Source organism: Novosphingobium sp. PY1 (assembly GCF_017312445.1).
Classification (GTDB): Bacteria; Pseudomonadota; Alphaproteobacteria; order Sphingomonadales; family Sphingomonadaceae; genus Novosphingobium.
On record NZ_BLTI01000003.1, the window covers coordinates 1 to 56495 of the forward strand.

The window sequence follows — 56495 nt, forward strand, 5'->3', positions numbered from 1 at the left end:
GGGTGAAGGCGGCGCGGCCATCGCGATCGACGCCGGCGGGGCGACTTGCTCCTCGGCCTGCACCGAGCCCGCGTTCTTGCGCTGCGCGGTGGTCACGATCGTGGTCCCATCCTGAACGGCCACGGCAGGCGGCGCTTGGGTCGCGGCCTCGCGCGGTCTTGTCGTATTGGCCTGCACAGCGCCCTGCCCGCTTGCCAGATCGCCGGTTTCACCCGCACAGCCGGCGACAAGAAAGAGAACCGTCGAAATACTCGTGCCCGCAATCCATGAACGCGGGCCTGCGTTTTGCTTCGGCATGGCCTTCCCTCCTCTCGGATTCTTTCCCGGAGCGAAGAAGGGCCTAATGCGGGTTAATCGCGACTGAATGCCGTTGACGCGCGACGAACCGATTACAGTGGTTTAATCGCGTTCAGGCCGCCTTCGTCTTCTGGAACAGCTTGCGATCTTCGGGACCGAAGGCTTTCTTCCAGATGACGTAGAGGTACGAACCGAGGATTGCGGGGATGCCGAACAGCAGCTCGGCCCATTCCGGCAGGTACTGCGTGGCGAGAAAACCGATGACGACCGCCGGAGCGGCCGCCCAGACCAGCGCCCAGCGCCAGTTGTTGATCTTCTCGCCAAGGTGCTTTGCCAGCATGCGCGACTTGACGACCGAGGCGAAGCCCAGCGCCAGCATCAGCGCGATTGCAGCGGCTGCCGCCTGGTACAGCGAATTGTAGCCATAGTGCTGCATCAGCATGATGCCTGCCAGCGTCAGGGCCGCCTGCAGGCCGATGGTAACTACCGAGACCACGAGGTTCTTGACCCGGGCGACGTAGATCAGCGCCGCCTCGCTGACGACTGCCGTCGCGGCGACGACTTCCGCGGCCAGCAGGAAGGCCAATGCGCCGGTGCCGCCGACGAACTCGCGCCCGACGAGGCCCATGACGCCTTCACCCGGAATACCGAGTGCAAGCGCAATGCCGGCCTGCGCCGCGGTGATCCAGAAACCCACCTGGCAGACCTGCCGGGCAATCGCCCCGTAATCCTTTTCCTTCAGGTTGCGGGTGATGACCGGCCCCAGCACCGGCTCGAAGCTGGTCTTGAGCTTCTGCGGCAGGCTCGCGACCTGCTGGGCGGCGTAGTAGACGCCCACTGCGGCAGGCGGCGCAAGGAAACCGAGCATGAAGATGTCGACGCGGCGCGTCCCCCACTCGATCGTGTCGGCCAGGGCGATCGGCATCGAACGGACCGCAAGACGGCGCATCTGCCCGCCCTTGGGGCGCCAGTGATGCGGCAGGCCGTATTCGCGGATGAAGGGGATGAAGGCCGTGATCGCCGCTGCGAAGATCGAGGCGATATAGGCCAGCGAAAGGCCGCTTTCGGGCGCAATCCAGATCATCGCGCCCGCCATGATCGAGATCGTCCATGGCTCGACGATGGCGCGCGACCAGACCGTCGGGCTGATCCGCAGGCGATAGGCCAGTGCCGCGAGCCAGATCTCGGTCAGGGTCAGGGGCGGGATGGCGATCACCATCAAGCGGTCGATCTCGGTGTACTTGCCGCCCGGGAACGTCAGCGCGGGCACGAACCAGAGGATCAGTGCCGCCGCGCACGAGGCGAGGATCGCGAGGACCATGCCATCAGCAACGACATTGGCGGGATGGACCTCGCCCTCGGTATCGGAGAGGCGCTGCGCCAGACCGCGTTTCTCGCCCATCGTGCAGATCATTGCGCACAGTTCGATCACCACCAGCGCGGAGGCGAAGCGACCGAGTGCGGCCGGACCGTAGACCGCGGCGCGGCCGGCGATGAAGAGAAACGGTATGCGCGCGGCCAGGCGCAGGAAGAACCCGAAGAAGTTCGTCCGCCCGCCCTTGGCCAGCGCTGCAATGTCATCCCGGTCGCCGGAACCGGGCGCGCCCTGGGCGCTGCCGGAAGTCTCGCTCAAGTACTGGCTTCCTGCTCTGCGCGCAGCGGCCGTGCGAGCATGTCTTCAACTACGGTTCCTGCAGGCGCATCGCCCTTCAGCAAGCGGCACACGGCCTGGACGATGGGCATGTCGATCCCCTCGCGCGCGGCCAGTTCGGCAAGGACCGGCGCGGTGGCCGCGCCTTCGGCAACGCTGTTCTTGCCCGAGAGGGCCGCCGCCGCAGACTGACCCTGCCCGATCGCAAGACCGAGCGAGAAGTTGCGGCTGGAAGTGGAATTGCAGGTCAGTACCATGTCGCCCAAGCCGCAAAGGCCGGCCAGCGTCTCAGCCCGCGCGCCGCGCGCGATGCCGAAGCGCAGCATCTCGGCATAGCCGCGCGCGATCAGTGCCGCACGGGCGTTCTGGCCGAGGTTGAGCCCCTCGACGACGCCGCAGGCGATGGCGAGGACGTTCTTGACCGCGCCGCCGATCTCGGCGCCGATGACATCGTCGGAATAATAGGGGCGCAAGGTGTGGCGCACGATCAGCGGCGCCAGCCGGTCCCACTGCGCTTCCCCGCCCGCGCAGGCGAGCGTCACCGCGGTCGGCAACCCGGCGGCGACCTCATGCGCGAAAGTCGGCCCGGACAGCACCGCCAGCTGTGCATCAGGCGCGGCAGCGGCCGCGACATCGGACATCAGGCGCCCGGTGCCGGCCTCGATCCCCTTGGCGCACAGGACAAGGTCATGCTCACCCCTGGGCAACAGGGCGATGATGGAGGCGAGGAACTGCGCAGGCACCACCAGCAGCAGCGCCGCCAATCCCGCCATCTCTGCAAGATCGCCGGTAGCGCGGATCGTCGGGGAAAGCCCGGCGCTCGGCAGGAACAGGCTGTTGCGGTGCTGCGCGTTGATTTCGGCCACGACTTCGCTCTCGCGCGCCCAGAGCAGCACGTCGCTGCCGTCGCTCGCCAGCGACTGCGCCAGGGCCGTGCCCCAGGCGCCTGCGCCGATGACCCCAACCTTGCACGTCATGCCTTCACTCCCGCGCCGCGAACGGCTTCTGCATTGGGATCGAGCGGCCAGCGCGGGCGCGCGGCCGTATCCAGCGGATCCGACTGCCCCAGTGCAAGACGTTCAACGCCCGCCCAGGCGATCATCGCCGCATTGTCCGTGCACAGGCCCAGCGGCGGCGCGACGAATGGCAGGCCATGATCTTCTGCAAGGGCTTCCAGTGCACCGCGGATCGCCGTGTTCGCAGCGACCCCACCGGCAACGACCAGCGCGTTCATTTCGCCCACGCCCCTGAGCGCGCGCCGCGTGCGGTCGATCAGGCAGTCGATCGCGGCCTGCTGGAACGAGGCGGCGATATCCGCATCGGTATAATCCGGGTCCGCCGCCGCATCGAGCGCGTGCTTGGCGCGCATCACCGCACTCTTGAGTCCCGCGAAGGAGAAGTGCGGCTCGGAAGATCCCACAAGCGGGCGCGGCAGGTGCACTTTCTTCGCATCGCCCTGCGCGGCCAGACGCTCGACCGCGGGGCCGCCCGGATAGCCGAGGCCCAGCAGCTTGGCGGTCTTGTCGAAAGCCTCGCCCAAGGCATCGTCGATGGTCGTGGCCAGGCGGCGGAACTGCCCGACACCTTCGACCGCAAGAATCTGGCAGTGGCCGCCCGAAACGAGCAGCAGCAGATAGGGATAGGCCAGCGTCTCGTCAGCCAGGCGGGGCGAGAGGGCGTGGCCTTCAAGATGGTTGATCGCGATGAGCGGCTTGTCGGCCGCCATCGCCAGGGCCTTGGCCGTAACGAGGCCGACCATCACGCCGCCGATGAGGCCGGGACCGGCCGTGGCGGCGATGGCATCGACCTCGTCCAGTTTCATGCCGGCATCGGCCAGCGTGGCCTCGATCAGCGGAGCGAGGCGCTCGGCATGGGCGCGCGCGGCGATCTCGGGCACGACGCCGCCATAGGGGCGGTGCACCTCGTCCTGCGACGCGATGCGCTGCGCAAGAATGACGCGCCCGTCGGTCACGAGCGCGGCAGCCGTTTCATCGCAGGAAGATTCTATCCCGAGAACTGTCCTCATCGCGACTTTCCCTGAACGACAATGCCGGGTAGCACAACCCGCCGATGGCACACGATAAACAAGACATGAAACTCCGCCTCGGCACCCGCCGATCACCGCTCGCCATGGCCCAGGCCGAGGAAGCGCGCGATCGTCTGGCCGCGGCCCATGGAATCGATCCTGCGCATATAGAGATCGTCGCGGTTACCGCCAGCGGCGATCGCATCCAGGACCGCGCCCTCGCCGAAATCGGCGGCAAGGCCCTGTGGACCAAGGAACTCGACGCCTGGCTGGCTGCCGGGGAGATCGATTTCGCCGTGCATTCGGCCAAGGACGTGGAGACGATCCGGCCCGATGCTTTCGCGATCTGCGCGGTGCTGCCGCGCGCGGACGTGCGCGATGTGCTGATCGGTGCCGACAGCATCCACGCCCTGCCGCCCGGCGCCGTGGTCGGCACCAGCGCCCCGCGCCGCGCAGCGCAGCTGCTTCACGCGCGCCCGGACTGCTCGGTCATCACCTTTCGCGGCAACGTCGCCACCCGCCTCGCCAAGCTGGCCGCGGGGGAAGCCGACGCGACCTTCCTTGCCGCCGCCGGGCTCGAGCGCCTGGGCCAGACCGGAACCGGCCACCCTCTGGCCGAGGATGAATGGCTCCCGGCACCGGGACAGGCCGCCATCCTGATCGAATGCCGCGCCGACGATGCGCGCACCCACGAGATTCTCTCGGCCATCGACGATGGCCCCAGCCGGTCCGCAGTGATGGCCGAGCGCGCGCTGCTCGCGTCGCTGGGCGGCAACTGCCACAGCCCGATCGCCGTGCTGACCCGCCTGGAAGGGGACCGGATCGTGCTGCGCGCCGCCCTGTACAGCCCGGACGGTGCCGAGAAGGTGGAAGGCGAAATCCGGTTTGCCGCGAGCGACCTCGAGGCCCCCGCCAGACTGGGTGCGGATCTCCTGTCCCGCGCAGTCCCGGCCATCGCCGCTCATTTCGACGGACCGGCCTGAGCGGGGCGATGACCCCTCTCGTCATCATTCGGCCCGAACCCGGAGCGGGTGCCACGGAAGTCGCAGCCCATGCCATGGGCCTCGATGCGCGCTGCTACCCCCTCTTCGCGATCCGGGCGCTCGAATGGGAGCCGGTTCCCGCGCGGGATGTCGACGCGATCCTGCTGGGCAGCGCCAATGCCCTGCGCCATGGCGGCGCGGCGCTGGAAACCTACCGCGGGCTTCCCGCCTATGCCGTGGGCGAAAAGACGGCCGATGCGGCGCGGGCCGCCGGCCTTGACATCGTGGCGACCGGAAAAGGCGGGCTGCAGCGCGTACTGCCTGACCTCGAGCCCGGGCACCGTCGCCTGCTTCGGCTCGCCGGACGCGAACGGGTCGAGCTTTCGCTGCCCCCCGGCGTGACAATGACCACACGCGAAGTCTATGCCAGCGAGCCCCTGCCCCTCCCCGCGGACCTGAAGCGCCTGTTGACTGCGCCTTGTGTGGTCCTGCTGCATTCCGGCGAGGCTGCCGCCCACTTCGCACAGTGCGTGGAGGCATCGGGAATCGACCGCGGGACCGTTTCCCTGGCCGCCATCGGCCCCCGCGTGGCCGAACGGACGGGCGATGGCTGGGCCGCACTGCACAGCGCCGACGAACCGAGCGATGCCGCCTTACTGGTCTTGGCCTCGCAGATGTGCCAAGACACCGCAAACAGGGTCCCATAAACGAAAAAGGCTCGATGCAGGACAATTCAGCGATATCCTCTGCAACCCATACCCGCCCGCGCTCGCGCAGCGGGGTGATCTTCGTGGCTTTGCTCGCCTTCCTGCTGGGCGCCCTGCTGGTCGCCTGGGCGGGTTCACGCGGCTATCTCGACAAGCTGCAGCCGGTCGAGGAACCGACCGAAGAGCCCGCCACGATTGCCGAGCCGGATACCGAAAGCGTCGCTCCCGAAACACCTGCGCAGCCCTCTCAGCCCACGGCCAAGCAGCTTGCCGCGATCGGATCGATCGAGGGGCGCCTCGCGCTGCTGGAGGACCGGCTCTCCCGCATCGATTTCCAGACCGACGCCGCATCGGGCAATGCCGCAAGGGCCGAGGGCCTGCTGATCGCCTTTGCCGCACGCCGCATGGTCGATCGCGGCGAGCCGCTCAGCTACGTCGCCGACCAGCTGCGCCTGCGTTTCGCCAATGCCCAGCCGCGCGCGGTGCAGACGGTGATCGATTTCTCGAAGAACCCCGTCACCATCGACGAATTGCGCGCGCGCCTGGAGGCGCTTTCACCCGAACTGAGCGCGACAGGCAGCGACATGAGCCTGTGGGACCGTGCCCGCACCGAACTGGCCGGGATGTTCAAGGTCCACCGCGATTCGGCGGCGCTGATGAGCCCGTCGGCAAGGATCGAACGCGCCAGCGTCATGCTTACCGCCAAGCGCATCGGCAGCGCGGTCTCCGAAGTGGAACGCCTGCCGGGCGCGGAAGCCGCCGACCGCTGGATCGCCGACGCCCGCCGCTATGAGGAAGTCCAGCGCGCACTCGACCTGCTGGAAACGACGGCCATGCTCGAACCGCGCCGCCTGCAGGATGCCGAGGGCCACAAGGTCGATCAGCCCAGCCCCCTGGCCACGCCCGGCACGCCGGAATCCATGCCCGGCGAAGACAGCGCAGATCAACCGATGGAAATGCCGGTCAACTGAGGCGGGCGCGTGGGCCGGGCCTGCGTCCTTATCCCTGCAGCAGTGCGGGCAGCTTGCCCGACATGCCCCGCGCCTCGTCCATGAAGAAGCGCTTGAGTGTCGGCATGCGCTGGACGGCGCCCATGCCAAGGCGCCGCGCCGCGCTGGGCAGGCGGCCCGAGATTCCGAAGAGGCGGGTCAGTCCGTCGGTCACCGACATGACCATGAAGGCATCGAGGCTGCGCCACTTCTCGTAGCGGGCCAGGAGCTGCGCATCGCCCGGCTCAAGGCCGAGACGCATGCCTTCGGTCAGCACTTCCACGAGCGCACCGACATCGCGCAGGCCCAGATTGAGTCCCTGACCGGCAATCGGATGCATGCCGTGCGCGGCATCGCCGATCACTGCGAGGCGGTCGTCGATCACGTGACCTGCATGGTGGAACCGCAGCGGATAGGACATGCGCGGCGCGGATAGCGAGATCGCGCCCAGCACGCCGTGCATGCGCGATGCCACTTCGTTGACGAACATCGCGTCAGGCATGGCCGTGATCCCGGCGGCGTCCTTTTCCGCGACGGTCCAGACCAGCGCGCTGCGATGGCGGCCCTCCTCGTCGTCGAGCAGCGGCAATAGCGCGAAAGGCCCGGCGGGATAGAAGATCTCCCACGCGGTATTGTCATGCGGCTTTTCATGGAACAGCCCGGTCACGAAGGCGCGGTGCTTGTAGTCCCACTTGGCCAGCGCGAAACCGGCTTCGTCGCGAGTGGGCGACTGGCGCCCTTCCGCCGCGACGAGCAGGCTCGCCTTGAGCACGCGGCCGTCGGATAGCTCGACCTCGACACCGTGAGGCCCGCGATCGCGGCGCACCGCCTCGGTCTTCACGTGCCAGGCGATGTTCGGTTCCTGCCGCGCCGCATCGAACAACGCGATGCGCAAATCGCGGTTGGCGAACATGCGGCCCAGCGAGCCTTCCTCGGGCTTGGGCGTGAAATCGATCCGGCCCGGCTTCATGGCGTCGGTTACCGCGATGGAATCGATCGGACAGCCCAGCGCATCCAGACTGTCGGCGATGCCGATGTTGCGGAACAGGTTCCAGCTCGCGGTAGAGATCGCCGAGGCGCGGCCATCGGCGCCGACCGCGGTCAGGTCAGCGGGATCGGCCCGGTCGATGACGTGGCTGGTGATGCCCGAGCGGGCGGCCGCCAGTGCCAGCGTCATGCCGACAAGGCCGCCGCCAAGGATGATCAGGTCGCGGCGCTCCCCGAGTTCGGGAGAAGCCGCCTGCTGCATGGTCGTCTGCGATTCGCTCATCGCGAGCAGCTATCGGCCTCCGAAGCGTCGATGTCGAGACACCTGCCATCCCAGGTCCCCGCCGGTTCGACCAGACCGATCTGTGCGGCGAGCGTCGGCGCGATGTCGACTGTCTCCACCGGCTGCGGCTGCTCCATGGTCACCATGCCCCGGCGCCAGAACAGCATCGGCACGCGGCGGTCATAGTCCCAGGGGCTGCCGTGAGTGGCGGTATAGCCCGGATGCGGCTCGGTGCCGGGCACGACGCCGCGCTTCGTCATCATCAGAACCTCGCCCGAGTGGGCGGGGTTGTAGGAGGCCGCGACGCGTTCGATCATCGTCCAGTCCTGCGGATTGCCGCTGGGGATCTTGGCCGCCTTGAGCTCATCGGCGGTAAAGACCGCCGCGATCTGCGGGTTCGCCTTGAGCCGGGCGACCAGTGCCGCGATCACCTTGCGGCGCTCCCTGGCGCTCAGGCCGTCGGCCAGCCAGATGTCGCCCGAACTGCCCGCACCGTACAGGAGCGGCCCGGACTTCGCAGTGATCCCGGTATCCTGCGACACCGCCTGCGCCAAGGCCTGGCCGGTCAGCGAAGGATCGAGGCGGGCCGCATCGGGCACGCCCTGCTCGCGCAGGCGCTCGGGCGCGTCGATGCCGCCGTGATCCGCCGACAGCACGACCAGGTAATCGATCCCGCGCGCATCGAGAGCATCGAGCAGGGTTCCGATGGTCTGGTCGAGCTGCGCCATCTGGATGCACATCTCGACGCCCTCGGTGCCAAAGGCATGGCCGACCTTGTCGGTCGCCGAATAGCTGACAGAAAGAACGTCGGTGAAGTCATCCTTGCCAAGGCCCATCTCGTCGACAAGGCGCACGGCCATGTCGGTGGTCGCCGCATCCATCCGCGGGCTGACGCTGAAGCCCTTGAAGTCGCCCGCCTTGAGCGGAAAGCGATAGGTACCGATCGAGAATGTACCGAGCGACATTGCGCGATCGACCGCGCCGCACCAGCCCGGGACCGGCAGGTCGCCGCTGCCCGCGCCCACGGTCTGCGCCAGCGCGGCATTCTCGGCCTGCGCTGCGGGCGACAGCTTGCGGTCGGCATAGCTGGTGAAGCCCTTGCCCTTGAACCAGTAGGCGGCATCGGCGGTGTGCCCGCTCATCATCACGACCGCACGGTCCTTGGCCGAGACCGCGACATTGAGCGCGGCCGGGTTGCGCTGCTTCATCAGGTCGCCCAGCGTCGGCGCCTTGAGATGATCGGGCGAGACGACCGGATCGTCTGAAGTGCTCTGCGGATTGCTTTCGTCCTCGGCACAATAGACCTGCTTGTCCTCGCGGCCGATGCCCGGGACATACCAGTTGTTGGCGATAATGCCGGTGCGTGCCGGGTGAACGCCGGTCAGCAGCGTCGAATGCCCGGGGCATGTCTCGGTAGCGGCATGCGACTGGAATCCCGACGGGAACACCGCGCCGGTGAGCAAGCGGCCAAGGCCGTGGCTGTAATGCTCACGATACTGGGCGAAGAGGTCGGCGGAAAACTGATCGACCGAAATGGCCAGGATCAGCTTCGGCTTTTCCTGCGCAGTCCGGGCAGCCGGCGCCTGCGGGGAAGGCGCCTGGGCAGAAGGTGCATCCCCGGCGAGGGCCGGAGCCGAAAATGCTGCGAGACCGGCAAGGACGAGCGGTGCGAGGCAAAGGCGCGAGGCGAGAGGCATATGGGGGGAGGTTCCTTGAAAAGTCAGCGCAATGCAGGCAATGCAACTTTGGCCGGAGCGAATATGTTTCGCAAGGCCGCCGGATGCACGGGAGCTTCATGGATACGCGCCGCTATCGCCTGTTTGTGGCAGTCATGTGTCACCTGCTGGCCCTGTTCCTGCTTCCGGCGACAGTATCGGCAGCGCCGAACCATATCGCTGCACAGCTGGTGGCCGGGCCGCCTGCCCCGGATGGCGGCCACGTCACCCTCGCGATAGACATGAAGCCCGAAAAGGGCTGGCACGGCTACTGGACCAATCCGGGCGACGCGGGGCTGGGCATGCAGCTCGACTGGGCGCTGCCTTCCGGCGCGAAAGTCGGCCAGCCGCAGTACCCGGTACCGCACACGCTGATCGTCTCCGGGCTGATGAACCATGTCTATGAGAGCGACTACGCGGTTCTCGTGCCGCTGACCCTGCCTGCGAATGCCCGGCCGGGCAGCCGCCTGCCGGTGCGCGTCAAGGCGCAGTGGCTGGCCTGCACCGACCAGATCTGCGTGCCCGAACGCGCCGACCTTGGCACCGAAGTGATTGTCGGTGCGCCGGGCGAGGACCCCGCCCGCTTTGCCGAATGGACCCGCCGCCTGCCCGCACCGCTGGGCGCGCCGGTCGAGATGGCGCTTTCCGACCAGTCCCTGCGTCTCGCGATTCCGCTTCCGGCTTCGGTCGACCTTGGCGAACCGCACGTCTTCATCGCGCAGGACAAGGTGGTGGACTACGCCGCGCCGCAGGTTTTCGCGCGCAAGGGCGACCTGCTGCTGGTGACGATCCCGCGCGTCGGTTTCGACCCGCAGAGCCCGGCAGTGATTGAAGGCGTGCTCAAGTTCGACCGCGCCGGCAACGGCATTTCCTTCACCGCACGGCACGGCACGGTGCCGACGGGCGGGGAAACGATCGCAGCCGGCGGCGCACCTGTGCTGCCCTCCTTGCCATGGCTGCTGCTCGCCGCGCTGGCGGGCGGCTTGCTGCTCAACGTCATGCCCTGCGTCTTCCCGATCCTCAGCCTCAAGGCGCTCAGCCTCGCCCGCGCGGGCGAGAGCGAGGCCCATGCGCGGATCGAGGGCCTTGCCTACGCCGCCGGCGTCATCGCCGCGTGCCTGGCGCTGGGCGGCGTCCTGCTGGTGCTGCGCGCCGCGGGCGAGGAAGTGGGCTGGGCCTTCCAGTTGCAGGAACCGCTGGTGGTGGTCGGCCTGCTGCTGCTGGCAAGCGCCATTACCGCGAACCTGCTCGGCCTGTTCGAATTCGCCGTTCCCGGTTTCGTGTCCGGCGGCAGCCCGCGCAGCTATACGCAGGGTGCCTTCGCCACCGGCCTGCTTGCCGCCTTCGTCGCGACGCCCTGCACCGGGCCGTTCATGGCGAGCGCGATGGGCGCGGCGCTGCTGCTGCCGGTCGTGCCCGCGCTGGCCCTCTTCGCCGCGCTGGGCCTGGGCATCGCCTTGCCCTTCATCGCAGTTGCATTCATCCCGGCCCTGCGCCGCCGCCTGCCCAGGCCCGGGGCGTGGATGCGCCGCTTCAGGCTGATCATGGCCGTGCCGATGGGCCTGACCGCGCTGGCCCTCGCATGGCTGGCGTGGAAAATCGGAGGCGAATGGTTCCTGCTGGGCGCACTGCTGTTCACCGGCGTCGTCCTCGTGGCGCTCGCCGGGGCCGGCATGGCCCAGCGCCGGGGTCGCAGCGCCGCGCCCGCGGCTATGCTTGCGACCTTCGCTGCCGTTGCCGGACTTGCCCTCCTGCCGCGTCCGGGCCCGCGTGCCGCGCATGTCGATAGCATCCTGAAGACCGCGCCGTTCAGCGAGGAAGCGCTGTCGCAGGCCCGCGCTTCGGGCAAGCCGGTCTTCGTCTACATGACGGCGGACTGGTGCCTTACCTGCAAGGTCAACGAGGAAGTCGCCATAGAGCGCGAGGACACCCGGGCCGCCTTCGAAAAGGCAGGCGTAGTGGTGCTGCGCGGAGACTGGACCCGGCGCGATCCGGATATTACCCGCTATCTCACCGCTCAGGGCGCGGCCGGCGTTCCGCTCTATGTCTGGTACGCCCCGGGCCGCGCACCCGAAAAGCTGCCCCAGGTGCTGACCCCTGCACTGCTTGCGGAGAAAGCGGGCCGCTGATCCTGCCGCGTTTGCGGCGGCTCGCGCTCCTCGGCGAGATATTGACGCGGATTTATCTTTACCAGCGGTGAGTCCCCTAGCTGCCCAACGCAAAACCGTTAGCCGCGTTACCGTTATCAGGAGACGAATTGAAACCGCGATTCGGGACACCGCCGGATGGGATCACCCGCAGTCAACAGTTTGCAGGATCATGGCCAGCAGGCCGGCTCGTTCTGGATCGAGGCCGTCGACGATGTCCTGATCGTCGCAGTGACCGACCGCGCCGGGCGGATCCTCTATGCAAACGACCGGTTCTGCGAGATCAGCGGCTACGGTCACGAGGAACTCGTCGGCGCCAACCACCGCATCCTCAACAGCGGCCATCACGACCGGGCCTTCTTCAAGACCATGTTCAACACGATCTGCGCCGGCGAAATCTGGCGCGGGGAAATCTGCAACCGGGCGAAGGACGGCTCGCTCTACTGGGTCTCGACGACGATCTTCCCCGAACTCGACGAGGCGGGGGAGGTCTGCCGCTTCGTTTCCTGTCGCTTCGACATCACCGAACAGAAGAACGCCGAGCAGCGCATGCGCGCGATGGCCGTCACCGATGCGCTCACCGGGTTGCAGAACCGCCTCGGCTTCCAGCATCGCTTCGCCCAGCTCCTGAGCGAGGCGCAACTGCACCAGCACGGCTTGGCGCTGCTGATGCTCGACATTGACAACTTCAAGGACATCAACGACGTCAGCGGGCACGATGCCGGTGACCAGTTCCTCAAGACCATGGCCTATCGCCTGCGCACCGTGCTGGGCAGCGAGGCACTGATCGCAAGGCCCGGCGGCGACGAGGTCGCCATTGTCCTGAAGCGCACGCCCGACAGCGAGCCGCTGGCGGACATCGTAGAACAAATGCAGGAAGCGGTCAGGGCTCCCGTCCAGATCGGACCGGCCTTCCTGCTTGCGACGGCAAGCATCGGCCTTTCGGTCTATCCAAAGGACGGCCAGTGCACGGCCGAGTTGATCAATTGCGCCGACGTCGCGCTCTATTCGGCCAAGCGCGTGGGCCGGAACCGCTGTATCCGCTTCAAGCCGGAAATGCTGGAGCGCACGCGGCGGCGCGTTCTGATCCAGGAACAGGCACACGCAGGCCTTTCCGCCGGACAGTTCGAACTGTTCTACCAACCGATCGTCGGCCTGCATGAAAGCGGCCTGCCATCGTTCGAAGCCCTGCTGCGCTGGCATCATCCGGTGCTCGGCCTGATCGCACCCGGCGCGTTCGAGGAGGTTTTCGAATCGCGCCAGCTCTGCGCGGAGATCGGCACGTTCGTGCAGGAAGCGGTTATCATGCAGACCCGCGCCTGGATCGATGCAGGCATTCCGTTCGCGCAAGTGAAATACAACACGACGACCGCCGACTTCGACGCCCCGCACTTCGCGGCACGCCTCCTGACCTTGCTCGACCGGCATGGCGTCGGTGTCGAACGCATCGGCATCGAGGTGACCGAGGGCATGTTCCTGGGACAGCAATCGGAGATCGTCCGGCGCGAACTTCATGCGCTGTCGAACGCAGGCGTCGAAATCGCCTTCGACGATTTCGGCACTGGCTTTGCCTCGCTCACGCATCTGAAGGAACTGCCCATCAGCCGCTTGAAGATCGACCGCAGCTTCATCACCAACCTGACCAGCGACACGCGAGACCAGAAGATCGTCCACGGCATGATCGCTCTCGCGCACAGCCTGGGCATTTCGGTAACCGCGGAAGGTGTCGAGACGTCCGATCAGATGGAGCTGCTCACGGTCATGGGATGCGATCGCGTCCAGGGCCATTTCCATTGCGAGGCCATTCCCGCGGCCCAAGTTCCGGCGGTGCTCAACCGCCTCAACCCGCCATCCAACGAGCGGGTTGCCGCCTGAGCGGCATGCAGGGGCGATGTGTGGCGCCCTGCTGCCTGCCGCTCATCAGCCGTCAGATCGCGGGCCATCGCCTGAAGCACGCGCGGTTGCGCTGCAAGGCGATGCATTCGGCGCTGTCGATATGATCAGTCGTGGAGCTTCTCCCGGCTGAAACTCCTGTCCTTGCGCATGTCATGGATGCGCCCGTCGCGGCCCTCGATGACCGGAGTGCTGTCGACCGGCTCATGGACGAGATCGTCGAACAGGGCGCGATAGTGAATCATGGCTTGACGCAGGTCCTCGGTGCCCGCCTCGCCGCGCGAATGACGCTCGGCAATGGCATGGCCGGCGCGATAGTTCTGCACCACGTCGCCATGGTCGACGGAGAGGTCGGCCGAACGCTGTTCGAAATCGACGACCGGATAGCCGCGCTCTTCCATGACTTCGCCGAGAAGAACGTCGGCGCGGGTCACGGCATCGGCCGGGGAATCCACAAAGCGGGCCTGCACCTTGCGCCATGCTTCAACGTAACGGGCCCGGCTTTCTTCCGAGAGCGGACGGATGTCGAACGAGGCCACGCGCTTTTCGCGTTCGTGCAGGATGGTTTCGCCGCGATGCGCATTGCCGGCTTCGCGAACGGTGCGGTCGTACTCACCGCCGAAGCGGTCGCGCAGCTGCTCGCTATGGCGTTTGCGCATGTACATGAGGGCGGCGCCGACAATCACGGCAAGGACGATCAGCCCTATCGCCAGCCCGAGCGGGGTAATGGTTATCACGTTGCATCTCCCAAGGCTTCTTCGGTTCAACACACAGGAGGCGCATCGAGCGCACTCCGTCCCCGCGTATGTTGAAGCGGCCGGGAGAGGGGTAGTTGCATCGCCGCGAACGCCTCGTCGCAAATGAGGCGGCAAATGCGGCAAACGGTTGCCGTGCAGGCGGCAAGCCTGTGTTCCGGCCCCGTCGAACGTGCAGTTCTGCACGCTCTTCAGGCCGGAATCAGATGATCTCCGCCATGCCTTCCAGCGCCTCGCGCAGCTTGGCGAGAGCCTGCGCCTTGAGCTGGTGGACGCGCGGGATCGAGACATCGAGCACTTGCGCGATTTCGGAGAGGTTCAGTTCCTCCACGAAATAGAGCGAGACGATCAGCTTGAGCCTCTCGGGAAGCTCGGCGATGGCGGCGATGACCGCCTCGCGCATCTCCTCGTCCTGGAGGATGGAAAGGCTGTCGGGGGTCTCGTCGGCAAAGGCCATGTTCTGGTCGGAATAGATCTCGTCGATCGGCTCGAAGTGCAGCGGCTGGCTGGAATCGCGCAGGGCGTGCAGTTCCGCTTCGTCGATGCCCATGGCCTCGGCCAGTTCCTGCGGCAATGGATCGCGGCCCAGCACCCCGCGCAGTTCGGTCTGCTTCTCGGCCAGCAGGCGCCGCCTTTCACTGGCACCGCGCGACATCGGAAGCGTCCGGCGGATCAGGTCCACCATCGCCCCGCGCACGCGCATCTTGGCATAGGCGGCAAAGCCGTCCTCGCCCGGCCCCTGATGACGCTGGGCGCACTCGGTCAGGGCGACGAGGCCAGCCTGCATCAGGTCTTCGAGTTCGATACCGGGCCGGCCGGTTCCGTTCACATGCCAGGCAAGCCGCCTGACCATCGGCAGGAACCGGCGAACCCGGTCCGCCACGTCACCCTGATAGGCGCCACTGACACGCCGGGACTGCGCAGTGTTGACCTTGTAGGTCGGCGCGGGCGCGAATGCATTGGGATCGTGCTTCATGCTGCCATGCTTTCAGCTGGATCGTTATGGTCTGGTCGCGGCAGGCCCGGAGCCTGTCGCTGCGGCGGCGCACTGCCGATGACGTCGACCACCTCGATCGGTTGGGTCGCCGGCAGTTCGGCAATGCTGAGTACGAGACACGAAGGCGCGCGCAGGCGCAGCAGCGCAGCCAAGGTACGGCGGGCGCGGGGCTGGACGACCAGCGTCAGCGGGATCGCGCCCGGGCCGCGGGCCTCCGACAGTTCGGATACGCGCTCGCCGATCATGCGGGCGAGGTCGGGTTCGATCACCGGCTGACCGGTGACCGGGTCCTGCATGCCCTGGACGATGGCGGATTCCAGCCCGGCGTCGAGCGTCAGGACCGGCAGGCGCTCGTGCGGCGGGCAGATGCGCCCGACGATCAGGGCGCCCAGATCGGCCCGCAGCAGTTCCACCAGCCGGTCGTGATCGACCGTCTGCTGCACCGCGCGGCTGAGGCTCTGCAGGATCGGCAAGGGATGCGAGATCGGGATGTGATCTTCCAGCAGCGAGCGCAGCAGGCGGGTGATCGCAGCCAGCGTGAGCGGCTGGGGATGGATCGTCTCGACAAGGCCCGAGGCATGTTCCTTGAGCGATTCCAGCAAGTCCTTGACCTGATCGGGGCCGAGCATGTCCTGCGGACGTTCCGACAGGAGCTGGTTGAGGTGCGTGGCGATGACGGTGCCGGCATCGACGGTAAGGAAGCCCTCTGCCGTGGCATGGTCGCGCTGGGCCGGGTCGATCCACAGCGCCGGGCAGCCGAAGCTGGGATCGCGCGTCGCCTCGCCCTTGAGCGTGTGGTTCGGCCGCACTTCGCCGGCATCGATGGCCAGCACCTTGTCGGCGCGGATCATGGCGCCGCCCAGGTTCACCCCGCCCAGCATGATGCGATATTCGTGCGGCGGCATGTCGAGCGCGTCGCGCACCCGGAACTGCGGCACGATGAAGCCGAACGCCTGGCTGAGTTGCTTGCGCACGCCGGTGACGCGCTGGACAAGCGGTGAACCCTTGCGGTCGTCCACCAGCTGGACGAGTCCATAGCCCAGCTCGATGGTGACAAGCGTGTGGTCGGAGACTTCCTCCAGCTCGATCTTCGCCGGATCGACGGGTTCGGGCATCGGCTCGGCCACCACCACCGGGCGGTCGCGCCGCTTCTTGAGCGCATACCACAACCAGAAGGCGAGACCCGATGCGGGCAAGAAGATCGACTGCGGCATCGCCGGGATCATGCCCATCGCGCCAAGCACGACGGCAACCGGCAACCAGGTGCCGGGATCGGCAAACTGGCCGCCGATCTGGCCGGCAAGGTCGCGGGTGTCGGCAACGCGGGTGACGATGACCGCAGCGGCAATCGACAGCAGAAGCGAGGGAACCTGCGCGACCAGCGCGTCGCCGATGGCCAGGGTGATGTACGTCTGCGCGGCCTCTCCGGCAGACAGCCCGTGGCTGATCATGCCGAGGCAGAAGCCGGCAATGATGTTGACGCCCAGGATCAGCAACGCGGCAATCGCGTCGCCCTTCACGAACTTCGACGAACCGTCCATCGAGCCGTAGAAGTCCGCCTCGGTGGACACTTCGCGGCGGCGGGCCTTGGCCTCGTCTGCGGTGAGCAGTCCGGCAGCAAGGTCGGCGTCGATCGCCATCTGCTTGCCCGGCAAGGCGTCGAGGGTGAAACGTGCCGAAACTTCCGACACGCGTCCCGCGCCCTTGGTCACCACGACCAGGTTGATGATCATCAGGATCAGGAAGACGAAGATGCCGACGGCGAAATTGCCGCCGATCAGGAAGGCGCCGAAGGATTCGATGACCTTGCCCGCGGCCGCCTCGCCCTCGTGTCCGTGGACCAGCACGACGCGCGTCGAGGCGACGTTGAGCGCCAGGCGCAGCAAGGTGGCGAAGAGCAGGACCGACGGGAACGAGGAGAAGTCCAGCGGCTTGTCCGCGTTCATCGCCGCCATCAGGATCGCCACCGAAAGCGCGATGTTCATGACGAAGGAGATGTCGAGGACGATGGCCGGGACCGGCACGATCATCAGCACGATGAGCGTGAGGATACCGGCCGGCAACGCCAGGGACCCGGGGTCCGAAACGCGTTTGAACAGATTCACAGTCCGAACCTCGCAAGCTTGGCGTAGGCGTTACGGACATGCGCCGGGGCGGCATCCGCCCCCGAGCCCGAACCGAATGTGCCTTGGAGAGTTGCGGACATGGAGCGCGTCGCCATCTGCGGCGCCTCGCCCAGTCCGGCATGGAATTCGCGGGCGATTGGCCCCAGGTGCGATTGCGGTGCAGCCGGTGCTGCCGCGAGCTGCGCATTGGTCGACATCGTCGCCCACTGCGCCGGCGCTTCGCCGTTCATCGCCTGCGACACCTTGCCGCGGATGAGATCCATCACCCCGCCGACGCTGCGCGGTGCGCCGCCGTCGTAAAAGATGCCGCGATTGGCCGCTGCCGCCTTGGGCAGGATCGAGGCCGCGCTCTGCGATGGATTGGTATCGAGGGCCGACAGGAACTGGCTGGCCCCGGAAATGCCGAGGAAGTGGGCGAGATATAGCTCGGACGAATCCGGCTCGCGGCCCAGCACGCCGGTCAGCTCGGCGCGGTTGTCGCTGGCCAGTTCGGCAGCCATCATCGCCGAAGTGTCGGGATCGTAGCGCAGCGACATGATCTGCGCGCGCATCGTGGGATCGGTGATCCGCCCACCGTCAATCGCGGAACCGACCCAGTCGAGGCCATGGCGATCGGCATGGCGGTCGAGCGTTTCGACCCAGGTGCCCTGAGTGAACTGATAGAGGCCGGCGGCGCTGGATGTCGACGCCCTGGCGCCCGGGTCCATGCTGGACTCGAGCTTGGCCTGGGCCATCAGGTACTTGAAGTCGACGCCGGTGGCGGCAGCGGCACGCGCAATGGCGGCCTGCACGCGAGTGCCGCCGCCATTCGGGCTTCCTACCCCACCGATACCTGGTGCATCGCTCAATTCCGGCTCCCGGTCGAAAATCTAACCGGGAGTGTTTCAGCAAGAACCGTGCCAAACGGCTCCTGCCGGGAAAGGCAAATGTCAGTTGCGGCCCACTGCCTGCGCATAGCGCGGCGTTGCGTTATAGACCTGCGGACTGCCGACGATGGCGTTGAGACGCGTCGTGACATTGGCGGCAATGATATTGCGGACCTGCCGGTTCACCTCGTTGAGGCGCTTGGCCGTATCGATCAGGCTGCGGCACTCGTCGTCGAGCTCGATGCCGTCGACGCCGCCAAGGGTACCGCACAGGCGGTCCTTGTCGTTGGTCGCACCGACGATCGCGTCGAGGTCGAGACCGGCAAGAGCCTGCCGTTCGCTTTCCAGCACGGCAAGCATCTGCCGCAGGGTGTCACGAAGTTCAGTCCTGGTAATCACTTGCCGCTCCTCAGCAGCACGCCGGCTGCAATCATGGCGTCCGCAATTTCGGCGGGAACGAGGGGATAGGTCCCCGATTCCACGGCCTTGCGGATCTGCTTCACGCGTTCGGTATTGACCGGCGGCGCGCTCGGATCGAGCGCCTCGGTCGTCTCCACCGCCGCACCGGCGGCAATCGCCGCCTGCTTGTCGGTCGGCGCAGTTTTACTGACTGCCGCAGCGCCGTTCGCGCCGGGCAGGGAGTCTTTGCCCGCCGTGCGGGCCAGCCTGGCACTGATCGCGGTAATTGCGCGTGCAGGTCCCACTTCGATAGGTGGCATGATGCCGCTCCTTGAAAGTTCCTGCAGCTTAAAACGGCGGGGCTAAGGTTCTTTTAAGGCCCGGGGCAAAAAATTTCGAAATGAGCCGCAAGGTACTAAGGGCAAACCGAAAGTTTTTGTTCAGGGCAAGGGAATGGATACCACGCCCGGCCGTTCGATGCGGCCCCGCATCGGTTCGGCACGTGTGCGCGTGCCGGTTACCGGGCGCACCCTGATCCAGTCGCCCACGGCACCTGCATCGAGAGCCTCGCCCGGTTGCGAGACGGAAAAGCCGTCACCGGAAATCGAGATCGCGACCGCATCGCCGCGATTGACCGCATTGGCCACGGGAGCGGCGGCGACCGGAGCGGCCTGGCGCACCGGCACGAAAATCCGCCAGCCGTTGGCATCGCCGCACTGGACGACGACGCTGTCATGCATCGTCGTGCGCCAGGACAGCGCCAGTCCGCTGCGGCAAGGCTGCAGGCGCAGACGGCGGTCGACACCCGTCATGGCCCCGCCGACCGCGCCGATCGGCGCTCCGGTAAAGCCGGCAACCTGCCGGTCGATCGCTTCGAGATCGGCAAAGCCGGCAAGGGCGGAAGCTGCCGCGGCGGCAGCGAGGACAAGGCCAGTCGTCATCTTCAGGGTATCCTGTAGCTTTAACTTTGGCCCGACTCCTGCAATTTCCGTGCCACTTCCGGCGCATTTTTCTGCGTCCCGCGCGACGAGAGGCTGACTTGCGCAGCCGCCCTGCCCTCATCGTTCACCAGCGGCGCATCGTAAGCAATGACGACGCGCGATGGACCTTGCCCGGGCTCGACGACGATACGTGCGGCGTGGCCTGCCCTCCCCGCCTGCTCGAGCAGGCGCGTGGCTTCGGCCATCGCGCGGGCCTGCGCCTCGGGGGCCTCTCCGTAATGCGCGGTGATCGTGAGCTGCTGGCGCGGATCGACGGCCTGCTGTGCCAGCCACCGCGAAAGCGGCGGCGCACCCGGCGCATCGACATAGACGGCGAGCGGCTCGGACTGCGGCGAAACCGCTGCTCCGCCGCCAGCCTGCGCCGCAACCTTTCCGGCCTTGGCGAAGGCTTCGGGCGGCTGCCGGCTCACCGCGGCGGCCGTTACCATGAACAGGATCAGGGAAAGGTCGGCCAGCGCGGTTTGCCAACCGACCGAGGCGCGCCCGCTCACGCGCGTGAGCCGCGCGCGGCAATGGACGCCACGGCCTTTTCCATGGCCGCAGGGCGCGCATGGGCCGGCAAGGCGGAAACGAGCTGGCCCTCCAGCCAATCGAGCACTTTCTGGCGCTCACGCTCTTCCTTCGCGCCCACCCGGGCCACGACGCGCGCAAGCGGAGCGAAGACGATGTTGCCCAGCAACAGCCCATAGAGCGTCGTCAGCACGGCCATCGAGATTGCAGTAGTGAAATCTCCGGCCCCTTCCGCGCCGCCGGGCAACTGGCTGAGCGAGACAAGCGTGCCGGCAAGTCCGAAAACCGGCGACAGGTCTGCCGCCTGGTTGAAGGTACGCACGGCGCGGCGATTGCGCACCACGCGGCGGCGTTTGTGGGCGACATGGGCCGCCTGCAGGGCGCTGATCGAACGGGTTCCGATCAAGGCATCGGTCGCCTCGTCGAATTCCGCATCGCCGAAATGATGCGGTGCCGTGCGGATAACCCCGTCAGTCTGCATTTCCCGCACGTGCCCGGCCAGTTCGGCGCGGGCGCGGGCAGCATCGAAACGCTTGCCGAACAGGCCGCCAAGCGATGCGAACGCCGTGCGCGTGTCCCGCAGGCCGCAGCGCATGACCGTCGCCGCGATCGTACCGCCCACAACGATCAGGGCGCTGGTGGCATCGAACAGATTGTCGACCTGCATGAAGCTGCATCTCCTTCGTGCAGGATAGAACGGACGGCAATGCGGGAATTTCAGGGGCTTGGCGGATCCTTTTTGCCGCCATCCGGCAAAGCCTTGCCGCCTTGCCCTGCCGCCTCCGGCAAGAGAGCGGCAAAAGCCCGGAAATCCGCGGCAATCGATGAAACTGGCACGGTACTTGCGAATAACCGGGGAGATTAAACCTGGAGCCAGGACAAATGCCGCAGGACCTGTTCGGAATTCACGCCAAGGCGCTCGAGCTTCGCTCCGAGCGCATGGGCGTGATCGCCTCGAACATCGCGAATGCCGGGACCCCGGGCTACAAGGCGCGCGACATCGATTTTGCCGCGGCGCTGAAGTCCGCAAGCAACGGCGCCGATATCGAGAGCGCAGCCCAGAGCGCCACGCAATACCGCATTCCGGTGATGCCCTCGCTCGACGGCAATACGGTGGAGCTGCAGAACGAGCAGCTCGCCTTTTCGGAAAACGCCGTCGGCTACGCCACCACGCTCGAGTTCATCCGCTCGCGCGTCGACAACGTCAAACGCGCACTGAGAGGTGAATAGGATGGCCGGTCAGCCCTTTACCATCTTCGACGTCGCACAGCGCGGCATGTCCGCCCAGCTCGTGCGCATGAACGCCGCCGCTTCCAACCTCGCCAATGCCGGCACCGTGTCGGGCAGCGAGGCGGATGCCTACAAGCCGATCCGCGCCGTCTTCGCCGAGGACCTCGATCGCGCCAGCGGCCTTGCCACCGTTCAGGTGCAGGGTGTGGTGCGCGAACAGGCCGCAGCGGTGCGCGAACACAATCCCGACCACCCGCTCGCCGATGAAAACGGCGATGTCTGGGCCGCTCCCGTCGATGAGAACGCCGAGATGGTCGAGATGCTCGAGGCCTCGCGCCAGTACCAGAACATGGTCGAGGCCCTTTCCACCGCCAAGCAACTCATGCTCGACACGATGAGGCTCAAATGACCGTCAGTTCCGTAAATTCGACAAGCGCGTCGACGAGCACCTCGTCGACCAACAAGACTTCGCTCGCTTCGCTCAATTCCGGCGATTTCCTCAAGCTGATGCTCGCGCAGATGCAGCAGCAGGACCCGACCAACCCGGTCGACCAGAAGGAAATGCTCGCGCAGATGGCGCAGTTCTCGCAGCTCTCGAGCACGACCGAGATGTCCGACACGCTGAGCACGATTTCCTCGAAGCTCGACACGCTCGTGACGGCCCAGACTTCGACCAACGAGGCCCTGACCTCGCTCGCACAGCAAGTAGCCGCTTCGCAGGCGACCGACAGCTCGGCCAGCGCCTGACACCGCATTCCAGGAGACCAACGCCATGTCTTTCTACACTTCGCTTACCGGCCTCAAGAACGCCCAGACCGACCTCAACGTCATCTCGAACAACATCGCCAACGCCGAGACCAGCGGCTTCAAGAAGAGCGATACCGCTTTCGCGGACATCGTCTCCTCCTCGGCCTTTTCGGACCCGAAGCTGACCGTCGGCATCGGCGCGCGCGTCTCGTCAATCACCCAGAACTTCTCGCTGGGCGCGGTCGAGCAGACCGGCAATGCGCTGGACATCGCGATCAACGGTGAAGGCTTCTTCACCGTCGTCTCGCCGATCTCGGGTGAGACCCAGTACACCCGCGCCGGCTCGTTCAACGTCGACGGCCAGGGCTATGTCCAGAATGCCGTGGGTTCGCGCCTGCAGGCCTTCCCGGTCGACGCCACCGGCGCGATCACTTCGACCACCACCCTGCAGGACGTACAGATCCCGCAGACCAACGCAGCCGGTTCGGAATTCGCCGGTGTCACGATCGGCGTGAACGGCAACGTCGTCGCCACTTACGCCGACGGTTCGAACGCCACGCTCGGCGTCGTCGCGATGGCCTCTTTCATCTCTCCCACCGGTCTCAAGCAGGTCGGCAATGCCAGCTGGGAAGCCACCGGCGTTTCGGGCGCTGCCAATTACGGCCAGGCGGGCGGCGGTCTCTATGGCGAACTGCTCTCCGGTGCAATCGAGCGTTCCAACGTCGACATCGCCGAGGAACTGGTCTCGCTGATCACCGCGCAGCGCAACTTCCAGGCCAATGCCAAGGCCGTCGATACCGCCACCCAGATCTCGCAGACCATCATCAACCTGCGGACCTGAAGCCAGCAGTAGCAAACCCTGACAAGGACCTGACCCCATGGACCGGCTGATCTATACCGCCGTTTCCGGCATGAATGCCTCGATGACGCGCGAGCGCGTGATCGCAAGCAACATGGCCAATGCCCAGACGATCGGCTTTCGCAAGGAAATCATCCAGGCGACGCCGATGACGCTGGAAGGCCCGCAGCTGGAAGCGCGCGCGATGACCAGCACCGAAGTGCGCGGCGCATCGATGAAGGAAGGCTCGGTCACCTCGACCGGCAATCCGCTCGACGTCGCGCTCGACGGCGATGCCATGCTCGCGGTCCAGGCCTACGACGGCGGCGAGGCCTATACCCGCCGCGGCGACCTCTCGGTCTCGGTCACCGGCGTGATCGAGAACGGCGAGGGCCTGCCCGTCCTGGGCGACAACGGCCCGGTCACGGTCCCGCCCGGTTCGATCGTCACCATCGCGCCCGACGGCGGCGTGCTGGTCAAGGACCCGGCAACGCCCCAGGACCCGCCGGTCCGCCTCGACCGCCTCAAGCTGGTCAGCACCACCGGATCGCAGATCGAGAAGGACCTCGCCGGCCAGTTCCGCGTGCGCGGCGGCGGCGTTCTGCCGGTCGACGAGAACGCCCGGCTGACCCCCGAGGCCCTTGAACAGTCAAACGTGAACGCATCCGAAGTGCTGGTCGAGATGATCTCGGCCCAGCGCCTTTTCGACATGCGTACCAAGCTCGTCGACACCGCCAAGCAGCTCGACGAAGGCGGCGCGCGTCTCATGCGCATCGATTCCTGAGGAGTAAGAAACCATGCCTAGCTCAGCACTCCAGGTCGCCCGCACCGGTCTCGAAGCCCAAGACCAGCGCATGCGCGTGATCGCCAACAACCTCGCCAACGTCGGTACCACCGCGTTCAAGCGCGACCGCGCCAACTTCGCGACGCTGGCCTACCAGGACGCGCGCGTGGCCGGGGCGGACTCATCGACCGAGACCACTTACGCCACCGGCCTGAATCTGGGCACCGGCGTTGCCATCCAGTCGACCACGCGCATGGAAACGCAAGGCTCGCTGGAGACGACCGGCAACTCGCTCGACCTCGCGCTCGACGGCACGGGTTATTTCCAGGTCCAGCTTCCCGGTGGCCAGCTCGGCTATACCCGCGCGGGCAACTTCACCCGTTCGTCCGAAGGCCAGCTGGTGACCTCGCAAGGTTACGCGCTGCAGCCCTCGATCACCGTCCCGGACAATGCCACGTCGATCACCATCTCGACCGACGGCACCGTCTCGGCGCAGATCGCCGGCCAGTCGGACCCGACGCAGCTCGGCCAGATCACGGTCGCCAGCTTCACCAACCCGGGCGGCCTGCAGGCTTCCTCGGACAACTTCATGCTCGAGACCGCGGCCAGCGGCCCGGCGCAGATCGGCGTTCCCGGCGAAAACGGCCGCGGCCAGATCCGGCAGGGGATGCTCGAGGCCTCCAACGTCAACATCGTCGAGGAGCTGGTCGACATGATCGAAACCCAGCGCGCCTACGAGATCAACTCCAAGATGATCTCGGCCGTCGACCAGATGTTGCAGAACGCCAACCAGACGCTGTGATCGCCATGACGCGCAAGACCATCGTTTCGGCCATCGCCACAGTTGCCGCCCTTGCGGCACTCGGCGGCGCGCCGGCCTATGCCAAGAAGCACAAGCCTTCGGGCTTCGAGCCGACCTTGCCCCTGGCCCAGCCCGCAGCGCCAAGCGCGCCGACCGGCGGCATCTTCAATGCCTCGGCCGGCTATGCCGCACTTTACGAAGGCAACCGTGCGCGCCGGATCGGCGATCCGCTGACCATCGTCCTGATCGAGACAACGACGGCGTCCAAGGCCGTCAGTTCCAAGAGCCAGAAGGGCGGAGGCGCCTCGATCACCCCGCCCACGGCCGGGCCGCTGTCATTTTTAAATCCCGATGCGCTTAAAGCCAGCAGCTCTTCGTCGTTCAATGGTCAGGGAAATGCGGCCCAGACGAGTTCGCTCGCCTCGACGCTTTCCGTCACGATCGCCGAAGTGCGGCCAAACGGCACCGCGCTGGTCAAAGGGGAAAAGCAGATGCTGCTCAGCCAGGGTGATGAATGGGTCCGGTTCTCCGGCATCGTTCGCCTGGCCGACGTCGACGAGGAAAACTCGATCCTCTCCAGCCGCGTGGCAGATGCGAAGATCGAATATTCGGGCAAGGGCTCGCTCCAGCGCGCCAGCCGCCAGGGCTGGCTGGGCAAGTTCTTCAACATGATTTCGCCGTTCTGAGGGAGGCCGAGATGATCCGCAAAATCCTGCTCGTCCTTGCCGCAGCGATGACCGCGCTGACCCCGGGCATCGCCAGCGCCGAACGCGTACGCGACCTCGGCCAGTTCCAGGGCGTGCGCTCCAACCAGCTGACCGGCTACGGCATAGTCGTCGGCCTGCCCGGCACCGGCGACGACAACCTGGAATACCTGACGCAGGCGATGAAGGGCGTTTCGGGCCGCATGGGCCTGACCCTGCCGCCCGGCGTCTCGCCCGGTCTCAAGAATGCCGCCGCAGTGATGATCACGGCCGACCTGCCTGCCTTCGCCAAGCCGGGCCAGCGCATCGACGTGACCGTCTCGACAATCGGCAAGGCCAAGTCGCTGCGCGGCGGCGCGCTGATCATGACCCCGCTCTACGGCGCGGACGGCCAGATCTACGCGATGGCCCAGGGCAACCTGGCGGTCGGCGGGCTCGGCATTTCGGGCAAGGACGGCTCGAACGTCACCGTCAACATTCCGACCGTGGGCCGCATCGCCGATGGCGCCAGCGTCGAACGTGCGGTCGCCACCGGCTTCGACAGCGATCCCCTGCTGCGCTGGAACCTGTTCAACGCCGACTTCCTCACGGCCTCGCGCGTGCGCGACGCGATCAACCGCCGCCTGCCGGGCACCGCCTCGGTCGAGGACGGCGTCACCCTCGCCCTGCGCCTGCCGCCGCAGTCCGACACCCGGGCCAGCGTCATGGCCGCGATCGAGATGATCGAGGTCGAACCGGCGGAAACCGCCGCGCGCGTCATCGTCAACAGCCGCACCGGGACCGTCGTGATCAACAATGCGGTGCGCCTCTCGCCCGCCGCGATCAGCCACGGCAAGCTGACCGTGCGCGTCGACGAGGACCCGACAGTCGTCCAGCCCGCGCCGTTCAGCCGCGGCCGGACCGCCGTCGAGCAGAACAGCACGATCACGACCGACGAGGAAAAGCGTTCGGTCGCGATGTTCAAGCCTGGTGCCTCGCTGTCCTCGGTCGTCGATGCCCTCAACATGCTGGGCGTCACCCCTTCTGACCTCGTGGCGATCCTCGAGGCGCTCAAGCAGGCCGGCGCGCTCAAGGCCGAGATGGTGGTGATATGAGCGTCATCCTGCCTTCCACCCCGGGCCTGACCGTCAACGCACAGAGCAGCGACCGCGAGAAGCTGCACACGACGGCCAAGCAGTTCGAAGCCATCTTCGTGCGCCAGATGCTGGCCGCCGCCCGCAAGACCGACTTTGGCGGCGAGGACGTCTTCGGCAGCCAGGCGATGGACACATTCCGACAGCTTCAGGACGAGCACTTCGCCGATGTCACCGCCGAATCCGGCACGCTCGGCATGGCCTCGATCATCGAGGCGCAGATGGCACGGTTCTTGCCTGCAGAGACCACGCCAGAAGCCGACGTCGCGGCGCAAGAAAAGGCGCAAAGGTAAACCATGGGCGCAGACCTCCTCTCGATTGCCAAGTCCGGCGCTGCGGCGGCCCGCACCGCACTGGACCTGACCGCGCAGAATATCGCCAACGCGTCGTCGGAGGGCTATGTCCGCCGCACGATCAGCGTGTCCGAACTCGCTGCGAACTCGGTCAGCTCGGCCCCGACGGCGGTCAATCTCGCAGGCGTTCGGGTCAACGGGGTCGTGCGCAATGCCGACGTCTTCCGCCAGGCCGAAGTGCGCCGCACCGGCGCCGATGCCGCCCGCGCGAGCACGGAAGTCCAGGGCCTGGAAAACATCGAGAGCTCCGTCGAACAGACCGGCGTCTATGACGCCATCGTCGCCTTCGAAGGCAGCCTTCAGCAGCTTCTGTCCGACCCCACCGACGGTTCGCTGCGAGCCGCCGTGCTGGAGCAGGGACGGACCCTTTCGGAAACCTTCAACGTCGCGTCTTCCAGCCTCGATGCGGTCGGCAAGGGACTGCAGTTCGAAGCCCAGGACGGCGTCGACGAGGTCAACCGGCTCGCCGGCGAACTGGCCCGCGTCAACCTGCGCCTCTCACGCGCGTCGGACCAGTCGAGCGACCAGACAACGCTGCTCGACCAGCGCGACTCGCTGCTTGAGCAGATGAGCAAGGTCGCCAACGTCAGCGCCAGCTACAATCCGGACAAGACCGTCAGCGTCACCATCGGCGGCACAGCCGGGCAGACGCTGGTCTCGGGCGGCACCACAGCGACGCTGGCGATGGCGACGGCCGCCGACGGCACCATATCCTTTACTCTGGACGGCGCGGCCGCCTCGATCAGCTCGGGCGCGCTCGCCGGCCAGAGCCAGGCCCTCACCCAGCTTGCCGACACCCGCAGCCAGCTAGACACGCTGGCCGCCAAGATCGTCGACGTCGTCAACACCGCACAGGCCAATGGCGCCGACCTCAACGGCAATGCCGGCCAGCCGCTGTTTTCGGGTACCGGCGCCGGCGACATGGCGATGATCGCCACCAATGGCAGCGCGATCGCGACGGCCCCTGCCGGATCGGCAGCGAACAGCCGCGACCCCGCCAACCTGACTGACCTTCGCAGCGCCCTCGACACCGCCGATCCGGCCGGCGAAATGGACACCCTGCTCTTTACCATTTCCAGCGCCGTCGCCGGCCGCACGGTCACGCGCGACGCCCTGGAATCCATCGCAAGCACCGCCAAGGTCGCGCTCCAGGCGCAGGCCGGCGTCGACCTCGACGAAGAAGCGGTGAACCTCGTGCGCTACCAGCAGGCTTTCCAGGCCAACGGCCGCGTCATGCAGGTCGCAAGCGACATCTTCGATTCCATCCTGAACATCAGGTGAGGCTGACATGGCGATCGTTTCCACCAGCACCAGTGCCTTCTTCGAACGGTCCCGCGCCAACCTGAAGGACTTGCGCGCGCAGACCGAGACGCTGCAGGGCCAGCTCTCCAGCGGCAGCAAGCTCTCGCGCTCGTCCGACGATCCGGTCGCGGCCTCGCGCCTGCGCTCGCTCTCGCGTTTGGAATCGCTTTCCAACATCGACAAGTCCAACTCGCAGCGCGCCAATGCCGACCTGAGCCTTGCCGACGCCGCGCTTTCCGACATGTCGGATGCGCTGATCCGTGCGCAGGAACTCGCCACCCAGGCGGCCAGCGATTCGATCTCAAGCGACCAGCGCGCCTCCATCGGCCGCGAACTGGACTCGATCTATTCGACCCTGATGACCCTCGCCAATGCGCGCGATTCGAACGGCCATGCCCTGTTCGGCGGCGAAAGCTCCGGCGACGCCTATGCGCTCGATGCCTCGGGCAATCCCGTCTATGTCGGCACGCCTTCCTCGGGGACCCTTCCGCTCGGCGAAGGCCAGACGGTCGCCCGTTCGCTGACCGGACCGGAATTCCTCAACTTCTCTGTGGGCGGTACGCCGACGGACCTGCTGTCGGTCGTGAAAAATCTCGGGGCTGCGCTTCAGGGTGCGGCCGCCGATCCGGCCGGTGCCGCCAATGACGGTCTGGATGCGCTCAAGGCCGGCCTCGACTCGCTCACGACCGGACAGACCGTGGTCGGCACCCGCCTTGCCTGGATCGAGCTGACCACCGATCGCCGCACCAACCTATCGCAGCTTCGCTCCACCGAGGAGACCGACATCGGCGCGACCGACATCGCATCCACCGCGGCTTCGCTGCAGGAAGCGCTGCTGGTGCTGGAAGCCAGCCAGGCCAGCTTCACCAAGCTCGCCAATCTATCGCTGTTCAACAATCTGAGCTGACGCTTGCCCCCGGTCCAACGGGACAGGACCGGGTTTCTACTTTTCAGGGGGACTTCCAAACATGTTTGCAATCGTCGGCGTCGTGATCTTGCTGGTCATGGTATTCGGCGGCTTCGCCCTCACCGGCGGCGCGCTGGGACCGGTCATGCACGCGATCCCGCATGAGATGCTGATCATCGGCGGCGCCGCTGTGGGCGCTATCGTTACCGGCAACTCGATGCACCAGCTCAAGGCGCTCGGCAGCGGCATGGCCAAGGTCTTCAAGGGCCCCAAGCACAACAAGCAGGATCACATCGACGCGATCATCCTGACCACGCGCCTGATGAAGATCCTGCGCACCGAAGGTCCGGTTGCGCTGGAAAGCCACGTCAACGAACCCAAGTCGTCCGCGCTTTTCGCCGAGTTCCCGCGGCTGCTGGCCAACGACGCGCTCGTCCACCTGATCTGCGACACCCTGACGCTCATCGTGGTCTCCTCGGGCACGCTGGAAGTCCATGCCGTCGAGGACGTCATGGACAATGCGATGAAGACGCATTTCCACGAGCTTCACGAGCCGCAGCACGCGCTGCAGACGCTCGCAGACTCGCTGCCTGCGCTGGGCATCGTCGCCGCCGTTCTCGGCGTGGTGAAGACGATGGGCTCGATCGACGAGCCGCCCTCGGTTCTGGGCGGCATGATCGGCTCGGCGCTCGTCGGAACCTTCATGGGCGTGCTGCTCGCCTACGGCATCGTTGCGCCGATGGCCGGCCGCCTCAAGCAGGTGATCGAGGAAGACGAGCAGATCTTCCACGCCGTCAAGCAGGTAGTCATCGCCAGCCTTCACGGATGGCCGCAGCCGCTGGTCGTGGAATCGGCCCGCTCGGGTCTCGGCCACTCCTTCCGCCCCGGCCTGTCCGAACTTCTCGACGCGATGAGGGGACGCTGACGTGGCCACCAAGCGAGGCAAGAACGAATTGCCGCCGCCGATCATCGTGAAGAAGATCACGGTGGTGGAAGGCGGACACCACGGCGGTGCCTGGAAAGTTGCCTACGCCGACTTCGTGACCGCGATGATGGCCTTCTTCCTCCTGCTCTGGATCCTCGGCGCGACGACCGAGAAGCAGCGCAAGGGCATTGCCGACTACTTCACGCCGACCCTGGTCAAGACCAAGGAATCCTCGGCCGGGTCCAACAACGGCCTGCTGGGCGGTTCTTCGCTGACCGACGTCGACAATTATCCGCATGCCATGGGCCAGACCGGCACCCAGGCCATGACGATCCCGCGCGATGCGACCGGCGGCCCCAAGGAGGGCGGCACCAAGATCAAGCGCTCGGCCCGCGCCAAGCAATCTGTCGAGGAAAAGCTGCGTTCGACCGAAAGGCTGCGCAAGCTGGCCAAGCAGGTCCGCCTCGTCGACACCTCGATCGGTGTGCGCATCGACCTCGTCGACGATGCCGACTTCTCGATGTTCCGTCTCGGCACCACCGTGCTGACGCCCGATGCAGTCGAGCTGATCTCGGCGATTGCGGACGCGGTAGGAGCCGACGGCGGCCAGCTGACCCTGCGTGGCCACACCGACGCCCTGCCCTACAAGTCTGGCACTTACGGCAACAACTGGTCGCTCTCGGCCGGTCGCGCCGAAGCCACCCGCCAAGCGCTGATGCGTGACGGCATCGCCGAAGACCGCTTCAAGCGGATCGAAGGCGTAGCCGACAAGGAACTGCTGATTCCCGACAATCCGCAGGACCCGCGCAACCGCCGTATCTCGATCACTCTCCTGGACTGAGCTTCGGCTCGGTCCACGGCGGGACGCGAATCGGGCCGATCCCCCGATCTCCAATCATCTTCGGCCCGTGAGGTGAGGGTCCCCATGCCCTCACCTTCCGCGTTCCCGCCTTCCATTCGCCCCCATCGGTTCCACCCCTCTACAATAGAAAGAATGCGCAAGGGACGGACGTTCCCGGACGATCCGCCGCAAAAAGCCATCGAACCTCGCCGGGCCGCCAGTCTCCAAACTCCGTAGGCCCGGATCTCCAATCACCTGACGACAGCCCGTTCACGCCCACGCCGAGCGATTGCCGCACTCATGCGCGATCCCCCGGCCTGGACGTGAGCGGGCTTTTCTTTGAGCTGGGATCCGACCTGGCCAAGCCGGGGCGGCATCGACCAGATCAGCCCACACAGGGCTGTGGCCGCGAAGTGATCGAGATCTGCCCCGCCCGCTCCATTCATCCTCAACCTGTCGCGGGCTGCGGGCCATGCGCCTCCGCGATCGGGCTTCGACAAGCTTTGCCTGAGCTGGGGGTAGAGTGAGCGGCAATGCAGGAGAGCGAAGACAGCGCCAACGTCACTGCTCATCCGAAGACTGTCGCAGGACGCGAACCGCGCGCCGCCGTAACCGGACTTCGACAAGCTCTGCCTGAGCGGAAGGCGGTGGGGTGAAAGGGCTGGAGAGCGAGGACAGCGCCACCCACACCGTTCATCCTGAGCCTGTCGAAGGATGACGCCCCTGGCACGGCGCCTTCGCCGAGAGCGAATCACCTACCGATTCGCCGTTAACCCGTTCGCGATTCGCGCTCGGCTGCCACGCGTTGCCTTCGGTAACGGCACGAATCGCTTCGGCCCGCGCGAAGCGCAGGCACGGAGAAGGCCCCGACGGACTGGGGAGAACCGTCGGGGCCCTAGCCTGCCGAATGCAGGCTATTGGTTACTTTTCGCTACTTAGCGAAGCAGCGAGAGCACGTTCTGCTGGCTCTGGTTCGCCTGGGCGAGCATCGCGGTCGACGCCTGCGACAGGATCTGCGACTTGGCCATCGCGGTCGTTTCCGACGAGTAGTCAGCGTCTTCGATACGCGAACGGGCGTCCGAGAGGTTCGTGACGTTGGCAGTCATCGTGTTGACGGCCGAGTCGAGGCGGTTCTGCGAAGCACCCAAGTTGGCGCGAGCGGTCGAGACTTCGTCAAGAGCAGTGTCGAGGTCGTCGAGCTCGGTACCGGCCAGCGCGGTCACATCGACGGCAAGGGCTGCAGTCATGCCGGTTCCGGCGCTCACGTCGTCGAAGGTCAGGTCGATGGTGTCCGAAGCGTTGGCGCCGACCTGGATCTTGACGGTGCCGGCAGTACCGGCGGTGCCGTCGAACAGCTTGTTGCCGTTGAACTCAGTGTTGCCCAGAACGTCGGTGATCTGCGACTGAAGCTGCGAAACTTCGGTCTGCATGCGGGTGCGGTCGTCGGCCGAATAGGTGTCGTTCGAACCCTGAACGGTCAGTTCGCGAACGCGCTGCAGCATGTTGGTGACTTCCGAGAGCGCGCCTTCAGCGGTCTGCGCCATCGAGATGCCGTCGTTAGCGTTGCGGATGCCCTGGCTCATGCCCTTGATCTGCGAGGTCATCGAGGTCGCAATGGCGAGGCCTGCGGCGTCGTCCTTGGCGGAGTTGATGCGCTTGCCGGTCGACAGGCGTTCCATCGAGGTGCTGAGCATCTTGCTTGCCGAGTTCGAGGCGTTGGTAGCCCGAATCGCACTGATGTTGGTATTGATAACAGACATTTAGGTAGCTCCCGTTGAATGTGCCGAGTTCCGGATCAGCTTCGCCGGCCCATCCGGCTCCGCTGCCAAGGTGAAGACCGGCAAGCTGGCGGCAAATTTAAGCCGCCCCGGCAAAAAAAGGTTACCCACCCCATCATAAACCCGCGGAATCCCGTCAAACTTCGCCGAATCCCGAGTGTAAAATTTTCCGAATTTTTAACTGAATCACCCGCATAAACGGCCGTGGAGATTGGTTAATGCTACGGGGGACATCGAGACATGGGCGGGTTGAATTTCGACTCGAAATTCGCCCAGCGGCACGGACCGCTGGCAGATCGGGGAATGGCTATTGCCACTTCACTCCTCGATCTTGGTGCAATCGATTTGCGTGACGCTGCGGACGAGGCTCCTGGCCGTCCGCGCACGCGGTCGGTTCAACTTTCACGCGGCACTGCGCCCGCATTCGGTCGCAAGGGCGCATCGCAGATCGCGTTGACCTATGTCGATCCGGTCAGTGAAGCTTCGCTTGCCATGCTGCTCGCAGCCATGGCCGGCGCCGACGAGCCGATCGCGGCGGACCCGGAAAGCCTTTCGGTCTTCGCTCTCGCCGACCGTCTGGCCAACAGCGATATTCCGGTGCTGATCAACGGCCCGACCGGGACCGGCAAGGAAGTCCTGAGCCGCTTCATCCACGCCCGCAGCCCGCGCCGCGAAGGCCCGTTCATCGCCGTCAACTGCGCGGCGATGCCCGAGACGATGCTCGAGGCGATGCTCTTCGGCCACCAGAAGGGCGCATTCACCGGCGCTACCCAGGCGAGCGAAGGCTTCATCCGCGCGGCGGACGGCGGCACCCTGCTGCTGGACGAAATCGCCGAGATGCCGCTTCAGCTCCAGGCCAAGCTGCTGCGCGCGCTGCAGGAACAGGAAGTCGTTCCGATCGGCTCGACCAAGCCGATCAAGGTCGACGTGCGCATCATCGCCTGCGCCAACCGCGACCTGCCGACCGAAGTGGCCGAAGGCCGCTTCCGCGCCGACCTTTACTACCGCCTGAACGTGTTCCCGCTGACGCTGCGCCCGCTGCGCGAGCGCGCCGACGACATCGCCCCGCTCGCCTTCGCGATGGCGCTGCGTCACGCGCCGGACCCGGCCAAAGTGCCGTGCCCCAGCGAAGCGGCGATCGCGATGCTCAAGCTGCACTCCTGGCCCGGCAACGTGCGCGAGCTGGAGAACGTCATGCGCCGCGCGCTGCTCCTTGCCCACGGCAACGACGTGATCACGCCCGAGCACATCGTGTTCGACAGCCCGGCCCGCCTGATCGAATCGCCCGTCACGGCCACCGGCTTCGGCGTCACCGTAGCCCAGCCGCAGGTCGAAGAGGCGGAAACGCCGCGCAAGCTTTCCTCGATCGTGCAGATCTCGGAAGCCCGCGCCATCGTCGAGACGCTCGAGGCATGCGGCGGCAGCCGGGTGCGTGCGGCCCGCGAACTCGGCATCTCCGAACGGACCCTGCGCTATCGCCTCGCTTCGATGCGTGATGCCGGGATCGAGATCGGCAGAGCGGCCGCAGGAGGCCGTCGATGAGCGGCATCTCCGGCATCGGGGGCGGCGCTGGAGGAATTCAACAGATCATGGCCATGCGCCAGCAGATCATCCAGCGCAACGAACTGCTCCAGCAAATTCATGCGCCGAAAGGCCCTGATCAGGCAGGCGGCGTGGCCGGTGTCGGCGGCGCAGCCCCGACCGAGGTCCAGGCCCCGGCCCAGGGTTTCGCCGATACGCTCAAGACGGCACTCGACAACGTCAATGCCGTCCAGGCCAAATCGGACACGATCACCGACGCCTACCAGCGCGGTGAAGTGACCGACGTCGCCAGTGTCATGCTTGCCCGGCAGGAAGCCGGAGTCGCATTCGAAGCGACCATGCAGGTTCGCAACAAGCTGTTGTCCGCCTACCAGGACATCATGCGGATGGGGGTATAATGTACCATGCCCGAGCTCGTTCCAGCCACGCCTGACGGCGTCCCGGCGGCCTCGCTGCCCGCCACGCAGTCGATGTTTGCTCCGCTCACCGATCCGGCAGGCGGCAGCATGCTCACGCGCCTTGGCACTTTCACGGCCCAGCCGGCGGTCCGCAAGGTCCTGCCGGTGTTCGTCGGCCTGTCAGCCATCGGCGGGGCCCTGCTCGCGTGGAGCGCGCTCGCGCCTTCTCCGCAGCGCGTGCTGTACTCGCAGCTTGCCGACAGCGAACGCGCGAGCGTCGCCGCCGCGCTCGACCAGGCCTCGATCGACTACTCGATCGACAACAGCACCGGCGCCCTCTCGGTTTCCGAGGGCGACTTCTACAAGGCGCGCATGCTGGTCGCTTCCGACGGCGCGCTGGCGACACCGGAATCGGGCGTGCAGATGCTCGACAACATGCCGATGGGCGCCAGCCGCACGCTGGAAGGCGAACGCCTGCGCGCAGCCCGCGAGGCCGACCTGCAGCAGACCATCGCCCAGATCGACGGCGTGGAATCGGTCCGCGTGCATCTGGCGCAGGGCGAGAAATCGGTCTTCGTGCGTGAAAACGTGCCGCCGACCGCCTCGGTCATGGTCCGTCTCGCGCGCGGCCGTTCGCTGACCGAGAGCCAGGTTTCGGCCATCCTCAATCTCGTGGCCGGCTCGGTGCCGGGCCTCTCGCCCGACGCCGTGCGCGTCGTCGACCAGCACGGCCAGCTCCTGTCGGAGACCGGCGGGGTCGACAGCGACCGCCTCGACCTGCAGGCCCGGATGGAATCCAAGCTGCGCGAACAGGTCTCGCAGCTGCTGCGCCCGATGCTTGGCGAAGGCAATTTCACCTCGGAAATCCAGGTCGACCTCGACATGGACGAAGTGACTTCCGCCCGCGAAAGCTACGACAAGGACGGTGTCGTACGCACAGAGACCGAGGCGCAGTCGCAATCGACCGCTGCCACTCCGGCCGTCGGCGTCCCGGGCGTCCTGTCCAATACCCCGCCGCCGGTAACGCAGGCCCAGCCGGGCGCGCCGCAGGGCACTGCGCCGCAGCCGGGAGCGACTCCGCCGACCAACGGCGAGTCCCGCTCCTCGCGCACTTATGAACTGGGCCGCGAAGTCTCGGTCGCCAACACCACGCCGGGCGGCATAAAGCGCCTCTCGGTTGCGGTCGCGATCAGCGCCGATGCCATGAAGGGCGCCAAGGCCAAGGACATCCAGGAAATCGAGGCGCTCGTCAGCGCCGCGGTCGGCGCCAACCCGCAGCGCGGCGACCAGGTCAAGGTCATCGCGCGCAGCTTCGAGCCGATCGGGGATGCCGCCGCCCTGCCGTTCTACGAAATGCCGTGGTTCCCGATGGTCGTACGCTACGGTTCGGCCGTCCTTGCCGTCCTGATGGTGCTGCTGCTGGGGGTGCGCCCGATGGTCAAGGCCGTGCGCGGCGACAAGCCCAAGCCTGCCAAGAAGGCCAGGAAAGGCAAGAAGGGCGCTGCCGACGATGAAGACGAACTGGATGAGGAAGGCGAAACCGTCCTCGACGAGAACGGCCAGCCGGTCCTGCAGCGCAGCGCCGTGCGCGGCGCCCTGCCCGCCGGCGGCGCTGAAGACGTCGACATCGAGATCACCCGTTCTGACCTGCTCGCCAGGCAACTCAACCTTGCCCAGAAGCTGGTGGCCGAACGGCCCGACAGTGCCGTTGCCGCCTTGCGCCAGATGCTCAACGAACCGCTCGATCAGCAGGCCGAGAAGAAGGAATTCGCGCAGTGAGCGAAGTCGTACCCCTGTTCCCGGCGGACAACGCCGCGGTCATGGTCATGCTGCTCGACAACGACAATGCCTCGCGCATCCTGTCCGAACTCGAGCCCGATGAACTGCGCCGCCTGGGCGAGAAGATGTGCGCCCTGGGCGAGATCAGCCCGGACGTCATTGCCGAGGCGATCGCCGGCTTCGTCGAGAAGACCGAAAAGCTCGGCCTCGTCGCGCATGACCGCGTCGACAAGGTCCGCTCGATGATGAGCAACGCCATCGGCGAAGTGAAGACCGAGAGCGTGATGCGCCAGATCATGCCGGACGAGCCCAAGACCTCGCCGCTCGAACTGGCCCGCTGGCTCACTTCCGAAGCGCTGGTGCCGCTGGTCAAGGGCGAGCATCCGCAGGCGATTGCCGTCCTGCTGGTGCAGCTCGACCCGGTCGTCGCCGCCGAAGTGCTGCACGCCCTGCCGACCGAAGAACAGTCGCAGATCGTCCACCGCATCGCCACGCTCGGCCCGGTTTCGCCGCAGGCCATCGCGATGCTGGAAGAACTGCTGACCCGCCGCATCACCGAGAACCATGGCCATCGCCCGCTGGCAATGGGCGGTCCGAAGGAAGCGGCCGACATCATCAACGGCGCCGGCAAGGTGATCGAGAAGCGGGTGATGAGCGAGATCGGCAAGATCGACAAGGCGCTCGCCAAGGAGATCGAGAACGAGATGTTCAAGTTCGAGCATCTCTTCGTGCTCGACCCGCAGTCGATGGGCACGCTGCTGCGCGACATCGGCAACGACACCCTTATCGACGCGCTCAAGGGCATCAGCGAGGAAGAACGCGACTACTTCTTCCGCGCCATGTCGAGCCGCGCCGCCGATGGCGTCAAGGACGAGATCGCCGCTCGCGGTCGCACCAAGCTGGCCGACGTCGTCGCCGCACAGAAGGAGGTCGTCCTCGTCGCCCGCAAGCTCGCAGCCGAAGGTTCGATCATCTTCGGCTCGGGCGATGACGAATACGTCTGAGCAGCGCGATGTCCGATCTCGGCTTCAAGATACCCACGCAAGGCATGAGCCTGTTCGAGGCCATGGCCCAGCCGCAGGGCTTTCGCGCCGACGCGCGTTTCGGCGCGCTGCCCGCGCCCGAGCCCGAACCGGCGCCGCCGCCTCCATCCCTGGAACCGGCTGCGCCCGATCCGGTGGAGCAGGCCTTCACCCAGGGCTTCACCGCAGGTTACGAGCAGGCGCTGCAGGAGGCGCAGGCTCAGGCCCAGGCCGAAGCGGCCGCACGCGAAGGACTTGAGCTTTCGCTGACGCGCCTCAACGCGGTACTCGAAGAGGAACTGCGCAACCGCCTGCGCGAAACCGTGGCCGCCTTGTGCGAAAGCGCGATCGCTCCGCTGGCGATCGACGAGGACGCCCTAGCGCGCCGGATCAATGCCGCGGTGGGCATGCTCTCGCGCGCCGACGACGAGCGCGTGATCAAGCTGCACCCCGAAGACGTGAAACTGGTTTCGCCGCGCCTTGCCGCCGAATGGCAGGTGGAGGAAGAAGGCGGCCTCGAACGCGGCACGATCCGCATCGAGACGGCCAGCGGCGGGGTAGAGGATGGCCCGGCAACCTGGCGCATCGCCATCGCCGAAGCCTTGCAACAGTGCTGAGCCGCGCGTGCTGAAGCTCTGGGACCCTATCCTGACCGACCTGGCCGCCGAGCCGGTCGACCTGACGCCGCGCCGCTTCGGCCTCGTCACCGCCTGCGACGGCGGCCTGCTGGAAGTCAGCGGCCTGTCGGTACCGGTGGGCGCGATGTGCCGTGTCGGCCATGGCCGGGGCAAGACGCTCTCCGCCGAAGTCATCGGCTTTCGCAACGGCAAGACGATGATGATGTTGCTGGGCGACACGATCATGCTGCGCCCCGGCGCGCGCGTGTGCCCCGAAGGCCGCCCCGGCATGCTGCCGGTGGGCGATGCCTTTCTCGGCCGTGCCGTCGATGGCGAAGGCCTGCCGATCGACGGCGGCCTGCCGATCCATACCCGCACCGAATGGCCCGCAGGCGGCGTGCGCACTTCGGCGCTCGATCGCAGCCCGGTGCGCGAATGCTTCGACACCGGCGTGCGCTCACTCAACGCGCTCACCACTTTCGGCATCGGCCAGCGCATCGGCGTCATGGCCGGATCGGGCGTCGGCAAATCCGTACTGATCGACATGATCGCGCGCGGCGCAACCGCGGACGTGATCATCGTCGGCCTGATCGGCGAACGCGCCCGCGAGGTTTCCGATTTCGTTGAGCGGCACATGAACGCCGAGAAAAAGGACAAGACCGTGGTCGTCGCCGTACCGGCCGACCACGCGCCGAACCTGCGCCTGCGCGGCGCGATGCTCGCCACTTCGATGGCCGAGCACTTCCGCGCGCAGGGCAAGCGCGTCCTGCTCATTCTCGACAGCCTGACCCGCGTGGCCCACGCCGCGCGCGAAATCGGCCTGCTGCTCGGCGAGCCCGGCGCAGCGCGCGGCTATCCGCCATCCGCTCTCGCCACGATTACCAAGCTCGTCGAACGCGCCGGCAACTCGGCCGCCAGCAAGGGCTCGATCACCGGGCTCTACACGGTGCTGGCAGACGGCGACAACCAGGACGACCCGGTCGTCGACACCGCGCGCTCGATCCTCGACGGTCACATTGTGCTCTCGCGCGATCTCGCCCAGCGCGGGCAATATCCGGCGGTCGACATCGCCGCCTCGCTCAGCCGCGTGATGAACGACATCGTCTCGCCCGAACACCAGCAACTGGCCCGCCAGTTCCGCGCGCTTATCGCCAGCTACGAGGCCAACCGCGACCTCGTGCTGATGGGCGCCTACCGTGCCGGAGCCGACCCGCAGCTCGACAAGGCGATCGCGATGCACGAGTTGCTGACCGCCTTCCTGTGCCAGCAGGCCGGTGAAGTGATCGACCTTCCCGACAGCGGCGCGCAGCTTGCCGCCTTGCTGGGATGAGTTCATCGGTTCCTCCTGTCCCTTGCCGTGAGGCGATGCCGTGAAGGAAGAGCGCAAGCGGCTTGCGCGCCTCAAGCGGCTCGAGAAGATCCGCGCCATCGCCAAGCAGACCGCCGCCCTGGAATCCGCGCAGGCGGAAAGCACGCTCACGCAATTGCGCGCGCTGTCCGACCGCACCCGGCAGATGGCGAGCGACTATGCCAGCCGCCGCGAAATGACCGATGGCGGCTCGCTCCACCAGGTCGGCCGGTTCGTCAGCGGGCTGCAGGCCCTGACCAAGACCACCGACGGCGACGCGATACGCGCGCAGTCGATCGCCGATGCCAAGCAGCGCCTCCTTGCCGAGGCGGAACGGCGCCGCGCCGCCATCGAGGAACGCGCGCTGCTGCAGGAACGCATGATCGCCAAGGCCGGGCAAACGCCGGCCCTCGGCAGTAGAAAGGGATCTGGCACGGATCTTGAATAGTACCTTGCATGGTTAACCATGAGGTCCATCAAGGCATGATCCAGCTCTCGGCCCCGTCGATTTCCGCGAATGCTGCCCCGGCCGCCGGTACTGTGCCGACGACTGCAGCAAACGGCACGGAAACCGCCGACTTCGCCGCGCTTCTCGGCGCTGCGGGGACCCCGGGCGAGACCGCCGCGGGCGAAGCCAAGCCCGCCGCTGCCGCATTGACGGCGGCGCTGGCAGTGCAAGCGACCGGCAATGGCGGCAAGGACGGCAAGGCAACCGGCAACGAAAGCGGCAAGGATTTGCCGGTTGCCGCAAATGCCGCTGCCGCCGCTGTAGCCGCTGCCGCAACCGTTGCCGCACCGACCCTCATCAAGGATGCCAAGCCCACCGCCGAAACCGCAGAAGCGGGCGAAGGCAAGGGCGAGGCGAAGACCACCGATGCTCCCGACGAAGAAGCGACTTCTGACCAGGCAGACGTGCCCATCGCGGCTGCCAATCCCGTCATGCCGCTTGTCGTCCCACCGCTGCCCGGCACCGACAATCCCGTCGAATTCCGGGCAGCGGTTCCCGATACCGCTGCCGCTGGCCGCTCTGCCGCTTCGCTGAGCGCGCTCGTGCAGGGCACCGCAACACCGGCCAGAAACGCTGGTACCAAAGCCCAGGCCGCAGCGCCCGCACAGGTTCTGCAGGTCAAACTGGCCCCCATCGTCACCACCGATGCGGCCGAAGCCGGCAAGAGCGCCCAGGCCCCGACCGACCTCAACCCGGTAGCCGCAATCATGGCCCGCATCGACACCGCCAAGGCCGCCGCCGCAGCTACTCCCGCAGGGCAGGTGGCGCCGGCGACCACCGGCAAGGTGCAGGTCGCCGGACTTCAGGCTACGGCACTTCCGGTTCAGACCGATGCCGCACCGCGCACCGAAGCCAAGGCCGCCGCAAACCGGCCCTTCGTCGAAGCTCCGGCCGCCAAACCCGCGGACATCGACGCGCCGGTCGTGAGCGCCAAGCCCGCAGCCGCTTCCACTGCTCAGGTGGCAACGGCGACCACCGGCAAAACGCAGGCCCCGGGACTTCAGGCTACGGCACTTCCGGTTCAGACCGATGCCGCACTGCGCACCGAAGCCAAGGCGAACACTGCGAGCGAGGTCATTGCCGACCCCGGCAAGAAGGACATCGACACGGCCCAATCCGCCAGCCAGCCAGCAACGCGCTCGGCAGTGCAGCCCGCCGCCATGCACTTCGCAAGCGCGCAGCCGGCCGTCTCGACCGCGCCGGCCATTGCGACTGTCCCGGGAGCAGCGCCGACAGCAGTCGAGCAGCCCCACGATTTCACCACGCTGGTCGACCGCCTTTCCGAAGCGCGCGAAGCTGCATCGCCGCAGGTCGTGCGCACCGCGATCAACCATGCCGAGTTCGGCCAGGTCTCGATGCAGTTCCGCCAGGACGACGCGAAGATGAGCGTGACGCTCACCAATGCCGATCCCGGCTTCACGTCGGCAGTCCACTCGGCAGTCGCCGCGACGCTCGCCGGCAATGCCGCGGGCAATGGCGACCAGCAGCGCAGCGACAGCCAGCAGGCCCAACAGCAACAGCAGCAGCAGGCATCGACCCAGCAGCAGTCCGCCGCATCGAGCAACGGACAGGGCCAGGGTCAGGCACAGCAACAGGCCGCCCAGGCCCGCGCCGAGCAAGGCGAACGCAACTTTCACCGCGCGCAGTCCGCCTCGGCCGGCGCGCAGCAGGGCGAGCGCAAGCCGTCCGACGGGGCCGCCAACGGCCCTCGGCGTAGCGGCATCTACGCCTGACATCCGACTATTCAGGGGACTTTGAGATGAGCAAATCCGGCAAGGAAGAAAAGCCAGCCAAGAGTAAGGGCAAGCTCGGCCTGATCCTGGGCGCGGTGGGCCTTCTGGCCGTGGGCGGCGGCGGCATGTTCGGCCTGGTGCAGGCCGGCGTGATCGGCGGCGGCCATCACGAAGCCAAGCAGGACAACAATCCCAAGCTGATCCGCAAGGGCGAAGTCGACCCTTACGCGCCGGTCAGCGACAAGAAGGAGGAAGGCGGCGCCGCGGAAGTCGATGGCGAAGGCGGCGATGAATATCGCACCGCCTACTACACCTTCTCCGAGGAATTCACCTCGAACCTCAAGAACTCCGACGCGATGGTGCAGATGGCGCTGGCCTGCTCCACCCGCCGCGACGGCCGCGTGCTGATGTGGCTGAAGAAGCATGAACTGGCGATCCGCTCGCAGCTTCTCACCATCATCGCCGATACGCCCGAAGAGAACGTCTACACGATGGCCGGCAAGGAACAGCTGCAGAAGCGCATGACCGCCGCGATCAACAAGGTCCTCACCCAGAAGGAAGGCTTCGGCGGCGTCGACGCCGTCTACTTCCGCAGCTTCATCGTCCAGTGATCCGACGATGACGTCCGCCGCATCCCAAGGAACCGAGCGCATGAAAGCCCGCCACTGCAAGGAACTGCTGGGGACCGGTCCGTCGATCGGCGAGCTCGTCCCGGCTCTCTCGCTGATCGGCGAGCGGCTTGCGCGGGCGCTCGCCTCGGGCCTTGCCCGCCTCTCGGGCGGCGATGCCCCGGTGGTGCGCGTCGGCATGCCGCTCGACGGCACGCTGGGCTCCATCCAGTCGGAACTGCAAGGCCTTGCCTCGCACACGCTCCTTGCGGTGGGTGCGGAATCCCGGCCGATGCTGGCCGTCTTCGAGGCCGCGCCGGTCTTCCGCCTCGTCGACCGTGCCTTCGGCGGACGCGGCGACGTGCCGGACCCGCTGCCCGATACCTTCCCGCTTTCTGCCGAACTGCTGATCGCGCGCATCGAGGGCACCGTTGCCGATGCCCTCTCGATCGCTTTTGGCGGCGAAGCGAAGCACGCGGTGCGCACCGTGCGCCGCGAGACCAGCCTGCGCCAGCTTGCACCGTTCGACCGTAACGAGGAGCTGCTGCTCCTTTCGCTCGAAGTCGAGGAAACCGGCTGCGAGCCCTGGTCGATGCTGCTCGCTTTCCCGCAGACGACGCTTTCGGCGCTCGTCACCGTGCCGCGCCACCCGCGCAAGGCGCGCATGATGCAGGCCGCGCCCGATCCGGCGTCGGAGCCCTTCGCTTCGATGCCGCTGCAGGTGAAGGCCGTCCTCGTCGACATGACGATGGGCTTTTCGCGTCTGTCCAGCCTCAAGCCCGGCGACATCCTGCCGGTGGCAGTGGCGCGCAGCGTTCCTCTCAAGGTGGGCGACCAGACCGTCGCCAACGGCACTATCGGTGAACTCGACGATCGCGTCGCGGTTCAGGTTTCCCACGCATTCTGACTACGAAAGACGATCAACCATGAGCATTCATCCCCGCGGTTTCGATTTTCTTCGCGACGTCGACGTCCGGCTCTCGGTCGAACTGGGCCGCACCGAAATGAAGCTGAAGGACATCCTTGCCCTCGGCCCGGAAAGCGTCGTCGTCCTCGACCGCATGTCGGACGAGCTGCTTGACGTCCTGGTCAACGGCAAGCCGATCGCCAAGGGCGAAGTCGTCTCGCACAACGGCCGCTTCGGCCTGCGCATCGTCGAGATGGTAGGCGTCGAGGAAACCGCCGACGAAAATGCCATCCCGCTTCCCGGCGGCGCGCAGGGCTGACGCATCATGCTGTGGTACATCCTCAAGCTGATCATCCTGCTGCCACTGATCGGTTTCATCGCCTGGGGCTGCCTCAAGCTGGCGAAGAAGATGCAGGAAAAGGCCGGAATCGGCGGCGGTTCGAAGTCGATCCGCATCGTCGAGACCACCATGCTCTCGCCCACGCTCAAGCTTGCGGTGATCGAATTCCACGGCCGCGAGATCCTCGTCTCGGCCTCGCGCGGCGGCCTCACCCGCCTCGCCGAAGCACCGGCGCGTCCCCGCACTGCGGAAAGCCTGCCCGAATGAAGCGCATCGTTTCCCTGATCGCCGCACTGCCGGCGCTGCTGCTTCCCGCGGTGGCCTTCGCGCAGGTCCAGGCCCAGTCGCTTCCGGCGGCGGCGCCTGCATCGGACTCGGCGATCCCCGGCGCGCTCGACCGCGCCTTCGGGGCAATGGGCGGCACCGACGGACCGGGCATGAGCCTTTCGCTGCAGCTGCTCCTGATCATGGGGTTGCTGACGATCCTGCCCAGCCTGATCCTGATGATGACCAGCTTCACCCGCATCCTGGTGGTGCTGGCGATCCTGCGTCAGGCGCTGGGCCTGCAGCAATCGCCGCCCAATCAGGTGCTGATCGGCCTGTCGCTGTTCCTCTCGCTGTTCGTCATGGCGCCCACCCTCGAACGCGTGAACGCCAATGCCATCGCCCCCTATTCCGCCGGCACCATCAATGCCGAGCAGGCGATTGCCAACGGCGGCAAGGAATTCCACGCTTTCATGATCCGCCAGACGCGTGAGCGCGACCTGACGATGTTCGCCGAGATGGCCAATGCACCGCGTTTCGCGAAGCCGGCCGACGTGCCCTTCTCGATCCTGCTGCCCGCCTTCGTCACCAGCGAACTGAAGACCGCCTTCCAGATCGGCTTCATGCTGTTCCTGCCGTTCCTCGTGATCGACCTCGTGGTCTCCTCCGTCCTCATGTCGCTGGGCATGATGATGATGAGCCCGATGGTCGTTTCGCTGCCTTTCAAGCTGCTGCTTTTCGTCATGGTCGACGGCTGGGCGCTGCTTATGGGCTCGCTGGCCTCCAGCTTCGGGTAGCGCGGGCGATGGAAGACATCACCAACCTGCTCAGCCTGGCCGACAAGATGCTCTGGGTGACGGCGCTCGTCGCCGCCCCGGTGCTGATCGCCTCGCTGGTCGTCGGCCTCGCGGTCGGCGTCGTCCAGGCTGCCACGTCGGTCAACGAGCAGACCCTGACATTCGTCCCCAAGCTGGCCATCACCGCATTAGTGCTGGTTCTCTTCGGCGGCTCGATGATGACGCTGATCGGCGACTTCACCCAGGAGATCTTCGCCCAGATCGCGAACATCTCGCAGGCGGAGCGCGTCCTGCCGTGATGAACCTGGACTTCGGTTTCGGCGCGCTTGAACAGGATTTCTGGCGGCTGCTCTTCGTGATGACCCGCATCGGCGCGGCGCTTGTTGCCGCCCCGCTGTTCGGGACCGCGAGCGTGCCGCCCCAGCTTCGCGTCGTCGCAGCCGGAGCCATTGCCGTTCTCGTCTGCGCCTGGACCGACGTCCAGGCTCCCGCAGCGCTGTTCTCGCTGGCAGGGATGGTATCGGTTGCCGGTGAGGTCCTCATCGGCCTCTCGCTCGGCTTCATCCTGCAGGTCGCCTTTGCCGCCCCGGTTCTTGCCGCGGAAATCATCGGCGGCTCGATGGGCATGAGCATGGCCACCGCGGTCGATCCCAACTCGGGTGCGCAGTCGCCCGCTCTCGGCCAGTACTTCTCGGTGGTCATCACCCTCGTCTTCCTTGCCCTTGGCGCCCACCTGCAGTGGTTCTCGCTGGTAATCGAGAGCTACAAGAGCTTCCCCCCGGGCCACACCTGGCTCGGTGCAGAGCGCCTGTCCGAAATCGCCGGTTTCGCCAGCTACATGTTCGTGACCGCCGTTACCATCGCGCTGCCGGTCAGCCTGATCCTGCTGATCGTCCAGATGGTCACCGGCGTCCTCAGCCGCTCGGCACCTGCGCTCAACCTCTTCGCGCTGGGCCTGCCTGCCGGCGTTCTGGCCGGCATTGCCGCCCTGCTGATTTCCGCCCCGGTCCTCACCGACCTCGTCACCCGCATTTCCGCCGATGCCATCGGCGCCACTTCGGACCTGCTGAAGCCATGAGCGAACAGAGCGGCGAAAAGAGCTTTGCGCCAACAGAGAAGCGCAAACGCGACGCGGCCCAGAAGGGCGACGTCCTTCGCTCGCGCGAACTCGCCACGGCTGGCGCCGTCACCGTGGGCGCAGTCTGGATGCTGGCCGCAGGTCCCTGGGTCCTCGAACGGCTGAGTGAAACGCTACGGGCCGGTTTCGTCTGGGACCGCGCCGCGATCGACGATTTCGAGCCCGGCCAGCTGATCGTTTCGGCGGCCATCTCCGCCCTGCCTCCGGTATTCCTGCTGGGCCTGGCGATCATCGCGGTTTCGCTGATCTCGCAGCTCGGCTTCGGCGAGGGTCGCTGGATCGGCGGCAACATGGCGCCCAAGGCCTCGCGCATCAATCCGATGTCGGGCCTCAAGCGCATGTTCGGCCCGAACGGCTGGATCGAGATGGGCAAGGGCATCGCCAAGGTCGGCCTGCTCGGCACGATCGCGTGGTTCTGGGCCGACGGCCGTCTCGAAACCATCGCCAAGCTCGGCCGCGGCGACCTGTTCGGGCAGCTTTCCTATGCCTGGCACGGCGTCATCATTCTGCTGTTCTGGCTTGCCGGCGGTCTCTTCGTGATCGCGCTGGTCGACGTGCCGGTGCAGATGGTCCGCCGCCTCTCGCGCCTGAAAATGACGCTTCAGGAGATGCGCGACGAGAACAAGGAAAGCGAAGGCTCGCCCGAGAAGAAGGCGGCGATCAGGAACGCCCAGCGCAAGATCGCGATGGGCGGCCTGATCCCGGCCATGAAGGAGGCGCAGTTCGTCATCACCAACCCGACGCACTTCTCCATCGCGCTCACTTACGATCCGGACAAGGCGCATGCCCCGATCGTGCTGGCCAAGGGCCGCGGCGACAAGGCGCTCGCCATGCGCGAACTGGCCGCCGAGTACCAATTGCCGGTCCTCGAGTATCCCGCACTTGCCCGTTCGGTGTTCTACACCACCCGCGAACGCCAGGTGATCCGCGAGGAGCACTATGCCGCGGTCGCCGCGATCCTTGCCTTCGTCATGTCGCTCAAGCGCGGCGAAAAGCGCGTTCGCCCCGAAGTGTCGGTGCCGGTCACGCTGCGCTTCGACGCCAACGGCAATCTCGACCCGGCTTCGGTGCACTGATCGTGGCTTTCCCGGAAAAAACCGTTTCCAACCCCTTAAGCCCGGCACGGCAAGGCCGTCCTAGAGGTACATGGTAGACAGCACATCCTCGACCAGTTCGGCGACGTCATCGCTGATTTCGTCCCTCGGCGCAGGGAGCGGGATCGACTTTGCCGGCCTCGCCGCAAGCCTGTCGGCCGCGCAGTTCGCCGCGCGCAGCGATCAGCTCGCTGCCAAGTCGGAGAAGCTCGACGCCAAGATTTCGGCGGCTTCGAACATCAAGTCGATGCTGCTCAACCTCGACACCTCGTTCGGTAATCTCGTGCGTTCGGGCGACCTGGCCCGCACCCCGGTCGTGGCCAACGGCGCGGTGGCTTCGGCCACCCTGACCGGCACGAGCCAACCGACCGGCACCTTCTCGCTTGAAGTCACGCAGCTCGCCTCGGGCCAGCGCATCGCTTCGAACGCCTACAGCGCGGCGACCGACACGGTCGGTTCGGGCACGCTCACCCTGCGCTTTGGCACCGTTGCGGGCGCAGCCTTCACCGAAGACACCGGGCACGCCTCGGTCGACATCGCGATCGCTGCAGGCTCGACGCTGTCGCAGGTCGCGTCGGCCATCAACGGCGCCAATGCCGGCGTCACTGCCTATGTCGCCAACACCGTCAACGGCGCGCAGCTCGTCCTGCGCGGACCGGAAGGCGAATCCAACGGCTTCGTCCTGGAGGCGACCGAGGATGCCGCAGACCCCGGCCTGTCCAACCTGGCCTGGAATCCCGGCTCGGCGAACGGCCAGCTCCTGGCGACGGCGCAGGACGCCAAGTTCAACGTCGACGGTCTGGCCATGACCTCGAGCTCGAACACGATTTCCGAAGCCATTCCCGGCGTAAAGCTGACGCTGGGCGCGACCAATGTCGGCGCGCCGACGAACGTGTCGTTCAACGATCCCACCGATGTCATCGAATCGGCGATGCAGGACTTCACCAGCGCGCTCAACGAGCTGATGTCGGAACTGAACACCGCTACTGCCATCGGCGCGGATCTTGCCAACGACAGCGGCGCCAGGGCGCTCAAGCGCTCGCTTTCGCAGCTCGCCGGCACCACCGTGATGCCCAATGCGACCGGCGTTGCCAAGACGCTCGCCGACCTGGGCCTCAAGACCGAGCGCGACGGAACCTTCTCACTCGACACCGACCGGTTCAAGGCGACGATGGAAGCCGACCAGGACGGCGTCGTCGCGATGTTCACCAACGGCATCTACGGCGTCTACGCGACGTTCGACGCGATCTACCGCAAGGCCAGCAGCACGACCGATCCCGGTTCGCTGGGTGGCTCGATCTCGCGCTATTCCAAGCAGCTGACCGAAGTGACCGAGAACCAGTCGGACCTCGTCATCAAGCAGGAGGAGCTTCGCGCCCGCATGGTCGCCCGCTTCGCCAAGACCGAGACGCGGATCAGCTCCTCGCAGTCCACCCTCTCGTTCCTCCAGAGCCAGATCGACATCTGGAACAACTCAGGCAACAACTGACATGCTGGCGCACCGGTCCCCTCACGAAGCTTACCGCCGGGTCGATTTCGACGCCCGCGTCAAGGGCGCCAGCCCGACCGAACTCGTCCACTTGTGCTACGAACATCTCGTCAGCGCGCTGGGCACCGCGATCCATGCGGATCGCATCGGCGACAACAGCCTCAAGAGCCGGTCGATGACCCGCGCGCTTACCGCGGTCACGGCACTGCAGCTGGGGGTCTCGGGCGAGAACGAGATGGCAGCGGCGCTCAACCACCTCTACGAATCGGCGCGCCGCACGATTCTCGACAATGCAGTGAGCTTCGATCCGCGCACGGTCGAAACACTGCGCACGGACTTCATGGAAATCGGCCAGGCACTCCAGGCCGGCTGAGCCGGATTGGCGGCGAGATCGCACGGTTTCGGTTGCCACCAACATAGCGTTTCTCCTGCCCGGAAATCCGCAAGCCTCAATTGCATCGAAATCGGTGGCATCGTGCCACACGTGCCGGTGCGACTGCGCGTAATCCCCTAAGGGCAAACCAGTGGGGAGACTGCAGTGGAACGACTTTCCAACCTGATCCTGATCGACGGAGAAACCCGCCGTCGCGCCGCGATCAGCCATGCCCTTTCGACGGCCCAGATCCATGTCGAACCGTTCGAGAACATCTCAGAACTGGGCGCTGCATGGCCCAGCGGTGGTGTCGTCCTCCTGCACGAACAGGCCGGGGCCATTTCCAGTCTGATCGAACAGATGGCGAAACACGGCGAATGGTTTCCGATTATCGCCTTCAGCGAATTTCCATCGCCGCCGCGGATCGTTCAGGCCGTACTCGACGGCGCGATAGACTATGTCAGCTGGCCGATCACTGCAGACGAATTGAGCGCCTCGCTCGATCGTGCGATCCGGCGCACCGATGCCTTCGGTCACGCCAAGTTGCGCGAAGTGATGGCGCGCGCGCGGATCGCCCGGCTGAGCCGCCGTGAAAGGGAAGTGCTGGGCGGCGTGGCAAGCGGACTGTCCAACCGGCTGATCGGCGAAAGGCTCTCGATCAGTCCCCGTACGGTAGAAATCCACCGCGCCAACATGCTCACCAAACTCGGCGCCAACCATACCTCGGACGCCATTCGCATCGCGATCGAGGCCGCCCTGATCAAGTGAGAGGTGCCGCTACGACAAAAACCGCTCAGTGAAGGCGAGCGGCGGGCGGGACTTCGATGCTTTCCAGGTCCTGCCGGTCGAACTCCATGCGCGCCAGCAGCAGAGAGACATGCGCCGCCAGCAGGGCAAGCGCGACAGTCGCGCCTTCGGAGATCATTTCCTCGGACTCATCGTCCATGACGACCGTGGCGAGGCAAGAACCGCTGCCGCCGCGGGACAACATGAAGGCAACGTCGGGTCCAAGGATCGCCAGCACCGCGCTTTCGGCCGCGCCGCAGGTCAGCATCTCATCGATCGTGTCGAGATCGAATGCGTGCCTGAGCCCCAGCGGCGTTCCCTGCAGCAGCAGCCCGGCTTCGCGAATGCGATCGCTTTCCTCGGCCGCATCGCTGCCGACGCAGTCGTTCAGGAAATCCCGAAACCTGGCCGTCCAGACTTCCCAATCCTTTGTACGATCAATCACCATGCCCGACCCGTTTTGCCATCGCCCCGCACCCGCCAGACGCCATGAAAGGCCAGCTGTCAATCCGCAGAATTCGCGCAACATAAGGCGCCGTCCCACCTTGCTACAGCATGACTGCACAAGGTGAAGCGACGATTCACATCTGCGGGACGGCCCGGCGCGATCCGCGAATCGGCCCGCGTGGCCAACGATCAGCGCACGGTGGCGTTGGCAGTGTGGGCGCGCTCCTCGAACCAGGGCACCATGCGTTCGATCGCTTCCTCGACCAGCGCAGTGGACACAGCGAAACTGAAGCGCATGAAGCGGTGCCCGTCGACCGGATCGAAATCGATGCCCGGCGCCGTCGCGACGCCGGTATCGCGGAGCAGTTGCTGGCAAAGGGCCAGGCAATCGTCAGTCAGGTGGCTGACATCGGCATAGATGTAGAAAGCCCCATCGGGAGGCGCGATCTTCTGCAACCCCAGGCGCGGCAGCGCGGCCAAGAGCAGCTCACGGTTACGGGCATAGACCTCGACATGGCCTGCCAGTTCCTCCCGGCAGTCGAAGGCGACCAGCCCTGCATGCTGGGCGAGTACCGAGGGCGTCAGGAACAGGTTGGACATGCGCGCGCGCGCCGCATCGACCAGATCGGGCGGAACGAGCAGCCAGCCGAGGCGCCATCCGGCCATCGAGTAGTACTTGGAGAAGCTGTTCACGACCACGGCATCGGGCGCATATTGCAGCATCGACTGCGCGGCCTGGGTGTAGCTCAGACCGTGATAGATCTCGTCCGAAACGATCCGGATGCCCTTGCGGCGACAGACTTCGGCTATTGCCGCAAGTTCCTCGGGCGCAATGATCGTGCCGGTCGGATTGGCCGGGCTGGCGACGATCAGGCCGTCCGGGACAGGGGCCAGGGCATCGAGCGCGGCTGCCGTGATCTGGTAGCGCTCGGCCGGCCCGCAGGCGACTTCGACCGGCTCCAGATAGAGCGTCTTGAGGGTATTGCGGTAGGCAACGTATCCCGGCCTCGCAAGGGCAACGCGCGCACCCGGCTCGAACAGGCTGGTGAGCGCCAGGACGAAGGCAGGAGAAGCTCCGCAGGTCAGGATCACCTGCTCACGGTCCAGCTTGACGCCATAGGCATCGTCGTAATGGCGGGCGATGCGCTCAAGCAGGGCGATGTTTTCCCAGTATCCGCCGGGCTCGCTGTCGAGCACTTCGTGTGCCTTTGCGATGGCCGCGGCCGGTGCGCCGGTGGAAGGCTGCCCGTATTCCATGTGGATGACGTCGCGGCCGCTTTCGGCTAACTCGTAGGCTAGGCGGCCGATCGACATGGCGTGAAAGGGTTCGACTTTTGCAACCATGTGCGGTTGCTAGGCTTGCAGCATCGCTTGCACAAGCCGGAGGTGCAAATCCTTGGGCCGGTGCCATCCGGTATACCTAAAAAGGGGTACCCCCTTACCCTCATGCCTCCGGCAAACAGCTGGATTTCAGAGATAAATTGAAACGGGCGCACTCATACAAGTTAGTCAGAGCATGTGCAGCGGTTTCGCATCATGTTGAAGACAGGCAAGCGGAGGTTTTCGGCGAACCGCCCGCTTGCCGCTTGTTTGACGGGGCCATGATGATCTTACGCTTTCTACGCGACCGAACGGCCAGCTCTGCGGCCGAGTACGCCCTGCTGCTGGCGATGGCCGGAGGCGGCATTGCCATCGCCGCTCTGGCCCTGAGCGGCTCAATCAACTTTGCCATGGCCGATGGCGCCAATTCGATAGCCAGCGGTGACAGCAGTTCCGGAGGCAGCGGCTCTTCGGGGGGATCGGGCGGAACTTCATCGGGCGGCACTTCGTCGGGAAGTTCGAGCGGAGGCAGCTCCAGCAGCGGTTCATCGGGTGGTTCGAGTGGCGGCAGCAGTTCGGGCGGCTCAAGTTCGTCCGGCGGGGGCACGACAACCGGGGGTTCGACCACCGGTGGATCCACTACAGGAGGATCGACCTCTGGCGACACGTCTGGCGGGACCACCACATCCAGCACCAGCAGCACATCCGGAGGCACGACCACGACCAGTGGCGGCACGAGCACGGGCGGCGGCAACGGCAGTTCCTCGGGCGGCAGCACATCCGGCGGGGTAACCGTTCCGCCCGGATGCAAGAACGGCAACGGCAAGAAGGAGTGCCCGCCCACCTGAGGCCATCGCACGCCGGGCCTTGCCGATCCGGCTTAGTGCCGCGCGGGCTCAGTACCGCTCGATGGTGATGTGCTGCAATTCGTGAACCGGCCGCAGGCGCCGGCGCAGTTCCGCGGTATCGACCCGTTCCTCGTGAACGGAGACTCCGACGATGGCAGCGTGGGCCTCGGGTCCGACGCGCCAGACATGCAGGTCGCAGATCACCGCATCGCCCGGAGCCTCCACCAGTTCGCGCACTTCTGCCGCAACATGGTCATCGGTACGATCCAGCAGGACGAAGGCGGTGTCGCGCATGAGCGTCCATGACCAGCGGGCGATCACCAGCGCGCCGACGAGGCCCATAACCGGATCGAGCCAGACCCAGCCGAGATAGCGCCCGGACAGCAAGGCGGCGATGGCAAGCACCGAAGTCAGCGCATCGGCAAGGACGTGCATATAGGCCGAACGCAGGTTGTTGTCCCCGTGCCCGTGGCCATGATGATGCCCCTGACGATGCCCGTGGTCGTGATCGTGCCCATGGTGGTGCCCGTGGTGATGCCCGTGGTGATGATCGTGGCCATGATGGTGATGGCCCGAAAGCAGCAGGGCACTGACGACGTTCACGGCCAGGCCGATGATCGCGATCACGGTCGCTTCGCCGAAGGCAACGCGCACCGGGCTGAGCAGGCGCATGAAGGATTCGAAACCGATACCCAGTGCAAACATGGCCAGCACCAGCGCCGATGCGAAGCCGGCCAGATCACCCACCTTTCCGGTCCCGAAGCTGAAAGCCGGGTTGCGCTTGTGCCGTTTGGCATAGGCATAGGCCATCGCCGCAACGCTCAGCGCGCCGGCGTGGGTCGCCATGTGAAAACCGTCCGCAAGCAGGGCCATCGATCCGGTCAGATATCCGGCCACGATCTCGCCCACCATCATGACGGCGGTCAGGGCCACGACCCATAGCGTGCGGCGCGCATTGGCATCGTGCGACGCGCCGAGGAAATCGTGGTCGTGGATGAAGTGGTCTATTTCAGGCTGGCTCGCCATCTTCGGCCGTCTTTCTATTTCGCGTAGCGCCGGATCGCCGCCAGCAGGGCCTCGGCCCCGGCTTCGCGCTCTTCCTGCGAGAGTTGGGGCGCGGCGACATGTTCCTTCATGTGCGCCTCGATCAGTTCGTCGATGAGACCGTTCAGCGCGCCGCGCACGGCGGCGGCCAGATGCAGGGTCTTGGTGCAGTCCTCGCCACCGACCAGCGCGCGCTCCACGGCCTGGAGCTGACCGACGAGCCGGCGCACGCGCAAGACAAGGGCGTCGTTGTTGGCGGAGAGATGTCCCATAGGATACCCCCCTATCCTATAATCCACATATCCGGCAAGACGATCCATCGGGCGCCCCCGCACTGGCCAAGTCGACAGGTGGGCATGGCTTGGGCATTATGCCGGGCAATTCGGGGTCGATGCAGTGTCCGCCGTGGCTCGGCGGTGTAGCGGCTCGCCATGTGAACTGGGGTCATCGATGCCGCAATTGTCCGATCTGGACCGTCACCTTCCCGCGCCACTTGCCGAAGCCGTTGCGCCGCTTGCGCGCCTGGCGCAGTTCAAGGCCGGGCAGACGGTCATGGGCCACCAGGACGAGACGAGCGACGTCTTCGTCATCCTCGAAGGCACGCTGCGGATTGAACTGCTCTCGCAGAACGGACGCGAGATCACGCTCAGCGATGCCGGTCCGGGCGCACTCGTGGGGGAATTCGCCGCGCTTGACGACCAGCCGCGCTCGGCAACGGTCATGGCCACTACCAAGGCAAGTCTGGCGCGTATTCCCGGGGCGGCCTTTCGCGAAGCCGCGTTCGCGCATCCGGAATCGGCGGAATGGCTGACCCGCCGCCTCGTGCGCATGCTGCGCCAGCTCAACGAGCGGATCTTCGAGCTCAATGCCCTTGCCGTGCGCAGCCGCCTGCACTGCGAACTGCTGCGCTTCTGCCTCGATACCGGCTTTAAGGGTAACGAGGCGACGATCACGCCTTCGCCCACTCATGCCGAGCTGGCCAACCGCATCGGCACCCACCGCGAGGCAGTGACCCGCGAACTGCGCTACCTTGCCGAACAGGGCATCACGTCCAGTTCCGGGCGCAAGCTGATCGTCTGCGACATTGCCCGACTGGCGGAAATCGTGCGCGCCGCTGCCGGGGACGTCGAACTGATCCAGCGGGCCAACCAGGCCGGAATCGGCCGCGGCACGGCCTGACCAGCCAGCAACGCAACGATCCCATCGCGGCATTGTGGTAAAAGTCACAAGGCCCCTGTGGTCTAGGTCACTGCGCTCAACCTCCAGTCAGGGTTAACAGGTTCTTGTCCGGAGCGTGCGACCCCGCTTTCGGATGCGACCGGAAGCCAGTGGGAGGCTTGCATGCGACCTTCGGTCTCCCCCTTCCATCCGGAATCACTCGCAGACTAAGGCGGCAGCCGGGCCCGCATTGCTTGAGCCAATCCCTAACACGGCTGCCGCCACTTTTCCGGTTCTTGAAGAGATGGCCCTTCCCGACGATGCCGGTAGGGGTGCCGACAAGATCGAGAAGGGCCGGTCGACCCGCCAATGCGGGTCTATGCGATCGGAGGCGATCGCAAGGCGTTCCTCCCTGGCAACCTGTGCCGGAGCGACCTGAGTGCGGAACATGTCGCTCCGGCGGAGCCACCCTTTTCAGGGCGCCCCCAGGATTGACCTGTCAATTCGTGCCTCGACAGGTGCTACCCTACAGCTCTTGTTCTTGTCCGAAACCTGAATTGCCTGAGGCCGCTGGGCAAACAGCCAGCTGAAAAAGTCGTGCCGCGCATCGCCACTGGCCCATGCACTGCGCCGGGCGAGCGCGGCCACGGCGCTGCCCCTAGTCAACCGATCGTTTCCCGGCTTGGGATCAATACAGGACATGGTCAGCGCCTTCTTCCAGTGGCCGGGGCGCTCCCACCTGTCGCAGTCCCGGCACAACTGATAGATAACCAACTTACCACGACTCGGGAAAATACGCAGAACTTTTTTCCTAAGCTAAACAAGCAATATACAAGATGTACTCAATGTCATCTTGCTCATTACTTACCGCGCTGCAGCAAGAGCCTTCTGGCGGCGGCGTTGAACCGAACTACCCAGCCCGATAGCTTCACGGTACTTGGCGACCGTTCGCCTTGCCAGCGCAAACCCCTTGCCGTTGAGCAGTTCCACCAGCGCATCGTCGGACAGGATCGCCTTGGGATCCTCGGCGTCTATCAACTGCTTGATAGCGGCCTTCACTGCCTCTGCCGAAGCCGCACCTTCGCCGCCCGCAGCGCTGACGCCCGAGCTGAAGAAATACTTCAACTCGTAAGTTCCGCGCGGACAGTTGAGGAACTTGTTCGAAGTCACGCGGCTGACGGTCGATTCATGCATGCCGATCGCTTCGGCCACCGCGCGCAGGGTCAGCGGCTTGAGCTGGGAGACGCCGTGCCGGAAGAAGCCGTCCTGCTGCTTCACCAGTTCGCTCGCCACCTTGAGGATCGTCTTCTGCCGCTGGTCGAGCGCCTTGATCAGCCAGTTGGCATCGGCAAGCTTCTCGGAAAGCCACGCACGCGAGGTCTTGTCCTCGCAAGTGCCCTTGAGCTCGACGTAATAGCCGCGATTGACGATCAGGCGCGGCAGCGTCGCCTGGTTGAGCGCGATGTCCCAGCCGCCGTCGCTGCGCGGAGTCACGAGGATGTCGGGCGTGACGGCCCCGCTTGCCTCCCCGCCGAAACGCGCGCCCGGCTTGGGGTCGTAGCTGCGCAGTTCGGCCAGCATGTCGGCGAAATCCTCGTCGTCCACGCCGCACATGCGCTTGAGTCGAGCCAGTTCCCCCTTGGCGACAAGGTCGAGATTATCGATCAGGCGCGCCATGCACGGATCGTAGCGGTCCGCCTCGCGCGCCTGCAGGGCGATGCACTCCGACAGTGAGCGAGCACCTACTCCAGTAGGATCAAGTGACTGGACGAGTATCAGCGCATCCTCGACCGCATCCTCCGACACACCGAGATCGGCTGCCAGTTCGGCAAGGCTGGCATGGAGATAACCGGCATCGTCGAGCAGGCCGATGATGTAGCGCGCAATGCCCGCCTCGACGGGATTGAACGCCTCGGACCCCACTTGCGCCTGCAGATGCTCGGCAAGCGACGCCGCACCCCCGGCATGGTCCTCGATACCGGGCCCGGCCTCGCCGCCGGCCATGCGGAATTCGCTGGCCCAGTTGTCGGCAGTGCCGCTGGTCGAATTGCCTGTCAGTTCGCCGTCACCGGTATCGCGGTCCCGGTCCAGCGATCCGGCGTCGATGTCGAGCGGCCGGTCGTCGCTTGCCCGGCCTTCGCCGATCAACTGGTCGACCGGCGAACCTTCCAGCGTCGTGCGCCGGGCTTCCTCGGGCATTTCCACGGTTTCGACCGGAGGAGGTGCCGGTTCCGCACCGACATCGAGCAGGGGATTGGC

59 protein-coding genes and 1 pseudogene (1 of these 60 running past the window's edge) are annotated in these 56495 nt (G+C 66.1%); 38 read left to right on the forward strand and 22 right to left on the reverse strand.

Annotation, left to right across the window (positions count from 1 at the left end; genetic code table 11):
* The 4 genes and pseudogenes from J3474_RS02970 to tsaD all read right to left on the reverse strand — a co-directional run.
* Window positions 1-297, reverse strand: a pseudogene (locus tag J3474_RS02970) (hypothetical protein); the annotation flags it as partial.
* A 112-nt stretch (window positions 298-409) separates the two neighbouring features.
* Window positions 410-1930, reverse strand: a complete 1521-nt coding sequence (locus tag J3474_RS02975; protein WP_207093056.1) for a lipopolysaccharide biosynthesis protein — start codon at window positions 1928-1930, stop codon at window positions 410-412.
* On the reverse strand, window positions 1927-2925 hold the full coding sequence (locus tag J3474_RS02980; RefSeq protein WP_207093057.1) for an NAD(P)H-dependent glycerol-3-phosphate dehydrogenase: 999 nt from the start codon (window positions 2923-2925) through the stop codon (window positions 1927-1929). Before J3474_RS02980 ends, J3474_RS02975 begins: the two co-directional genes overlap by 4 nt.
* A complete protein-coding gene (tsaD, locus tag J3474_RS02985; protein WP_207093058.1) occupies window positions 2922-3974 on the reverse strand; it encodes a tRNA (adenosine(37)-N6)-threonylcarbamoyltransferase complex transferase subunit TsaD in 1053 nt (350 codons plus the stop codon). The genes J3474_RS02980 and tsaD overlap by 4 nt, the downstream gene beginning before the upstream one ends.
* 44 nt (window positions 3975-4018) lie before the next feature.
* Between tsaD and hemC the strand changes: the two genes are divergently transcribed.
* Genes hemC through J3474_RS03000 form a run of 3 tightly spaced genes read left to right on the forward strand, consistent with a single transcriptional unit; the run spans window position 4019 to window position 6635 of the window.
* On the forward strand, window positions 4019-4957 hold the full coding sequence (gene hemC, locus J3474_RS02990; protein WP_207093059.1) for a hydroxymethylbilane synthase: 939 nt from the start codon (window positions 4019-4021) through the stop codon (window positions 4955-4957).
* 8 nt (window positions 4958-4965) lie between these two features.
* Window positions 4966-5664 carry a uroporphyrinogen-III synthase gene (locus J3474_RS02995; RefSeq protein WP_207093060.1) on the forward strand — a complete coding sequence of 233 codons (699 nt, stop codon included), beginning with the start codon at window positions 4966-4968 and terminating at the stop codon, window positions 5662-5664.
* 14 nt (window positions 5665-5678) lie between these two features.
* The gene (locus J3474_RS03000) at window positions 5679-6635 is read left to right on the forward strand and encodes a hypothetical protein (protein WP_207093061.1); all 957 of its coding nucleotides are present in this window, start codon (window positions 5679-5681) and stop codon (window positions 6633-6635) included.
* 28 nt (window positions 6636-6663) lie between these two features.
* Here the strand turns inward: J3474_RS03000 and J3474_RS03005 are convergent, their stop codons facing one another.
* Together J3474_RS03005 and J3474_RS03010 are read right to left on the reverse strand one after the other, a co-directional pair.
* Window positions 6664-7923 carry an FAD-dependent monooxygenase gene (locus J3474_RS03005; protein ID WP_207093062.1) on the reverse strand — a complete coding sequence of 420 codons (1260 nt, stop codon included), beginning with the start codon at window positions 7921-7923 and terminating at the stop codon, window positions 6664-6666.
* Complete coding sequence (locus tag J3474_RS03010; protein ID WP_207093063.1) at window positions 7920-9620, reverse strand: alkaline phosphatase family protein; 1701 nt, start codon at window positions 9618-9620, stop codon at window positions 7920-7922. Before J3474_RS03010 ends, J3474_RS03005 begins: the two co-directional genes overlap by 4 nt.
* A 98-nt stretch (window positions 9621-9718) precedes the next feature.
* On the opposite strand from J3474_RS03010, the gene J3474_RS03015 reads away from it, so the two are divergent.
* Entirely contained in the window at window positions 9719-11767 is a 2049-nt protein-coding gene (locus J3474_RS03015; protein ID WP_207093064.1) for a protein-disulfide reductase DsbD, read from the forward strand.
* Between the two features lie 156 nt (window positions 11768-11923).
* The gene (locus tag J3474_RS03020) at window positions 11924-13660 is read left to right on the forward strand and encodes a bifunctional diguanylate cyclase/phosphodiesterase (RefSeq protein ID WP_207093065.1); all 1737 of its coding nucleotides are present in this window, start codon (window positions 11924-11926) and stop codon (window positions 13658-13660) included.
* Between the two features lie 125 nt (window positions 13661-13785).
* Here J3474_RS03020 and J3474_RS03025 read toward each other — a convergent pair whose 3' ends face one another.
* The 9 genes from J3474_RS03025 to J3474_RS03065 form a co-directional block, all read right to left on the reverse strand.
* Window positions 13786-14415: a hypothetical protein gene (locus J3474_RS03025; protein ID WP_051010097.1), complete on the reverse strand. Its 630-nt coding sequence runs from the start codon at window positions 14413-14415 to the stop codon at window positions 13786-13788.
* 220 nt (window positions 14416-14635) lie between these two features.
* Window positions 14636-15409: a sigma-70 family RNA polymerase sigma factor gene (locus J3474_RS03030; protein ID WP_013834311.1), complete on the reverse strand. Its 774-nt coding sequence runs from the start codon at window positions 15407-15409 to the stop codon at window positions 14636-14638.
* Window positions 15406-17535, reverse strand: a complete 2130-nt coding sequence (locus J3474_RS03035; RefSeq protein WP_007012291.1) for a flagellar biosynthesis protein FlhA — start codon at window positions 17533-17535, stop codon at window positions 15406-15408. Before J3474_RS03035 ends, J3474_RS03030 begins: the two co-directional genes overlap by 4 nt.
* The gene (locus J3474_RS03040) at window positions 17532-18404 is read right to left on the reverse strand and encodes a lytic transglycosylase domain-containing protein (protein WP_242528171.1); all 873 of its coding nucleotides are present in this window, start codon (window positions 18402-18404) and stop codon (window positions 17532-17534) included. The genes J3474_RS03035 and J3474_RS03040 overlap by 4 nt, the downstream gene beginning before the upstream one ends.
* Before the next feature lie 81 nt (window positions 18405-18485).
* Window positions 18486-18821 (reverse strand): hypothetical protein, encoded by a 336-nt coding sequence (locus tag J3474_RS03045; protein WP_013834313.1) that lies wholly within the window; start codon window positions 18819-18821, stop codon window positions 18486-18488.
* Complete coding sequence (gene flgM / locus J3474_RS03050; RefSeq protein WP_013834314.1) at window positions 18818-19141, reverse strand: flagellar biosynthesis anti-sigma factor FlgM; 324 nt, start codon at window positions 19139-19141, stop codon at window positions 18818-18820. The genes J3474_RS03045 and flgM overlap by 4 nt, the downstream gene beginning before the upstream one ends.
* 120 nt (window positions 19142-19261) lie before the next feature.
* On the reverse strand, window positions 19262-19762 hold the full coding sequence (locus J3474_RS03055) for a flagella basal body P-ring formation protein FlgA (RefSeq protein ID WP_041559120.1): 501 nt from the start codon (window positions 19760-19762) through the stop codon (window positions 19262-19264).
* Window positions 19763-19782: 20 nt separating this feature from the next.
* The gene (locus tag J3474_RS03060; protein ID WP_207093066.1) at window positions 19783-20313 is read right to left on the reverse strand and encodes a hypothetical protein; all 531 of its coding nucleotides are present in this window, start codon (window positions 20311-20313) and stop codon (window positions 19783-19785) included.
* The gene (locus J3474_RS03065) at window positions 20310-20999 is read right to left on the reverse strand and encodes a MotA/TolQ/ExbB proton channel family protein (protein WP_013834315.1); all 690 of its coding nucleotides are present in this window, start codon (window positions 20997-20999) and stop codon (window positions 20310-20312) included. The genes J3474_RS03060 and J3474_RS03065 overlap by 4 nt, the downstream gene beginning before the upstream one ends.
* A gap of 215 nt (window positions 21000-21214) precedes the next feature.
* On the opposite strand from J3474_RS03065, the gene flgB reads away from it, so the two are divergent.
* The 13 genes from flgB to J3474_RS03130 all read left to right on the forward strand — a co-directional run bounded on the left by flgB (window position 21215) and on the right by J3474_RS03130 (window position 30898).
* On the forward strand, window positions 21215-21562 hold the full coding sequence (gene flgB / locus J3474_RS03070) for a flagellar basal body rod protein FlgB (RefSeq protein ID WP_007012298.1): 348 nt from the start codon (window positions 21215-21217) through the stop codon (window positions 21560-21562).
* Window position 21563: 1 nt separating this feature from the next.
* Entirely contained in the window at window positions 21564-21971 is a 408-nt protein-coding gene (gene flgC, locus J3474_RS03075; RefSeq protein WP_007012299.1) for a flagellar basal body rod protein FlgC, read from the forward strand.
* Entirely contained in the window at window positions 21968-22309 is a 342-nt protein-coding gene (locus J3474_RS03080) for a flagellar hook capping FlgD N-terminal domain-containing protein (protein WP_013834317.1), read from the forward strand. Before flgC ends, J3474_RS03080 begins: the two co-directional genes overlap by 4 nt.
* Before the next feature lie 25 nt (window positions 22310-22334).
* Entirely contained in the window at window positions 22335-23150 is an 816-nt protein-coding gene (locus tag J3474_RS03085) for a flagellar hook-basal body complex protein (protein WP_013834318.1), read from the forward strand.
* Window positions 23151-23187: 37 nt separating this feature from the next.
* On the forward strand, window positions 23188-23931 hold the full coding sequence (locus tag J3474_RS03090) for a flagellar basal body rod protein FlgF (protein WP_013834319.1): 744 nt from the start codon (window positions 23188-23190) through the stop codon (window positions 23929-23931).
* Window positions 23932-23944: 13 nt separating this feature from the next.
* On the forward strand, window positions 23945-24733 hold the full coding sequence (gene flgG, locus J3474_RS03095) for a flagellar basal-body rod protein FlgG (protein WP_013834320.1): 789 nt from the start codon (window positions 23945-23947) through the stop codon (window positions 24731-24733).
* A gap of 5 nt (window positions 24734-24738) precedes the next feature.
* Window positions 24739-25419 (forward strand): flagellar basal body L-ring protein FlgH, encoded by a 681-nt coding sequence (locus J3474_RS03100; protein WP_013834321.1) that lies wholly within the window; start codon window positions 24739-24741, stop codon window positions 25417-25419.
* A gap of 11 nt (window positions 25420-25430) precedes the next feature.
* Window positions 25431-26531: a flagellar basal body P-ring protein FlgI gene (locus J3474_RS03105; protein WP_207093067.1), complete on the forward strand. Its 1101-nt coding sequence runs from the start codon at window positions 25431-25433 to the stop codon at window positions 26529-26531.
* Window positions 26528-26863, forward strand: a complete 336-nt coding sequence (locus tag J3474_RS03110) for a rod-binding protein (protein ID WP_207093068.1) — start codon at window positions 26528-26530, stop codon at window positions 26861-26863. Before J3474_RS03105 ends, J3474_RS03110 begins: the two co-directional genes overlap by 4 nt.
* Before the next feature lie 3 nt (window positions 26864-26866).
* The gene (flgK, locus tag J3474_RS03115; protein WP_207093069.1) at window positions 26867-28204 is read left to right on the forward strand and encodes a flagellar hook-associated protein FlgK; all 1338 of its coding nucleotides are present in this window, start codon (window positions 26867-26869) and stop codon (window positions 28202-28204) included.
* A gap of 7 nt (window positions 28205-28211) precedes the next feature.
* Window positions 28212-29132: a flagellar hook protein FlgL gene (locus tag J3474_RS03120; RefSeq protein ID WP_013834325.1), complete on the forward strand. Its 921-nt coding sequence runs from the start codon at window positions 28212-28214 to the stop codon at window positions 29130-29132.
* 61 nt (window positions 29133-29193) lie between these two features.
* Window positions 29194-30057, forward strand: a complete 864-nt coding sequence (gene motA, locus J3474_RS03125; protein ID WP_013834326.1) for a flagellar motor stator protein MotA — start codon at window positions 29194-29196, stop codon at window positions 30055-30057.
* A 1-nt stretch (window position 30058) separates the two neighbouring features.
* On the forward strand, window positions 30059-30898 hold the full coding sequence (locus tag J3474_RS03130) for a flagellar motor protein MotB (RefSeq protein ID WP_013834327.1): 840 nt from the start codon (window positions 30059-30061) through the stop codon (window positions 30896-30898).
* Between the two features lie 935 nt (window positions 30899-31833).
* Here the strand turns inward: J3474_RS03130 and J3474_RS03135 are convergent.
* Entirely contained in the window at window positions 31834-32658 is an 825-nt protein-coding gene (locus J3474_RS03135) for a flagellin (RefSeq protein WP_013834328.1), read from the reverse strand.
* Between the two features lie 321 nt (window positions 32659-32979).
* On the opposite strand from J3474_RS03135, the gene J3474_RS03140 reads away from it, so the two are divergent.
* From J3474_RS03140 to J3474_RS03230, 19 genes are all read left to right on the forward strand, one after another.
* Window positions 32980-34218 carry a sigma-54-dependent Fis family transcriptional regulator gene (locus tag J3474_RS03140; RefSeq protein WP_013834329.1) on the forward strand — a complete coding sequence of 413 codons (1239 nt, stop codon included), beginning with the start codon at window positions 32980-32982 and terminating at the stop codon, window positions 34216-34218.
* Complete coding sequence (gene fliE, locus J3474_RS03145; protein ID WP_007012313.1) at window positions 34215-34616, forward strand: flagellar hook-basal body complex protein FliE; 402 nt, start codon at window positions 34215-34217, stop codon at window positions 34614-34616. The genes J3474_RS03140 and fliE overlap by 4 nt, the downstream gene beginning before the upstream one ends.
* A gap of 6 nt (window positions 34617-34622) precedes the next feature.
* A complete protein-coding gene (gene fliF / locus J3474_RS03150; protein WP_013834331.1) occupies window positions 34623-36395 on the forward strand; it encodes a flagellar basal-body MS-ring/collar protein FliF in 1773 nt (590 codons plus the stop codon).
* Complete coding sequence (fliG, locus tag J3474_RS03155) at window positions 36392-37399, forward strand: flagellar motor switch protein FliG (RefSeq protein ID WP_013834332.1); 1008 nt, start codon at window positions 36392-36394, stop codon at window positions 37397-37399. Before fliF ends, fliG begins: the two co-directional genes overlap by 4 nt.
* Window positions 37400-37407: 8 nt before the next feature.
* Window positions 37408-38034, forward strand: a complete 627-nt coding sequence (locus J3474_RS03160; RefSeq protein WP_207093070.1) for a FliH/SctL family protein — start codon at window positions 37408-37410, stop codon at window positions 38032-38034.
* A 7-nt stretch (window positions 38035-38041) separates the two neighbouring features.
* Window positions 38042-39364, forward strand: a complete 1323-nt coding sequence (locus J3474_RS03165; protein WP_207093071.1) for a FliI/YscN family ATPase — start codon at window positions 38042-38044, stop codon at window positions 39362-39364.
* Between the two features lie 40 nt (window positions 39365-39404).
* On the forward strand, window positions 39405-39830 hold the full coding sequence (locus J3474_RS03170) for a hypothetical protein (protein WP_007012318.1): 426 nt from the start codon (window positions 39405-39407) through the stop codon (window positions 39828-39830).
* 35 nt (window positions 39831-39865) lie between these two features.
* Window positions 39866-41623, forward strand: a complete 1758-nt coding sequence (locus J3474_RS03175; RefSeq protein ID WP_242528172.1) for a hypothetical protein — start codon at window positions 39866-39868, stop codon at window positions 41621-41623.
* Between the two features lie 26 nt (window positions 41624-41649).
* Window positions 41650-42234, forward strand: a complete 585-nt coding sequence (gene fliL / locus J3474_RS03180) for a flagellar basal body-associated protein FliL (RefSeq protein WP_041559126.1) — start codon at window positions 41650-41652, stop codon at window positions 42232-42234.
* Window positions 42235-42274: 40 nt separating this feature from the next.
* Complete coding sequence (locus tag J3474_RS03185; RefSeq protein ID WP_207093073.1) at window positions 42275-43138, forward strand: FliM/FliN family flagellar motor switch protein; 864 nt, start codon at window positions 42275-42277, stop codon at window positions 43136-43138.
* 19 nt (window positions 43139-43157) lie between these two features.
* A complete protein-coding gene (gene fliN / locus J3474_RS03190; protein ID WP_007012322.1) occupies window positions 43158-43457 on the forward strand; it encodes a flagellar motor switch protein FliN in 300 nt (99 codons plus the stop codon).
* Window positions 43458-43463: 6 nt separating this feature from the next.
* Entirely contained in the window at window positions 43464-43745 is a 282-nt protein-coding gene (locus tag J3474_RS03195) for a flagellar biosynthetic protein FliO (protein ID WP_007012323.1), read from the forward strand.
* Entirely contained in the window at window positions 43742-44539 is a 798-nt protein-coding gene (fliP, locus tag J3474_RS03200; RefSeq protein ID WP_207093074.1) for a flagellar type III secretion system pore protein FliP, read from the forward strand. Before J3474_RS03195 ends, fliP begins: the two co-directional genes overlap by 4 nt.
* An 8-nt stretch (window positions 44540-44547) precedes the next feature.
* The gene (gene fliQ, locus J3474_RS03205) at window positions 44548-44838 is read left to right on the forward strand and encodes a flagellar biosynthesis protein FliQ (RefSeq protein WP_007012325.1); all 291 of its coding nucleotides are present in this window, start codon (window positions 44548-44550) and stop codon (window positions 44836-44838) included.
* Window positions 44838-45617 carry a flagellar biosynthetic protein FliR gene (gene fliR, locus J3474_RS03210; RefSeq protein WP_013834339.1) on the forward strand — a complete coding sequence of 260 codons (780 nt, stop codon included), beginning with the start codon at window positions 44838-44840 and terminating at the stop codon, window positions 45615-45617. Before fliQ ends, fliR begins: the two co-directional genes overlap by 1 nt.
* A complete protein-coding gene (locus J3474_RS03215; protein WP_007012327.1) occupies window positions 45614-46753 on the forward strand; it encodes a flagellar biosynthesis protein FlhB in 1140 nt (379 codons plus the stop codon). Before fliR ends, J3474_RS03215 begins: the two co-directional genes overlap by 4 nt.
* Window positions 46754-46823: 70 nt before the next feature.
* The gene (fliD, locus tag J3474_RS03220; protein WP_013834340.1) at window positions 46824-48260 is read left to right on the forward strand and encodes a flagellar filament capping protein FliD; all 1437 of its coding nucleotides are present in this window, start codon (window positions 46824-46826) and stop codon (window positions 48258-48260) included.
* A gap of 1 nt (window position 48261) precedes the next feature.
* Entirely contained in the window at window positions 48262-48633 is a 372-nt protein-coding gene (gene fliS / locus J3474_RS03225; RefSeq protein ID WP_013834341.1) for a flagellar export chaperone FliS, read from the forward strand.
* A gap of 165 nt (window positions 48634-48798) precedes the next feature.
* A complete protein-coding gene (locus J3474_RS03230) occupies window positions 48799-49401 on the forward strand; it encodes a response regulator transcription factor (RefSeq protein ID WP_013834342.1) in 603 nt (200 codons plus the stop codon).
* A gap of 25 nt (window positions 49402-49426) precedes the next feature.
* Here the strand turns inward: J3474_RS03230 and J3474_RS03235 are convergent, their stop codons facing one another.
* The 5 genes from J3474_RS03235 to J3474_RS03255 form a co-directional block, all read right to left on the reverse strand.
* Window positions 49427-49864 carry a hypothetical protein gene (locus J3474_RS03235; RefSeq protein WP_242528173.1) on the reverse strand — a complete coding sequence of 146 codons (438 nt, stop codon included), beginning with the start codon at window positions 49862-49864 and terminating at the stop codon, window positions 49427-49429.
* Between the two features lie 191 nt (window positions 49865-50055).
* Window positions 50056-51210, reverse strand: a complete 1155-nt coding sequence (locus J3474_RS03240) for an aminotransferase class I/II-fold pyridoxal phosphate-dependent enzyme (protein WP_207093076.1) — start codon at window positions 51208-51210, stop codon at window positions 50056-50058.
* 190 nt (window positions 51211-51400) lie between these two features.
* On the reverse strand, window positions 51401-52012 hold the full coding sequence (locus tag J3474_RS03245) for a hypothetical protein (protein ID WP_207093077.1): 612 nt from the start codon (window positions 52010-52012) through the stop codon (window positions 51401-51403).
* Window positions 52013-52082: 70 nt separating this feature from the next.
* Window positions 52083-53060, reverse strand: a complete 978-nt coding sequence (dmeF, locus tag J3474_RS03250; protein WP_207093078.1) for a CDF family Co(II)/Ni(II) efflux transporter DmeF — start codon at window positions 53058-53060, stop codon at window positions 52083-52085.
* A gap of 14 nt (window positions 53061-53074) precedes the next feature.
* Entirely contained in the window at window positions 53075-53350 is a 276-nt protein-coding gene (locus tag J3474_RS03255) for a metal/formaldehyde-sensitive transcriptional repressor (protein WP_007012337.1), read from the reverse strand.
* 178 nt (window positions 53351-53528) lie between these two features.
* Here J3474_RS03255 and J3474_RS03260 point away from each other — a divergent pair, with 178 nt between their 5' ends.
* Complete coding sequence (locus tag J3474_RS03260) at window positions 53529-54257, forward strand: Crp/Fnr family transcriptional regulator (protein WP_013834346.1); 729 nt, start codon at window positions 53529-53531, stop codon at window positions 54255-54257.
* A gap of 843 nt (window positions 54258-55100) precedes the next feature.
* On the opposite strand, the gene rpoN is transcribed toward J3474_RS03260, so the two are convergent.
* Window positions 55101-56495, reverse strand: the 3' portion of a protein-coding gene (gene rpoN, locus J3474_RS03265) for an RNA polymerase factor sigma-54 (RefSeq protein WP_207093079.1). The gene runs 132 nt beyond the window's last position; 1395 of the gene's 1527 nt are visible here — the last part of the coding sequence; its start codon lies off the right edge, out of view; its stop codon occupies window positions 55101-55103.

Coding starts and splice junctions, on each gene's coding strand:
- J3474_RS02980 (WP_207093057.1), bottom strand. CDS start 2,925: ATGACGTGCAAGGTTGGGGTCATCGGCGCAGGCGCCTGGGGCACGGCC.
- tsaD (WP_207093058.1), bottom strand. CDS start 3,974: ATGAGGACAGTTCTCGGGATAGAATCTTCCTGCGATGAAACGGCTGCC.
- hemC (WP_207093059.1), top strand. CDS start 4,019: ATGGCACACGATAAACAAGACATGAAACTCCGCCTCGGCACCCGCCGA.
- J3474_RS02995 (WP_207093060.1), top strand. CDS start 4,966: ATGACCCCTCTCGTCATCATTCGGCCCGAACCCGGAGCGGGTGCCACG.
- J3474_RS03000 (WP_207093061.1), top strand. CDS start 5,679: ATGCAGGACAATTCAGCGATATCCTCTGCAACCCATACCCGCCCGCGC.
- J3474_RS03005 (WP_207093062.1), bottom strand. CDS start 7,923: ATGAGCGAATCGCAGACGACCATGCAGCAGGCGGCTTCTCCCGAACTC.
- J3474_RS03010 (WP_207093063.1), bottom strand. CDS start 9,620: ATGCCTCTCGCCTCGCGCCTTTGCCTCGCACCGCTCGTCCTTGCCGGT.
- J3474_RS03015 (WP_207093064.1), top strand. CDS start 9,719: ATGGATACGCGCCGCTATCGCCTGTTTGTGGCAGTCATGTGTCACCTG.
- J3474_RS03020 (WP_207093065.1), top strand. CDS start 11,924: ATGGGATCACCCGCAGTCAACAGTTTGCAGGATCATGGCCAGCAGGCC.
- J3474_RS03030 (WP_013834311.1), bottom strand. CDS start 15,409: ATGAAGCACGATCCCAATGCATTCGCGCCCGCGCCGACCTACAAGGTC.
- flgM (WP_013834314.1), bottom strand. CDS start 19,141: ATGCCACCTATCGAAGTGGGACCTGCACGCGCAATTACCGCGATCAGT.
- J3474_RS03055 (WP_041559120.1), bottom strand. CDS start 19,762: ATGACGACTGGCCTTGTCCTCGCTGCCGCCGCGGCAGCTTCCGCCCTT.
- J3474_RS03065 (WP_013834315.1), bottom strand. CDS start 20,999: ATGCAGGTCGACAATCTGTTCGATGCCACCAGCGCCCTGATCGTTGTG.
- flgB (WP_007012298.1), top strand. CDS start 21,215: ATGCCGCAGGACCTGTTCGGAATTCACGCCAAGGCGCTCGAGCTTCGC.
- flgC (WP_007012299.1), top strand. CDS start 21,564: ATGGCCGGTCAGCCCTTTACCATCTTCGACGTCGCACAGCGCGGCATG.
- J3474_RS03080 (WP_013834317.1), top strand. CDS start 21,968: ATGACCGTCAGTTCCGTAAATTCGACAAGCGCGTCGACGAGCACCTCG.
- J3474_RS03085 (WP_013834318.1), top strand. CDS start 22,335: ATGTCTTTCTACACTTCGCTTACCGGCCTCAAGAACGCCCAGACCGAC.
- J3474_RS03090 (WP_013834319.1), top strand. CDS start 23,188: ATGGACCGGCTGATCTATACCGCCGTTTCCGGCATGAATGCCTCGATG.
- flgG (WP_013834320.1), top strand. CDS start 23,945: ATGCCTAGCTCAGCACTCCAGGTCGCCCGCACCGGTCTCGAAGCCCAA.
- J3474_RS03100 (WP_013834321.1), top strand. CDS start 24,739: ATGACGCGCAAGACCATCGTTTCGGCCATCGCCACAGTTGCCGCCCTT.
- J3474_RS03105 (WP_207093067.1), top strand. CDS start 25,431: ATGATCCGCAAAATCCTGCTCGTCCTTGCCGCAGCGATGACCGCGCTG.
- J3474_RS03110 (WP_207093068.1), top strand. CDS start 26,528: ATGAGCGTCATCCTGCCTTCCACCCCGGGCCTGACCGTCAACGCACAG.
- flgK (WP_207093069.1), top strand. CDS start 26,867: ATGGGCGCAGACCTCCTCTCGATTGCCAAGTCCGGCGCTGCGGCGGCC.
- J3474_RS03120 (WP_013834325.1), top strand. CDS start 28,212: ATGGCGATCGTTTCCACCAGCACCAGTGCCTTCTTCGAACGGTCCCGC.
- motA (WP_013834326.1), top strand. CDS start 29,194: ATGTTTGCAATCGTCGGCGTCGTGATCTTGCTGGTCATGGTATTCGGC.
- J3474_RS03135 (WP_013834328.1), bottom strand. CDS start 32,658: ATGTCTGTTATCAATACCAACATCAGTGCGATTCGGGCTACCAACGCC.
- J3474_RS03140 (WP_013834329.1), top strand. CDS start 32,980: ATGGCTATTGCCACTTCACTCCTCGATCTTGGTGCAATCGATTTGCGT.
- fliE (WP_007012313.1), top strand. CDS start 34,215: ATGAGCGGCATCTCCGGCATCGGGGGCGGCGCTGGAGGAATTCAACAG.
- fliF (WP_013834331.1), top strand. CDS start 34,623: ATGCCCGAGCTCGTTCCAGCCACGCCTGACGGCGTCCCGGCGGCCTCG.
- J3474_RS03160 (WP_207093070.1), top strand. CDS start 37,408: ATGTCCGATCTCGGCTTCAAGATACCCACGCAAGGCATGAGCCTGTTC.
- J3474_RS03175 (WP_242528172.1), top strand. CDS start 39,866: ATGATCCAGCTCTCGGCCCCGTCGATTTCCGCGAATGCTGCCCCGGCC.
- fliL (WP_041559126.1), top strand. CDS start 41,650: ATGAGCAAATCCGGCAAGGAAGAAAAGCCAGCCAAGAGTAAGGGCAAG.
- J3474_RS03185 (WP_207093073.1), top strand. CDS start 42,275: ATGAAAGCCCGCCACTGCAAGGAACTGCTGGGGACCGGTCCGTCGATC.
- fliN (WP_007012322.1), top strand. CDS start 43,158: ATGAGCATTCATCCCCGCGGTTTCGATTTTCTTCGCGACGTCGACGTC.
- J3474_RS03195 (WP_007012323.1), top strand. CDS start 43,464: ATGCTGTGGTACATCCTCAAGCTGATCATCCTGCTGCCACTGATCGGT.
- fliP (WP_207093074.1), top strand. CDS start 43,742: ATGAAGCGCATCGTTTCCCTGATCGCCGCACTGCCGGCGCTGCTGCTT.
- fliQ (WP_007012325.1), top strand. CDS start 44,548: ATGGAAGACATCACCAACCTGCTCAGCCTGGCCGACAAGATGCTCTGG.
- fliR (WP_013834339.1), top strand. CDS start 44,838: ATGAACCTGGACTTCGGTTTCGGCGCGCTTGAACAGGATTTCTGGCGG.
- J3474_RS03215 (WP_007012327.1), top strand. CDS start 45,614: ATGAGCGAACAGAGCGGCGAAAAGAGCTTTGCGCCAACAGAGAAGCGC.
- fliD (WP_013834340.1), top strand. CDS start 46,824: ATGGTAGACAGCACATCCTCGACCAGTTCGGCGACGTCATCGCTGATT.
- fliS (WP_013834341.1), top strand. CDS start 48,262: ATGCTGGCGCACCGGTCCCCTCACGAAGCTTACCGCCGGGTCGATTTC.
- J3474_RS03240 (WP_207093076.1), bottom strand. CDS start 51,210: ATGGTTGCAAAAGTCGAACCCTTTCACGCCATGTCGATCGGCCGCCTA.
- dmeF (WP_207093078.1), bottom strand. CDS start 53,060: ATGGCGAGCCAGCCTGAAATAGACCACTTCATCCACGACCACGATTTC.
- J3474_RS03255 (WP_007012337.1), bottom strand. CDS start 53,350: ATGGGACATCTCTCCGCCAACAACGACGCCCTTGTCTTGCGCGTGCGC.
- J3474_RS03260 (WP_013834346.1), top strand. CDS start 53,529: ATGCCGCAATTGTCCGATCTGGACCGTCACCTTCCCGCGCCACTTGCC.